The following is a 57,671-nucleotide window of genomic DNA, read 5'->3' on the forward strand; positions in this document are numbered from 1 at the left end:
ATTTTGCCCCAAATAACGCACGTAAATCATACTTTGGCCATCTTGCGGCATTCCATCAGGCAACTTCACAGCCTGATCGGGTAAATTGGCAAAGGCATTTGGATCGGCCTTTTTAATACGTTCGCTAAAATATGCATCAATCCAAGGCTGATTGGTTTCGACACTTTGAAAGTTATAGGTGGTACACCCATCTTCTAAACATAGCTTGTTTTTTGGCAATTTGACTGCGACCACTTTGGCCTTTAATGCGGGAATACTGGGCTGAGCGGCGGGAGTTGTCGTAGATTTTTGCTCGTTCTTTGCATCAGATTTGGGTTGGCAAGCACTGATCAGTAAAGTGGCACTGAATATTGAAACCAGAACAGTTGTTTTTCTTGTAGGTAATAAAGTCATATGCACTCCTCTCTATTATGATCATGTCATCTCAATGGAGTTCACTATAGCAAAGCCACTTTTAAGCTGAACATTGAAGTTATGTAGCCCGAATATAAAAAAGCCGCATATGCGGCTTTTTTATATTGACGGCTTATTGATCGATAATATCCGTGCCTTTTGGCGGTGTGAAATTAAAGGTCGATGTCGGAATTGCAGCATTTAACTTCACGTTATTAAATCGAACATATGTGGTTTGACCGAGTGAATCTTGCAAAATCATCAAACTTGGTGCTTTATTGGCGCCAAAGCTGATGGTCAGGCTTTGAAAGGCACCCTCACTGTCTTTTGGATACAGTGTGTAGTAAGTTTTACTACGATCTGGCTGAGTCACCCGATAAGACTGCATGATCTGACTGGTATTTCCAGAAAGGAGCAGCGCAGGCGTGTTGGCAACCTGTTCATCTAGACTCTGACGAATCGCTTGTTGTAGATCAGGGTCATAAATCCAGACCGTTTTACCCGTGGTCACAATGGTCTGTTTAGACGGCGTTGAGGTTTCCCAGAAAAACTTTCCTGGACGCGCAACTTTCATTACCCCTTTAAAGGTCTGGTTCATGTGCTGCGCTGTCAGCCCTTTCTTTTGTGGCGCTTTTGAGTTGGTTACTTTAGTGGTTTGCTCAAAGTTGGCACTCAAGCTTTGAATACCCGTGAGTTGCTTCACCAAGTTTGAAGTGGCTTGTTGTTCCGATGCAGGCGTCGCGGCAAACACTGTCGTGCTCATGACAGGTGCAAGCGTTGCTGCGCTTATCGTTATTGCACACATGGTTTTACGAAGCATCGTCATAATATCACCTTGTCTTTCGTTGTGTTTCAATCAATTTGATTTTTATATTACCCGACAAATTATATGCTAAGAATTGAAAAAATAAGACATTTTGTAGTTTTATACGGCTGCTTTGTGAGTTTTATTCATAATGATGGAGAGCATCTTTATCTTCAGATATAAAAAAAGCCCACATCGTGGGCTTTTTCAAACAATCTAAATCTTATACAGATTCAACTGTTACATAGCGACGGCCAAACTGACCCTTCACTTCAAACTTTACTACGCCATCAGCAGTAGCAAATAATGTATGGTCACGACCCATACCAACGTTAGCACCAGCGTGGAATTCAGTACCACGTTGACGTACGATGATGTTACCAGCAGTTACTGATTGGCCACCGTAGATTTTAACACCTAACATTTTAGGATTCGAATCACGACCGTTTTTAGTCGATCCACCAGCTTTTTTAGAAGCCATGTCTATTACTCCTCGTGATTAGCCTGAAATACCAGTAATTTTCAACTCGGTAAACCATTGACGGTGACCTTGTTGCTTACGGTAGTGTTTACGACGACGCATTTTGATGATGCGGATTTTGTCGTGACGACCATGACCAACCACTTCTGCAGTTACTGTAGCGCCAGCCACAACTGGAGCACCGATTTGAATGCTTTCGCCGTTTACAAGCATAAGTACGTCATCAAACGTAATAGTTGAACCGGTTTCAGCTTTCAATAATTCAACTTTAAGGGTTTCACCCTCAACTACACGGTGCTGTTTACCACCGCTTTGGATTACTGCGTACATAATGTACTCCAACTCAGCCCGTGTCGTCGTGTCAGTAAAGGGACATACTGAACTTAAAACGAACGCCACTGGGATATATAAGGCGACAGATTTTAAGTGAAATTTGACCAAACAACAAGTAAGCGAACAAAAAATAATATGTTAAAGCCGAAATGGATCATGCATACGCTTAAACACAAAGCAAATAAAAGCACAACCTAGCTTTTAAACGGAATATGTGTAAAATCTCAAATACAGTTTAAAAACAACTTGCTACTGTAAATTGGGCTTAATTTTCAAATCTGGCGTTTCATTTATAGGTCAATCTTTTGGTTTTTTTCTGCAAGAAAAATGCTTGTGGCGTATAAGTCTAGGCTCGCTTTTTTTGATTAAGCATCTGATTTAATTAAATCTATATCACCTTTAGTGACGTTTCCCCTAAATTGATGAGGTTCCCCTTCAATGGCCATCGACTTTAAGCAAGATATTCTCGCACCTGTTGCAACCGACTTTGCAGCGATGGATAAATTTATCAATGAAGGGATCACTTCCAAAGTCGCATTGGTGATGGCAGTCAGTAAACATGTGGTTGAGGCAGGCGGAAAACGTATGCGTCCGATCATGTGTTTATTGGCTGCAAAGGCCTGTGGTGCACAAGACTTGGCGCCACACCGTAAACTTGCCGCGATTATTGAGATGCTGCATACCGCTACGCTGGTACACGACGATGTAGTCGACGAATCAGGTTTAAGACGCGGCCGTCCAACCGCCAATGCGACCTGGAATAACCAAACCGCAGTCTTGGTGGGAGACTTTCTGATTTCGCGCGCATTTGATTTGCTGGTCGATTTAAATGATATGGTGCTTTTAAAAGATTTCTCGACAGGTACCTGTGAAATTGCCGAAGGTGAAGTATTGCAGCTCCAAGCCCAACACGACCCAGAGACCACCGAACAAACTTATTTAGATATTATTCACGGCAAAACGTCGCGTTTGTTTGAACTGGCCACCGAAGGCGCAGCGATATTATCCAATACACCGCAATACCGCGAGCCGCTACGTCTTTTTGCCGGGCACTTTGGTAATGCATTTCAAATCATTGACGATATTTTAGATTACACCTCGGATGCCGAAACATTAGGTAAAAATATTGGTGATGATTTGATGGAAGGTAAACCCACTTTGCCGTTAATTTCAGCATTACAACATACCACGGGTGAGCAGCATGCTATTGTTCGACGCAGTATTGCGACGGGCGGAGTCGAGCAACTCGATCAGGTGATTCAGATTGTACAGCAGTCGGGTGCACTTGATTATTGTCGCCAACGTGCTGAAGAAGAAACCCAAGCCGCGCTCGCAGCGTTGAGCCAGCTTCCCGAAAGTGAGGCACGTCAGGCACTGTTTAACCTGACCGAAATGGCGCTACATCGAATTCAATAAAACTAACTAAATTTACACATACGTTGCCTATGCATATTCACTTATTAGATCTTTATGCCACCATGCAGTCGCAGCTTGAACAGAGCCCGAATGCACTAGATGAATCTTTGGCAGTCGAACTCATTAATCGCTTGAGACCTGCCGACACACGCAATCTGGATGAGATCAATAAGAAATTTGATGCATTTGTACAATCCTTACTGATCACCCCCAATGCTGCCTATACCCTACAGGCGTTTATTTTGCATTTGATCCAGCAGTACAAGCAAAGTGGCTTGTACTCTGACAGCGGCATTTTGTCGCAGGATGGTTTTTGGAACCAGCTTTCTCAGCGCATGGGCGCTTATGTGTTGCCCAGCCTGATCGATCACAAAGATTTACGCACCCTGATTGGTCAAGTATTTCATCAAAAAAGTGATCGTTACTGGCTCGATGCCATTGAAGATGCACGCTGGAATAAGCTGTTTCAGGTGCTGGGGCAAAGTAACGGTAATGTCGACTGCAAACGCGTTGTACATGACGAAATGATCACTGCCATTACCGTATTGTCGTATCGAATCAGCGGCATTGGTTTATATCCTGAATTTATTAACGCTCAGCCAGAACTCTCAGAATACGAATCACCATTTCTGGTGCAAAATCGCGAAGTCATTGAGTTTATTGAGCAGTACAAACAGTTGCAATACACCGGCCATGAAGTGGCAGTACTCGAACCACCAGATGCCTCACAGGCTTTGGTGATGTTTGATCAGTGCCGCGATGTGGTACTGAAAATCCGCCGTGCCACCAAACGCATTGGGGTCAGTTTAAGCCTGACCTACCTGCTCTCGCTGCTTGAGCAGTGTTTAGACCGGATTGAGTTGTTGCTGACCATTGTTGTTGCAGATCAACAGCGCCGACACCGTGCTTTGGGTGAACTGCTCAAGGATTTAACTGCCGCGCATTATAGTGAAAAAAGTGTGCGTGCGCTGCTCAGCACCAACAGTGAACTGATTGCTCTACAAGTCACCGAAAATGCCAGTAAAACTGGCGAACACTATGTGAGTACCGACAAAAAAGGCTTTTTGGGAATGTATAAGGCCGCCGCCGGTGCCGGTGCGATTATTGCGGTCATGGCAACCCTGAAAACGCTGGCGGCGCGAGTCACATTGGCACCGCTGATGCAGGCATTTGTATACAGTATGAATTACTCACTGGGGTTTGTCCTGATTCATATCTTGCACTTTACCGTGGCAACCAAACAACCGGCCATGACCGCTGCCGCACTGGCAGCTACCGTACAACAGCGCAGAGGTTCTAAAAACGCACAACTGGCTGAACTGGCGGCCCTCATTATTAATATTATCCGCACCCAATTGATTGCAATTTTGGGCAATATCTCAATTGCAATACCAGTGGCGGCGTTGATCGCGTTTATGTGGCATTTTAATCTCGATGAGCCACTGATGACCAACGCCAAGGCCGCCAAAACCCTGCACGATTTAAATCCGTTTACCTCACTGGCAGTGCCACATGCGGCGATTGCAGGTGTGTGCTTATTTTTGTCTGGTTTGATTGCAGGTTACTTTGACAATATGGCGGTTTATCGTAAAGTCGGTCCACGCTTAAAAGCGGATATACGTTTAGTCAGACTGATGGGACAAGCTCGTTTAGACCGTTTTGCCGATTATGTCGAACGCAACTTGGGGGCATTGGCAGGTAATTTCTTATTCGGAATCATGCTTGGCAGTATGGGCACGATTGGCTTTATTTTGGGACTACCTCTCGATATTCGTCATATTGCCTTTGCATCGGCCAACTTTATTCAAGGCTTGATGAACATCAATGGCTCACCCGACATCGGTCTGATCGTGGTTTCTTTTTTGGGCGTATTGATGATTGGTTTAACCAACTTATTTGTCAGCTTTACCTTAACGGTCATCGTGGCATTGCGCGCGCGGCGCGTACGTTTTGAGCAGTGGAAACCCTTGGCAAAACTGGTGATGACCCACTTTTTGACCCGTCCAAGCGACTTTTTTTGGCCACCAAAACAACCGGTTGAAGTCGAAGACCCTTTAACTCAATCAGAAAAAACAAAACATTAACAATTTTGTTGTGTAATGTTAAAGCAACTTAAAAATTGTTCAGAATGAAATTACTATCAGGCATATTAGACTTGAAAAAAAGTGTACTCGAAAGTACACTTTAACTCCACAATCCTTGGCCAAAGGCCTCGGTAACAGTAAAGGTTGCTGTGATGCCATACCTACTGCTTTGTATTGGTTGTATTTTTTTCATTGTTGGCGTTTCTGCTTTATTTTCTCCTACCGCTCAGTTTTGGGACATTTCTGTCGTACAGTTGTTGAGTGAACATAGGAATCCAGCATTTGACCATCTTTCAACCGGACTTGCTTTCTTGGGTGGTATGCCTGCGGTGCTTCTTATTACTGTGCTGTGGTGCCTTATCCACTTCTTAAACGGTAAAAAAGCAATTGTCGTCTTTATCGTTTTAAGTGTGTTGGGCAGTATAGGATTGGGGTGGCTCTTTAAATGGTGCTTCGATAGACCACGTCCGCCAGAGATGTATCACATCGTCAACAGTTATGGTGCATCGTTTCCAAGTGCTCACAGTGTTTATGCAGCCACACTTGCAGGCCTCGCGCTGTTGATTTACCGCCACCATCCTCGGTATTTCCCAATTGCATTTGTGGCCTTGCTGTGGTTTGGCATGATGGGGGTTTCAAGAGTTTACGTCGGGGTTCACTATCCTACCGATGTATTGGCAGGCTGGGGCATTGGTTTAATTTGGACCTCGTTGCTTTGGCTGGGGCTATTAACAACCAAGTTAGACAAAAACAAATTATTTTTAGATAAGAATCTAAATGAGGTGAAAGAATGACGTCGGCTAAGCTTTGGGTTCCTGCCCTTACTGCTTGCGCATTGGCAACAAGTATTGCACTTGTTGGTTGTAGCAAAGATTCCAAGAATGCTGAGCAAGCGGCAGCTGCACAGCAGATGCCACCTCCTCAAGTAGGTGTCATTGTTGCTCAACCACAAAGCGTAGAACAATCTGTGGAATTGTCTGGACGCACATCGGCGTACCAGATTTCTGAGGTTCGTCCACAGACCAGCGGTATTATTTTAAAACGCCTGTTTGCAGAAGGCAGCTACGTACGTGAAGGTCAAGCGCTTTATGAGCTCGACTCTCGAACCAACCGTGCCACACTCGACAATGCAAAAGCTGCGCTGCTGCAACAACAGGCCAACCTCAGTTCATTAAGAACCAAACTCAACCGTTATAAGCAATTGGTTTCGAGCAATGCCGTGGCCAAACAGGATTATGACGATTTAGTGGGTCAGGTCAACGTTGCCGAAGCACAAGTTGCGGCTGCACGCGCACAAGTGAAAAATGCAGAAGTCGATCTGGGCTATTCGACCATTCGCTCACCTATTTCGGGTCAATCGGGTAAATCGTCGGTTACAGCGGGTGCTTTGGTGACTGCAAACCAGACCACAGCGTTGGTCAGCATTCAACAGCTTGACCCGATTTATGTCGATATTCAGCAGTCTAGTGCCGAATTACTTCGTTTGCGTCAGCAACTGAGCAAAGGTAGCCTAGACAACAGCAATAACACCAAAGTCAAACTTCGTCTTGAAGATGGTTCAATGTATCCAATTGAAGGGCGATTGGCGTTCTCTGATGCGTCTGTGAGCACCGAAACCGGAACCATTACGGTACGCGCGGTGTTTCCAAACCCGAATCACTTGTTGTTACCGGGCATGTACGCCACGGCGCAGATTGCACAGGCCGTTATTCCAAATGCATATTTGATTCCACAAGCTGCGGTTACCCGTACGCCAACGGGTCAAGCCACTGCAATGATTGCCAATGCCAAAGGTGTGGTTGAAACACGTCAAATCCAGACCTCTGGCGTTCAAGGTCAAAACTGGATTGTGACTGGCGGCTTGAAACAGGGCGATAAAGTCATTGTCGATGGCGTAGCCAAAGTTAAAGAAGGCCAGCAGGTGAAGGTTGAGCCATATCAGGCCAAACCTGAGCAATCAGCCGCTCCACAAGGTGCAGCTGCTCAAGGAACAACCTCAGGCAAGCCACAAATGACTGAACAGAACAAGGCGCCTTCTGATCAAAAAACTACTTCAAATACATAAGGGGTAGACAGAATGGCTAAGTTTTTTATTCATCGCCCCATTTTTGCGTGGGTGATTGCATTGGTCATTATGTTGGCGGGTATTCTTACGCTGACCAAAATGCCAATTGCACAATATCCTACGATTGCGCCGCCTACCATTACTATTGCTGCAACTTATCCAGGTGCATCTGCTCAAACTGTTGAAAACACAGTGACACAGATTATTGAGCAACAGATGAATGGTCTGGATGGCTTACGTTATATTTCATCAAACAGTGCTGGTAACGGTCAGGCCTCGATTCAATTAAACTTTGAACAAGGCATTGATCCAGATATCGCACAGGTACAGGTGCAAAACAAGTTGCAGTCTGCAACGGCACTCTTACCTGAAGATGTACAGCGCCAAGGCGTGAAAGTGACCAAATCGGGCAGCAGCTTCTTACAGGTGATTGCATTTTACTCACCTGATGGCAGCCTGTCTGATGCAGACATTAAAGATTACGTAAACTCAAATATTTCTGAACCCCTTAGCCGTGTAGAAGGCGTAGGTGAGATTCAGGTATTTGGTGGCTCTTATGCCATGCGAATCTGGCTCGATCCAGCCAAACTCACCAGCTATCAACTTACACCAAGTGACGTAGCAACTGCACTTAAAGCTCAAAATGCGCAAGTTGCAGTGGGTCAGTTAGGTGGTGCACCTGCCGTCAATGGGCAAGTTCTGAACGCAACAGTAACTGCGCAAAGTCTGCTTCAAACGCCAGAAGAATTTCGTAATATCTTCTTGAAAAATACCGCAGGTGGTGCTCAAGTTCGACTCCAAGATGTTGCACGTGTAGAACTTGGTTCAGACAATTATCAGTTTGAGTCGAAATATAACGGCAAAGCTGCGGGTGGTCTCGCTATCAAGCTTGCAACTGGTGCCAATGCGTTAGACACAGCGCAAGCTGTTGAAAACCGTTTAGAACAGTTACGTAAGAACTACCCTGCCGGTCTAAAAGATCAGCTTGCGTATGACACAACACCGTTTATCCGCCTCTCGATTGAAAGTGTTGTACATACACTGATTGAAGCTGTGGTACTGGTGTTTATCGTGATGTTCTTGTTCCTACAAAACTGGCGTGCAACGATTATTCCAACGCTTGCAGTGCCTGTAGTTGTACTCGGAACCTTCGCCGTCATCAATATTTTTGGCTTCTCCATCAACACCCTGACCATGTTTGCCATGGTACTGGCCATTGGTCTCTTGGTCGATGATGCAATTGTGGTGGTCGAAAACGTCGAACGGGTAATGGCTGAAGAACACAGTGACCCCGTCACTGCGACCGAACACTCGATGCAGCAAATTTCTGGCGCCCTGATCGGGATCACCAGTGTACTTTCTGCGGTATTCGTACCGATGGCATTTTTCTCTGGCACTACCGGGGTCATTTATCGTCAGTTTTCGATTACGCTGGTCACCGCGATGGTGCTCTCGCTAATCGTAGCTCTGACCTTCACCCCTGCCCTGTGTGCGACCTTGCTTAAACAGCATGATCCAAACAAAAAGCCAAGTAACAATGTATTTGCCCGCTTTTTCCGCTGGTTTAACCACAGTTTTGATCGTCTATCGAATGGCTATCAAAATGGTGTGGGGCGCATGTTGCATCACAAGTTATTCTCTGGACTTTTGTATGCTGCTGTGGTCGGGATTTTGGTCTTTGTTTTTGTCAAACTGCCATCATCTTTCTTACCAGAAGAAGACCAAGGTATCGTACTGACCTTAGTGCAGTTACCACCAAATGCGACCTTAGACCGAACTGGTAAAGTCATTGATACCATGACCAACTATTTCCTCGATAAGGAAAAAGATTCGGTTCAGTCGATCTTTACTGTATCGGGCTTCTCATTTACCGGTGTGGGTCAAAACGCAGGTCTTGCCTTTATCCGTCTAAAAGACTGGAGTGAGCGGACCACGCCTGAAACCCAGATTGGGAATATCATCCAGCGCGGTATGGCACTGAATATGATCGTCAAAGACGCATCGTACATCATTCCGTTGCAATTGCCGTCGATGCCTGAACTCGGTGTCACAGCAGGCTTTAACTTGCAGTTGAAAGATTCAAGCGGACAAGGCCATGACAAGCTAATTGCTGCGCGTAATGCCATTTTGGGTATGGCCGCACAAGACAAGCGCTTAACAGGTGTTCGTCCTAACGGGCAAGAAGATACACCGCAATATCAAATCAATATCGATCAGGCCAAAGCAGGTTCGATGGGTGTAAGTATCTCCGATATCAACACCACCATGAGTATTGCATGGGGCGGATCTTACATTAACGATTTCGTAGATCGTGGTCGTGTGAAAAAAGTCTACTTGCAAGGTGATGCGGCCAGCCGCATGATGCCGGGCGATTTAGACAAATGGTATGTTCGTAATAGTGCGGGCACCATGGTTCCGTTCTCTGCCTTTGCGACAGGCGAATGGACGTATGGTTCACCACGCCTTGAGCGTTATAACGGTGTGTCTTCGGTCAACCTTCAAGGTACTCCAGCAACGGGTGTCAGCTCGGGCGATGCCATGATGGCCATGGAAGAGATTGTTAACAAATTGCCATCGATGGGCTTACAAGGCTTTGACTATGAGTGGACCGGCTTATCGCTTGAAGAACGCGAATCAGGCGCTCAGGCACCATTCTTGTACGCATTGTCGTTGCTGATCGTATTCTTGTGCTTGGCTGCACTGTATGAAAGCTGGTCGATTCCGTTTTCGGTCTTACTGGTGGTGCCATTGGGTGTATTTGGTGCCGTTTTGTTAACCTTCTTTGGCTCGATGATTAAAGGCGATCCGAACTTATCCAATAACATTTACTTCCAAGTTGCCATGATTGCGGTGATTGGTTTGTCGGCAAAAAATGCGATCTTGATTGTCGAGTTTGCCAAAGAACTGCAAGAAAAAGGTGAAGACTTACTTGAAGCGACCTTACATGCCGCTAAAATGCGTCTACGCCCAATCATCATGACCACCCTCGCCTTCGGCTTTGGTGTACTTCCTCTCGCGCTTGCCTCTGGTGCAGGTGCAGGTAGTCAGCATTCAGTCGGCTATGGTGTTCTTGGCGGTGTGATCAGCTCAACACTTTTAGGTATCTTCTTTATTCCATTGTTCTTCGTGTGGATTCGAAGTGTCTTTAAGTACAAACCTAAAACCATCAACAATCAGGAGCACAGATCGTGATGCAAAAAGTATGGTCTATTTCAGGTCGTAGCATTGCGGTATCTGCACTTGCGCTTGCTTTGACCGCGTGTCAAAGCATGCGTGGCCCAGAACCAGTTGCCAAAGCCGATATCCCTGCAAGCTACAGTTCAAATGCTTCAGGACCGTCTATTGCTGAGCAAGGCTACAAAGACTTTTTCTCTGATCCTCGCTTATTGCAAGTGATTGATTTGGCGCTCAACAATAACCGTGATCTACGTACTGCTGCACTGAATATTCAGCGTGCGCAACAACAGTATCAGATTACCAAAAACGATCAGTTACCTACCATTGGTGCCAGTGGTAGTGCGATTCGTCAAGTGTCGTCTACACGTGATCCAAACAATCCTTACTCGACGTATCAGGTCGGTTTAGGCGTGACTGCCTATGAGCTGGATTTTTGGGGACGTGTTCGTAGCTTAAAAGATGCAGCACTCGACAATTACCTCTCGACACAAGCAGCACGTGACTCCACCCAGATCAGTCTGGTGAGTCAGGTGGCTCAGGCATGGTTGAGCTATTCGTTTGCAACTGCCAATTTAAAACTGGCTGATCAAACATTGAAATCACAGCTCGATGCGTACAACCTGAATAAAAAACGTTTTGATGTGGGTATTGATAGTGAAGTACCGCTGCGTCAGGCTCAAATTTCAGTTGAAACAGCGCGTGATGACGTTGCCAACTACAAGACTCAGATGGCTCAGGCCAAAAACCTGCTCGATCTATTGGTGGGTCAGCAAGTGCCACAAAACTTGCTACCGAATCAGCCGGTCAGTTCAATTACGCGTGAAAGTATTTTTGCTACGGGTTTACCAAGTGACTTACTTAATAACCGCCCAGATGTGAAATCTTCGGAATATCAACTCAGTGCAGCAGGTGCCAATATTGGTGCAGCAAAAGCCGCGTTATTTCCAACGATTACACTCACCGGATCGGCGGGTTATGCGTCAACTGAATTGAGCGATTTGTTTAAATCGGGTGCAGGTATCTGGTCGATTGGTCCAAGTCTCGACTTACCAATTTTTGACTGGGGTACGCGCCGTGCCAATGTCAACATCTCTAAAACCGACCAGCAGTTGGCTTTAGCAAGTTACGAAAAGTCGATTCAAACCGCATTTCGTGAAGTAAATGATGCTCTGGCAACGCGCAATAACATTGGCGATCGTTTACAGGCACAGCGTCGTTTGGTGGAAGCAACGAACCGTAACTATACCCTCTCTACTGCGCGTTTCCGTGCAGGTATTGACGGTTACTTGACGGTACTCGATGCACAGCGTACCTCGTATTCGGCGGAACAGGGTTTACTTTTGCTTCAACAAGCCAATTTAAACAATCAGGTCGAGCTGTATAAAACCTTGGGCGGCGGTGTAAAAGCAACCTCAACCCAGACGGTAACCTATCCGGCATCGAGTGCAGAACGCAATAAAAAATAATCAAATGCTCTAGAAAAGCTCACTTCGGTGGGCTTTTTTTTATGTGTTTTTCATTGCAACGTGGTTTCTTTTTTCTTATCTTGATATTTATTATGCCAAAAAGAAAACTGTATATTATTAAGTAATTTAGAAAATATGCCAGGCCATCACATTACGCAGCAACTCGACGTGGTGTATGGAAGTACTGTTCGAAGCAAGCATGTTGGTCGTGATTTGCTGGCAGGACTTAAAAATATTGTGGGTGGTGAGCTGACTGCCTACACCGAGCTGTTAGAAGAATCGCGTCAAGAAGCGATGCAACGTATGATTGCCAAAGCCCAACAACTCGGTGCCAATGCCATTGTAGGGATTCGCTTTTCGACCTCTAATATTACTCAAGGTGCTTCGGAGCTGTTTGTATACGGTACAGCCGTGATTGTGCAGCCCAATACGCCCAAGCTTCCCGATCCGTTTCAGTAAACAAGGACAACTGCATGGAAAATCTTATTTTTCAGCTTGGCGTTTTTGTGGTGCTCTTTGTCGTGGGCTGGGGATTTGGAAGATACTTTGAGCGTAAACACCTCAAAGAATTAGAACAAAAAGAACGACTACTGGCGCATATTCAACTCGATACCAATCGTTTTGTACAACCTGTTCAGCCGGGACAATTCGTTTCAAGTAATGTGGTAATTTCCCACGATTACTTTAAATACATCATTGCCAATATTCAAAATTTCTTTGGTGGCAGACTCAACAGCTATGAAACCGTGGTAGAGCGGGCACGGCGCGAAGCGATTGTTAGGCTTAAACTTCAGGCGCAGCAATGTGGATGCACGCATATTATGGGGCTACGTTTAAGTACCACCGAACTGGGCATGCAAGGCGGAATGGTTGAAGTCTTCGCCTATGGTACCGCGATTAACCAAACAGTCCGCTGAGTGGCTGAGTAAGTCATCGATTAAAAACTCACTCGACAAGGACGCGATATTTTGCGTCCTTGAAAGAGATTGAACTGCTTGATTATTTCACTTTGGTTTTACGGATCATTTTGTACAAGAGTGATGGCGATAAGCGAGACACCAGTACGCCTAACTTTTCTTTGGCACCACCAACTACAATGTATTCTTCATCATTGATCAGTGCTCGAACTACGGTTTGAGCAAATACATCTGGCTCCAAACCATTTTCAATGGCTTCATCTTGATGGCCTTGAGGTTTTCCCTCTCCATTGAGTGCATTGAGTGACACATTGGTTTTCACAAAACCGGGAAAGATCACCGAAACCCCAACGCCCTGATCTGCCACTTCGGCGCGCAAGCTGTTGGCCCACATATGAATAGCGGCTTTGGCTGCCGAATAACTGGCACGGTACTGTGTTCCGAGCAAACCCGCGACACTCGACACATAGGCAATGCGTCCGGATTTTTGCTGTAAAAAAGTCGGCAATACAGTTTTGGTCAGAAACACTTGCGAGAAATAATCAATTTCCATAATCGCACGTTCGGTTTGCATGGTGGTGTCTTGAATGAGTGCGCGTTGACTCAGGCCCGCATTATTGATGAGCCAATCGATACGTCCTTTTTGTGCTAACACTTCTGCATAGGCATGACGCACTTGAGATTCGTCGGTAATGTCGGCAGCCACAGACAGATGCTGTTCTGGTTTAAATAGCCCCACTCGCACCGCTTCGAGTTCATCATAACGACGTGCAGTTAAGATGACCTGTGCCCCTTGTAAGGCACACTCACGTGCCAAGGCTTTACCCAAACCTGAAGATGCCCCTGTAATCCAGACCACTTTATTTTCGAGCGAGTTGAGTTTTGACATTAGAATTTACCCTATAAATAAATGCGTTAGGCTTCTTTTTTTAAAAATGCCATAAAGTGTTCAATATAGTCATTTGCCATATCGGGGTCAATTTGCGTGCCCAGCTTTTCCAGACGCTTGTAGCCCAGATGCGTGGTCATATGAATCACGCCGTTTAAGGTTTTATCGACCACCAGATTAAACTTAAGGAGCTGCTTCGGTGTCCGAATGAGCTGTGTAACGCCCTGATCGACAATTTGTGTGAGCGCCTGAAAAGCTTTGGGTACATATACCGCTTGCCCTGCGCGGACTTTATCGACCGCAGAAAAGGTATCCTGCACCAAGACCGAATCGAGGCTGTAGCGCATATAGGTGGTCTGCGCTTCTGTTCGAAAGGTACTTGCCAGATAATTGACCAGTGGCAGCAGACGTTCATTGCTAAAAAATGAAACTGACCACGGCAAATATTTTTTCATGGTGGCCATAACCTGCTGAATGACTTTTTCAGACTCGTCGATTTGTTTGATGAAGGACTGATCGGGCTTATGCTTTTGCTGTGCCAGCATATCGCCAAAGACTTGCTGAATGATTTGACAGGAAATGTCGGAAAGTACGATTCCCAATTGCTTGGACTGCGGCTGTGTAGTGCCCTGATTGAGCTGGGCATGAATCTGATCAAAATGATGATGCGTGGCCTCATCGATTTTAAGAAATACAGCATATCCCATGAAGCATCCCTCGCATTTTATTGTCTGATATTCATGTAAAGACATGAATGTCTGCGTTTGGGTTTAATCTAGCGTGTTTTACCGAGCAGGTAAATTTTTTGTCGATGAGTTAAGCATTAATTCCGATGTATTTTTTGCTACAATAGTCGCAATTTTTTATTCATTTTTGATTTTTACTATGACTGACGCCAACGCTCAATCTGCCCAAAACATCGCAACCACCTATGATCCCACTGATATTGAAAGAAAATGGTATCAAATCTGGGAAGAGAAAGGCTACTTTAAGCCATCCGGTCAAGGTGACTCGTTTTGTATAATGATTCCGCCGCCAAACGTCACCGGTAGCTTGCACATGGGGCACGGCTTTAACAATGCCATTATGGATGCCCTCACCCGCTACAACCGCATGATGGGTAAAAATACCTTATGGCAGCCGGGAACCGACCACGCGGGTATTGCCACGCAAATGGTCGTAGAGCGTCAGTTGGCTGCACAAAATGTCAGCCGTCACGATTTGGGCCGTGAGCAATTTATTGACAAAGTCTGGGAATGGAAAGAGCAATCTGGCGGCACTATCACCAAACAAATTCGTCGTTTGGGTTCTTCGGTCGACTGGTCACGTGAACGCTTTACCATGGACGATGGTTTGTCTAATGCCGTAAAAGAAGTGTTTGTTCAACTACACGAGCAAGGCTTGATTTACCGCGGTAAACGCTTGGTAAACTGGGACCCGAAACTACAAACGGCGCTGTCTGATCTTGAAGTTGAGTCGGTTGAAGAAAAAGGCTCGTTGTGGCATTTCAAATATTTCTTTGAAGACAAGTCACTCAAAACCCAAGATGGCCATGATTTCCTTGTGGTGGCCACGACGCGTCCTGAAACGCTATTAGGCGATACTGCGGTTGCGGTACATCCGGAAGACGAACGCTATGTGCACTTAATTGGCAAAAATATTGTGTTGCCAATTACGGGCCGTTTGGTTCCAATTGTTGCCGATGAATACGTCGAAAAAGATTTCGGAACAGGCTGTGTCAAAATCACCCCTGCACACGACTTTAACGATTACGACTTGGGTAAACGCCACGATTTGCCAATTATCAATATCTTCAATAAAAATGCCGAAGTTCTGGCTGAGTTTGAATATATTGCAAAAGCTGGCGAACAAATTTCTGACGCAATTGCAGCGCCAGCAGATTATGTTGGCTTGGAGCGTTTTGCTGCACGTAAGAAACTGGTTGCACAAGCCGAAGCAGAAGGCTGGTTAGACCAGATTCAGCCGTATGACCTCAAAGCGCCACGCGGTGACCGTTCAGGCGTGATTGTGGAGCCACTTTTAACCGACCAGTGGTATGTAAAAATTGCGCCATTGGCACAGCCTGCAATTGAAGCAGTTCAAGACGGACGCATCAAGTTTGTACCAGAGCAATACACCAACATGTATATGGCATGGATGAACAACATTCAAGACTGGTGTATTTCACGTCAGTTGTGGTGGGGCCACCGTATTCCGGCATGGTACGACGCTGAAGGCAATGTATATGTTGGCCGTAACGAAGAAGAAGTTCGTGCGAAAAACAACCTTGCTGCCGACCTTGCGCTTCAACAAGACGAAGACGTGTTAGACACATGGTTCTCTTCGGGCCTCTGGACATTCTCGACCTTGGGCTGGACAGGCGATGCCAAGAAAGATGCGGAAAACTATTTCCTCAATACCTTCCACCCGACCGATGTATTGGTAACTGGTTTTGACATTATCTTCTTCTGGGTGGCGCGCATGATCATGATGACCATGCACTTCATGAAGAATGAGGATGGTACGCCACAAGTGCCGTTTAAGACCGTATATGTACATGGTTTGGTACGTGATGGCGAAGGCCAGAAGATGTCGAAATCGAAAGGTAACGTACTTGATCCGCTCGATTTGATTGACGGGATTGATCTTGAAAGCTTGGTACAAAAACGTACTTTTGGTTTGATGAACCCGAAACAAGCCGAAAAAATTGAAAAAGCCACACGTAAAGAATTCCCAGAAGGAATTAACTCGTATGGTACAGATGCCGTGCGTTTCACGTTCTGTGCCCTTGCCAACACTGGCCGTGACATTAAGTTTGATTTGAAGCGTGTAGAAGGCTACCGTAATTTCTGTAACAAAATCTGGAACGCGACCCGCTTCGTACTCATGAACGTAGAAGGTCAAACCGTTGCTCAGGAAGCTCGCCCAGAGCTATGGGAATTGCCAGAGCAATGGATCATGAGCCGCCTACAAAAAGCGGAGCAAGCGGTACATCAGGCATTTGCAACGTATCGTCTGGATCTTGCTGCGCAAACCATTTATGACTTCATTTGGAACGAATACTGCGACTGGTATGTCGAGCTGACCAAGCCAGTTTTGAACGATGCAGAAGTTTCGGAAGAACGTAAAGCAGAAGTTCGCCGCGTATTGCTTGCAGTGATGGAAGCCTCACTTCGTTTGGCGCACCCACTGATGCCGTATCTGACCGAAGAAATCTGGCAGACGCTTGCACCAATGATTGGTAAAGGTGGCGACACCATCATGACGGCGAAATACCCAGTGCCGGAAGCTGCAAAAATGAATGAACAAGCCGAAGCCGATATGCAATGGCTTCAAGGCTTGATTGGTGCTGTACGTAATATCCGTGGTGAAATGGGCTTGGGTAATGCCCGCTTGTTGCCAGTGTTGCTTCAAAACATCTCTGACAGCGAACGCACGCAGATCGAACGTATTCAGCCGCTATTTAAAGCTTTGGCCAAAGTAGAAAGCATTACGTTCTTGGCACAAGGTGAAGAGCCGCCACTGTCATCTTCTAGCGTTGTAGGCCACGCATCTGTATTTGTTCCAATGAAAGGCTTGATCGACCCAAAAGCAGAATTGGGCCGCTTACAGAAAGATTTGGATAAAGTACAAAAGCAGCATGACCAGATTGCCAACAAACTTGCCAATGAAGGCTTTGTTGCCAAAGCTCCAGCAGCAGTTGTTGAAGGTGAAAAAGTGAAATTGGCTGAATTTGCTGATCAGCTCGTGAAAATTAAGCAAAGCATGGAACAGATTGCTGCGCTTTAAGGTGTTGTTTCTTTAGTATAAAAAAGCCACCTTATGGTGGCTTTTTTATAGATTGAAAAAAAATCTTTTTATGGCTTCAAATCAGCCACAATAGCAGCTGAGACTTTTTGTAAATCTTGAATTTCATTTTCTGGTTTGCCAGAACTAGACAAATCTCGAGCTATTTTTTTGAAATTACCAATCAAACCACCTTTTCTTGCAATCTGTTTTTCGCGCTCAAAGTTTTGAACAACTTCACCGTTGTAAATTACTTTAACCTTATAAGTAAAGACGGTATCAGCATATCCTCCGACAATACGATTACCACCAATAAATTTTAGTCCTTCGCCCATGAATATTCTTTTATGAGTTAAATCTACATCAACCAAAGCAAACTTAGCTGATGGATTGGTCACATTTTTGTGCTGTAATTGTAGTTGCTTATTTAATTCATCCAAATATACCTTTTGAATAGTGTCTTTCGTAAGGAAGCCTTCTTTCTCTACAGAACTATCTAAGCGAATATTTACATTATTCAACTTATATTGTTTATGGTTTATGCTATTGAACTCAGTAACATTTTTTGATTTCGAACTCATATCTTTTGGGTTAGAAGTACAAGCAGAAACGCCTAGAGCAACTGATAATCCAACAAGTAATATTTTTTTCATAATATTTCACAAATAAATTTTAGATTAATTTTAATAAAGATTGATTCTTTAACTGAATTGATATTTTAATTCTTTTCAAATTAAAATTAAATTAATAATTAATAATTATTAATGAAAGATAAATTTAAAATTAATCGCTAACTGTACTCATTTAACATTATTTTTTATCCTTACGTTTTAATCAATGTAAATTACCATGTATCAACTTTAAGATTTTCAATTTAAGCGTTACCATAAAGCACCCAGCATGGGCTATTTTCAATACAAGAAGATCAACATGAAAAAGCAATATGGAATATTGTGGATGGTGGGTATATTCAGTGCCTGTAGCCCGCAAGCCCCTTCGACAACGCAAAATACTGCACCACAACACGCAGCAGCAGTAAAGCAAGAAACAAATACCGCTCAACCCGCCGCTCATATGAAGGCGCAAGCTGCTTCTAAACCAACGTATTTGGTAGATAACCCTACGCCTTTACCAGAAGGTTATGTGGTCGATCCCACCTATTTAAAACAACCGCTTATCATCGATGCGAATGGTGATGGCCACCCTGATGCGTTTCGGGTACTTAAAAATCCGAATGCCAAAAGCTTGCAATATTTGTTTGAGTTTCGCCTTGGCAACAGCAAGGATGTGTATTACTACCAAAATGACAGTCATGATTATGATTTAAATGTATTCACCACGTTTGAGCCAACTGAACGGGGAGAAAATTTTGTAGATATGTCGAAACTAGATGGTGCCGATATTGTACCTTTTGAAGAAGCGCCCAAAGAAGCTCGTCTGATTTTAAAAAATGAAGGTGTTGAAGCCAGTACGGCAGATGCGACCTGTGCCGCATCTCTGTTTTATTTAAAAGAGAAAACCATTCAACGGGTGTATTTATGCTAGCCAGTAAAACGTCATACAGCATTAAAAGACGCTAACTTATTGACCCACCCACCAAATCACCAGCGGTAAGGTCACGGCCGCACACAGGGTTTGTAAGCTAATCACTGCTGCCATAAGCTGACTATCACCACGCAGCACTTTGGTTAAAATGTAAGCCGCAGATGCCGTAGGCAATGCAAAAAAGACCACCATGATCTGGGTTTCAAGCGCCGATAAACCCATCCACATACACACCACATAAGCCAGCGCAGGCACGACAAGCAAACGCGCAGCGGTATCGAGTAGCAAGGTGGGCACATCTTTTTTCATTTCCATAAACTGTAACGCCGCGCCTACACAGAGTAACCCCAAAGGTAAGCTGGACGATGAAAACAGCTTGAGTAAATTTAAAATACCGTCCCACAGCGGAATCTGGAGTGCATTGAATACACCACCAAATAGACAAGAGACAATGAGCGGATTTTTCAGTAATGCCAGCAGTACGGGTCTAAGGGCCATATTTTCACTTGAGGTGAGTGAAAGCACCGAAATTACATTGACTACCGGAATACTCACCGCCAGTAAAATGGCCAAGATCGCCATGCCCTCTTTGTGATAGAGCGCTGCCACCAAAGCCAAGCCAATATAGGTATTAAAACGCACAATACTTTGTACATGCACACCAAAGCGTGCCGGTCGGATATTTTTGAAATACTTGATGCCATACAGCACAGCGGTGGCCACAGCAATAACTGCAAACATGGCGAAAATGACGTACTTAAGATTTTGAAAATCAATTTTGGCCGTAACAAGGGTATGAAACAGTAGCGCTGGAAAGAGCACGTAATAATTGAGTTTTTCTGCGCCTGCCCAAAATTCTGCACTAAAAAATTGATAGGTTTTAAACAGATACCCTGTCGCAATGAGCGCAATCAGGGGAAAAAGTGCAAGAAAGATATGAGCCATGTTCGATCAGTGTCTACTATCGTTATTTTTAAATCCTGATTCATTCTATGCGCAAAAATCGGATCAGGCTTAAAATTTGCGTTAAACTTAAGCAAATGAACAAAAATAAAGCAACTATGAATATCCGATCACTTCTCACCTGCGTCTTTACTATAAGTTGTTTGTTCTCGACTACCAGTTTTGCCAAAACAGTACGCGCCCCATTAGCAGAAAAGCGTGCAATTTTTAAAGCTGCCGGTTTTCAGTTTCATCAAAATAAGTGGCAATCCGAATGTGGTGAGCCAACGCTTGAGCTGTATCAAGACATCAACCATGACCGTTTACCCGAGGCCATTGTCAGCAGTGCAGATACTGGCTGTTATGGACTGACAGGTATGGGGTTTGTGCTATTAAGCAAAACGGCGCAAGGTGTGTGGCGCGTGCGCTATGATGGTACAGGTGTGCCCGAATTATTAAAATCGACGGGAAAAAATCGTATGCCCGACGTTTCGGTAGGTGGGCCGGGGTTCTGCTTTCCTGTTTTGCGCTGGGATGGCAGCAATTATCGTTTTCATCGTTACGAATATGAAGGGAAAGCGTGTCAGATCAGCCCACCTTAGAGCACTCTTTTTGCTCAGTCTGCACCACGCTTATCGGAAGCTTTAAATTTTAATCCAATATTGGTGCGTTTTTTGCTTTGAATAGGCAAATTAACCCAACCGTGCGTTGTGGTTAATCACCCTTTAGATTTTCTTAACCATTTTGGTGCATAAATCATTTTTTATATGCAACCAAGCTGGATTTAAGCACTTTTTTTGAGCAAATTATGCAAAATGTCGATTTATTTTTCTTATTGCTCGGCGCAGTGCTGGTTCTGGCCATGCATGCCGGGTTTGCCTTTCTAGAACTGGGCACCGTGCGGCATAAGAATCAGGTCAATGCGCTCAGTAAGATTCTGACCGATTTTTCTATTTCTGCAATTGCTTACTTTTTTGTAGGCTACTACATCTCCTATGGGCACAGCTTCTTTCAAACTGGTGCTGTGCTCGCCGCGGATCATGGTTATAACCTGATGCGCTGTTTCTTTTTACTGACCTTTGCTGCTGCCATTCCGGCCATTATTTCGGGTGGTATTGCCGAGCGTGCCAAAATGCGTCCACAAGCCATTGCCACGTTTGCACTGGTGGCGTTGGTATATCCACTTTTTGAAGGTATGGCATGGAACGGTAACTTTGGTCTGCAAAAATGGCTCGAAAGCCAATTTGGCACCAGCTTTCACGATTTTGCCGGCTCAGTGGTGGTACATGCCATGGGCGGCTGGATTGCGCTGATCGCTGTGATTTTACTGGGCGCACGAAATGGGCGTTATAAAAAAGACGGACGTGTCAGTGCTCATCCGCCCTCTTCCATTCCCTTTTTAGCGCTAGGGTCTTGGATTTTAATTGTGGGCTGGTTTGGTTTTAATGTAATGAGTGCGCAGCGTGTCGATGCGATTTCAGGCTTGGTGGCCATCAATTCACTAATGGCGATGGTAGGCGGCACCTTAAGCGCCAACTTTATGGGTAAAAATGACCCCGGCTTTTTACACAACGGCCCGCTGGCAGGCTTGGTCGCCATCTGTGCAGGGTCAGATATTGTGCATCCTGTAAGTGCATTGGTGATCGGTGTTGTGGCAGGTGTAATCTTTGTGAAGCTGTTTACCTATACACAAAACAAGCTCAAGGTTGATGATGTCCTCGGTGTGTGGCCTTTACATGGCGTCTGTGGTGCCCTTGGAGGCCTTGCAGTAGGGATATTTGGACAAAAGGCATTTGGAGGCTTGGGCGGTGCCTCGATGATGTCTCAATTGATTGGTACGGGTCTTGCAATTGTAATTGCTGTGCTGGGTGGATTTGTGGTGTATGGCCTACTCAAGGCCGTGATGGGTATTCGTTTAAGCCAAGAAGATGAATTTCGTGGTGCAGACTTGTCTATTCATAAAATCTCTGCAAATTCTGAAGATGGAATGTTTTAATCCCGCACCCGTTTGTGCTTTTGCGACTCTCTGAGTCGCTTTTTTTTAATTGCGATTTGATGTAGTCGCTTAAGTGATCGCTAAGTTTGGCACGTTTAAATCATGCCCAGAGATTTCTATATTTATTCAATTCCTTATGCAATTTTCTGTTTTTATGCGCGTACAGCTTGTACTGATCGCATGCAGTGCAGTTGTACTGATGATGCTCTTTCCGGTAGGCGGTGCGATTGATCTGCATTTGATTGCACCGTGGGTCGATGCAACAGGGCAATTTCATCATCGCGATAACTGGTATTTGGCCAAACTGAATCATGTGATTGTGAAAAACATCATCATCGGGGTTTATGCAGTATTTTTTGTGTTGTGGCTGGCATCATTTAAAATGACGCGTCTGGCCGCGCAGCGCTGGCAATATGGCTATATGTTTTGGGTGAGTATGCTGTGTACCAGTATCGTTGGCATTCTTAAGTCACAGTCGTCTCATGCTTGCCCTTGGAATATGACCCACCCAGCAGCACAGGGTTTTGTCTGGGATTTTAGCGCCACACATGGGCACTGTTTTCCGGGTGGACATGCCAGCACCGGATTCGCCTTGATGACTGGCTACTTTGTGTACCGCGCGACACATCATCGACGTGCACTGTTTTATTTGTTTGCCGGGCTCATTTTAGGCTTTGCAATGGGCTGGGCACAGATGATGCGCGGCGCACACTTTTTAAGTCATAATTTATGGACAGGATGGTGGGCGTGGTCAATTAACTGCCTAATCTACTTGTGGGCGGCACGTCATTTGGGTACTCGCCAGCAGCATTCTTAATGATGCGGCGGTTGTTTGGGAATACGCACCAGTACACTTAAGCCGCCTAACTCTTCGCTTCTGAGCAGTTGAAGTTCTCCACCTAACCGACTGGTGGCCTTATCGACAATTGACAACCCCAGCCCACTCCCCACTTCAAGGTGATGATGCACACGATAAAAGCGCTTTAGCACCTTGTCGTAATGCTCGGGGTCAATTCCGGGGCCGCTATCTTCAATCTGTGCACAGGCGTATTCGCCATCTTCATAGACAGAAATATTAATCACGCCTGCGGCTGGCGTATATTTGATGGCGTTATCAATCAGGTTGAAAACAATGGAATGCACGGTCGGTTCAACACTAACCATTTTTACCGATTCATTACGTACAAAACCTAAATCGATATCTTTTTCTACCGCCAGATTCATGAGTTGCTCGACACAGTTGAGCGTCACATCATTAAGCTCAAAGCTGCTGTGTCGTTCAATAGCACTCAAGGAAACATCTTGTTTGGCCAGCGCCAGTAACTGCGTGACCAAATGCTGGATTCGCGCCAAGCCTTTGCCGAGATTTTGCAGTGCGGCGTGGTCAGGAAACTGACTCAACAAAATTTTGGTTTGTAAATTCAGTGCCGTGATTGGCGTGCGCAGCTCGTGCGCAGCATCGGCCACGAACTGTTTTTGTTCTTGCTGAGATTCTGAAATTCGCTCAAACAGGCGGTTCATCTCTTCAATGGTCGGTAACAGTTCTTCAGGATACGTTTCATCGTGAATGGGCGACAGATCATTGGAATCGCGCTGCGTCAGCTCACGTTTAAAATCATCAAAAGGCTTGAGGTTACGCCGAATAATGCCCATCAGGCCAAGCAAGGCAAACGGTAAAATAAAGCCATAAGGTAAAAACATGCTGGCCGCAAGCTCAAGTGCCACCACTTTGCGTACTTTTTCGAGCTGACTGACCTGAATCTGGTAATTTTCTAAAGGCAAGACATAGGCGCGCAAGGTGCCCTGACGTGTCTCTTGCGAATAAAACCCGGCTTTTTTTACCGGAGGCATCAACAATTGATTTTCGTCTTGTAAATGGCGCTGATCGTCGTAGGCCCAGATATCGACCAGTAAATCTTCTTCGTGATATTCGTGATTGGCCTGAAAGTGGCTGTCGAGATTGTAGAGCGGCTGACGTGCCGTGCGATCGGCCAGATAGCGCATTTGCTCATCAAGAATCTGATTGGTTTCGTGCAAGGCAACTTTATAGGCTGTAAAAACAAGAATACAGCCCAGTAAAAGACTAAAAACAGAGGTGACCCAGATTAATCGACGTCTTAATGAATAATGCTTGGCCATCCTCAGCGTTTCCTTATGATTGTCCCATTCGATAGCCTAATCCACGGATGGTACGGATGAAGTTTTTACCCAGCTTAGAGCGTAAATGGTGAATATACACTTCAATGGTATTACTGGTGACTTCACTATCAAAGTCGTAGAGCTTATCTTCTAAATTGGCTTTGGAAAAAATCTTGTTCGGATGTGACATCAGCGGAATCAAAATCGCCCACTCACGGTTTGAGAGTTCAATTTCTTTACCCTGAAACGTGGCCACATGTTTTTCAACATTGAGCACCACATCGCCATTCACCAACACCTGATCTTGCTGCAAAGCGGCGTTGTCTTTACTGTTGGTTCTACGCAGCAATGCATTGATTCGTGCCAGCAACTCATCAAACTCGTACGGTTTGATCAGGTAGTCATCTGCCCCCTGATTCAAGCCTTCCACACGGTTTTCGAGCTGGTCACGTGCTGAAATAATCAGCACTGGCACCGCGGTTTTATGGCGGATCTGCTTGAGCACTTGCATGCCGTCCATCATGGGGAGGCCCAGATCGAGCAACACCAAATCAAACTTCTGCTTTGACAGATGCGCTAGGCCATCTAATCCATTATTCACCCACTCTACCTCGAATTGATGATATTTCAATAAGGTAATCGTGGATTCAGCGATCATGAAATCATCTTCAATAATCAAAATTTTGGTCATGGGTTAGACTCGCACAACTGTGGAATAACATGAATCTGATGCATCAGGAAAACGAGCAATAATCTGTTTTTACGCTGACTCGATGCAACAGAATAATTATCATTTTGGCTCAACATAACTGTTTTGCATATCAAATGAAATCGCGTGTTGACTATTGTTTTGGCAACACTTACTTTTCTACTGTAAAAATATAAGCTTAAAACACACTTAAATAAAAGCTTTGTCGTTTTTATACCATTTGATCAATTGCGTATTTGCTTCATTTTATCGCAACAATATCAAACCAATACAGGCATATTTATACATAATAACAATTAAAGCAATCTTTTTGAGCTTGCTCGGTATCCTCAGCAGTAGAATTTTACATACAGCACCGAAAAATGACGCAGCAGTTTAGCCCAATCATGATCTAGAGCGATGCTTAAGACTGCCCTAATGTTTTAGACCAAAAGTAAATGGGGAACACAGATAAAATAGCCATGACCACGACCAAACTCAGCATCCAAGCATAGCCAATCTGGTCGGCAATAACACCGCTGATCAGATAAAAACCACCGCTGACCGTGGCCATCAAAGCGACCTGAAAGGTAAAATCCGTGCCTGCAAGCGCACTTCGGCTATAGTGCATGACCAGTGTGAGCATTACCACCAGTAGCATCGCCGAGCATAGATCTTCAAGTGCATTGAGCGCATAAATGAGCGTAAAAGATACTGACATCCCGCTTTCGTATGCCCAGCCCAATCCTGCAAAGCCAATAAGAGTTAAAATTTTAACTATTGAAAAGAACAGCAGTACACCTGCACGGCTGAAACTTTGAAGTAGATATCCGGCAATGAATGCACCCAGTAATGCAGCCACAGCACCTAGCACGGTAATGTAAAGCCCAATTTGGGTAAAACTCAAGCCTATATCGACCATCAACGGCTTGAGTAAAGGGCCGGCCAAGCCATCTGCCACCTTAAAGCTAAGTAAAACGGTAAGCCATGCTCGTGTTGTCTTAGACTGTAAAAAGTGCTGTAAATAATGACGTATTGAAAATAATTTTGCCGCACTGCCCTGCACGCCCTGACGATCCTGTCGCGCAGATTGCAGCACAATGGGCAAGGTGTTAAGCGCCACTAAAGCCGCCAAACACAAAAAGGTATTTTGCCAGCCCAAAGCATCGACAGCCCACAGAAGTACGCCGCCACCCACAATAAATCCTAAACGTGAACCAATCACCTGAAAGGTATTGCCCCAGTGCTGTTGATCAGTTTTGAGTAAATTCACGGCCAATGCATCGGTGGCAATATCCTGAGTGGCCCCTGAAAAATTGATCCAGAGCATCAGCACAAAAAACAGCAACAAAAATTGTGGCTGGTTCAATGCCTCAATCGGAAAATACGCCAGCACAACAAGCCCGCAAATGCTGCATACCTGCATGGGAATGATCCAGCTACGATAATGCCCAATGCGTGAACTGCCCAACCGATCGACCCAAGGTGCCCATAAAATTTTGATCGACCACGGCAGCATCAGCAGGCCAAAGCCGCCAATCTGTGCCAAAGACACGCCTTGTGCCCGTAAAATGACGGGTAAGGCATGGGTCATAAAGCCAACGGGCAACCCTTGTGCCCAATACAGGCTAAATAACAACAGATAAAGACGGCTTGCATGCATAGCGTATCGGGCTCGAATCAAAAAAATTGCAAAAATCAGTCTGTTTTAAAATGCATCTAACTATTTTGCCAATGTAGCGTACCTTTCAAAGGCTTAAGATGACAATAGGATGACCAACATGACCACAGATGGATATGACCCAGTTTTTTCCTGATCTTCCCGATCGTGTGCCGCAACGTGGCACTGCCTTAAGCCGCCGCATGTGCAGGCAGTTATTTCTGGCTCAAGGCTGGCGAATTGAGGGCGAGTTTCCTAATGTTCCTAAAGCCGTCGCGATTATTGCACCGCATACATCTAACCTAGATGCATGGTACGGCTTTTTGGCCATCGGTGGTCTGGGCATTAAAATCACGGTACTCGGCAAAGATTCGCTTTTCACTCCGGTCAGTACGCCCGTACTGAACTGGTTAGGGCTTATTCCAGTACAACGCAGCAAACGCACAGGTTTAACCGAGCAGGTGGTTCAGGCCATCGAACAGCATGAACGCATCTGGATTGGCATGGCGCCCGAGGGTACGCGCAAACAGGCCAGCACCTTTAAAAGCGGGTTTTATCATATTGCGTTAAAAGCGCATATCCCTATTGTGATTTTCTCTTTCGATTTTGATCATAAAACCATTTATTGCTTAGGTGCTTTTTCCCCAACAGGTGATTATCAGCAAGACCTAACCGCCATCATGCAACGTTTTGAGGGCAAGGTATCAGCAAAGCGACCAGATCGCCTATCGCGTCCTTTACAAAATCTTGTAAAAAATGACTAGAAATAAAGCAGTGAATCTGATCTGATGTGCGCAATCTGATGGTCATCCAACACGTTTAATTGTTCATGAAAGTTGCACATTTCGCCTTGGTTACAGCACTGAGCTTTACGCTCTTTGGATGTGACAAAATTGCTAAAACACCTCCTCAAACCAGCTCGCTTCAGCCTCGTGAACCCGTCATTGCGCTTGCACTGGGCGGTGGTGGTGCCAAAGGCTTTGCCCATATTGGTGTGATCAAAGTACTCGAATCGCATGGTATCAAACCGAAAATTGTCACGGGCACCAGTGCGGGCAGTTTTGTGGGGAGTATTTATGCCAGCGGAAAAACTGGCTACCAGATGCAATCGATTGCGCTCAAGTTACAAGAATCTGATATCCGTGACTTAACCCTGAATCGTCAGGGCTTTGTGCTGGGTCAGAAACTGCAAAATTATGTCAATACTCAGGTAGGCAACAAGCCAATTGAGCAATTTCCAATTCGCTTTGCCGCAGTTGCAACACGTTTAGACAACGGCAAAAAAGCCGATTTTATTAAAGGCAATGCCGGTCAGGCGGTTCGTGCCTCATGTAGTATTCCGAATGTTTTTGTTCCAACAACCATTGGCAAGGTACAGTATGTCGACGGCGGTTTGGTAAGCCCAATTCCAGTCAAAACAGCACGTGATATGGGCGCCGATATTGTGATTGCGGTCGATATTTCTGCACGTCCGGCAGGTACTCAGGCCAGCAGCATGTTGGGGTTGCTCGATCAAACTATCAACATCATGGGTCAGCAAAGTATTAATGAAGAGTTAAAGCAGGCCACTGTGGTGATTCAGCCTAAAGTCGGTCATCTTGGCGCACTGGATTTAAAAGCCAGTAATGATGCTATTTTGGAAGGTGAAAAAGCAGCCCAACTTAAAATTCGTGCCATTCAAAGCGCGATTGATCAATTTAAAAAATCACCTGCTGCCCTTCAGCCACCACCTCGGGCCAAATTCTAAAGTCATTTTTTACTCAGCCCTGCCAAGTTCTGCTACAGTGAAGGTGCAATCGTGTATTTCGATTGCACCTTTTTTATAACAACATTTTGAGCATTGCTATGGAATTTGTATTAGAACCTTGGCACTGGTTTGTTCTGGGCATTGTGTTAATGCTTTCGGAACTCGTTTTTACCGCTTTTGCCGCTCTTTGGTTCGGCGTTGCCGCCATCATGGTGAGTGTTTTACTCTGGTTGTTTCCAATGATGGGCATTCCCACACAGCTGATCACTTGGGTAATTTTATCGATACTGTGTACCTTTTTATGGTTCAAATTTATCAAGCCATTGTCCATCGATAAAACCAAGGCAGGCTTATCCCGCGAAGCCACGATTGGTCAGGTGGGCATGGTGATTCGTGTGGGTATGTCGCATGAGCAGGTACTGGTACGTTTTTCCTTGCCTGTGATGGGAACCGATGAATGGAACTGTCGCAGTTTGGCTCCGGTGAGCGTGGGCGATCGCGTGTGCGTGGTCGACATCATGGGCAATAATCTGGTTGTTCAACCCCATAACCCCAATAAACAATAAATGAGGACACACTTATGTCAGTGGGTTTAATTATTGGCTTAGCCTTTCTTGTCTTTGTTGGCGTGACGATTTTTAAGGGTGTACGCATTGTGCCGCAAGGCTATAAATGGATTGTACAGCGCTTAGGAAAGTATCACTCCACTTTAAATCCAGGATTAAACTTCGTGATTCCGTATGTCGATGAAATCGCATACAAAGTCACGACTAAAGATATTGTGCTAGATATTCCTTCGCAAGAAGTGATTACACGTGACAATGCCGTGCTACTTATGAATGCGGTCGCGTATATCAATTTGACCACACCGGAAAAAGCGGTGTATGGAATTGAAAACTACACTTGGGCCATTCAAAATCTGGTGCAAACGTCGTTACGTTCGATCGTGGGCGAGATGGATCTGGACGATGCCCTGTCATCTCGTGATCATATCAAGGCCAAATTGAAAGCCGCCATTTCCGATGATATTTCAGACTGGGGCATTACCTTAAAAACGGTCGAGATTCAGGATATCCAGCCATCGACCACCATGCAAGCCGCGATGGAAGCGCAGGCTGCTGCCGAGCGTCAGCGCCGTGCGACCGTGACCCGTGCCGACGGCGAAAAGCAGGCAGCGATTTTAGAAGCCGATGGTCGTCTTGAAGCATCGCGTCGAGATGCCGAAGCGCAAGTGGTTTTGGCTGAGGCCTCACAAAAAGCCATTGAAATGATCACCTCTGCGGTAGGCGAACAGGAAATTCCGGTTGCGTATTTGCTTGGTGAACAGTACATCAAGTCCATGCAAGAAATGGCAAAATCCAACAATGCCAAAACCGTGGTGATTCCTGCCGATGTACTTAGTACCATCCGGGGTGTAATGGGACGTCAGCCCAACTAGATCTTTTTGAATTAACATAAAAAAAGCGATGTGCACTTTAAGCAAATCGCTTTTTTTTATTCAAGTGAGCTTAGTTTTTTCTGCGCAATAAAAACTGGGTGATTTGTTCAAGGTCTGTTGCTGCACTTGAGAAATGCGTCAGTGCAGCCAGTGCCTGATCGTGCAAGCTTTTGGCATAAGCCTGTGCCGCTTCAAGCCCCATAAGCGCAGGGTAAGTCGACTTTTGTACTTGCTGGTCTTTACCTGCGGTTTTACCTAGGGTTTCGGTACTGGAGATAATATCGAGAATATCGTCTTGTACCTGAAACGCCAGCCCTAAACTTTGACCAAACTGACGTAATTGCACCAATGCGGGATCTGTTCCTTTAAATAAGGTCACGGCGGCCATCAGAATGGCAGCTTGAATCAGTGCGCCCGTTTTATTGCGGTGAATATTTTCAAGTGCCGCCTGATCGATACTTTTGCCTTCGGCCTGTAAATCGAGCACCTGTCCACAAACCATCTTAGAGCTAGAGGTGGCCAGAATTTGCATTTGTCTGAGTACAATCGAGGCATCGACGCTATTTTGCTGATCAAACAAACGACTGCCCAACACCTCAAATGCCATTGATTGCAAGATATCACCCGCCAGCAATGCAGTATCTTCGCCAAATGCCACGTGACACGTTGGTTGTCCGCGGCGCAGCAAATCGTTGTCCATGCAAGGCAAATCATCATGTGCGAGTGAATAACAATGAATCAGTTCAACCGCCACCGCAGCGCGGCGTGCTGCCGCATAATTGGGATTCTCTGCCAATGCAGCCACGGCATAGCACAATGCTGGACGCACCCGCTTGCCACCCAGCATAACGGCATGATGCACCGCCGACTTGAGTGGCTCTGGCAGTGCAAAGGCATCGAGTGCCATCTGCAAATCTTGCTGAATTCGTTCTTGAGCTGTAGATAAGATGTTGCTATTCACAGGGGAAATCGATGTCACAATTGCCTCGAATCTTGAATGGGAGCGAAAAAAGGTCTGAACAGACCGCTCATGACATGCTGCCTAATTTACCATGATAGGACTGATTTCTCACTTATTTATTCATTTACATCACGATATTCTTATGGGATGAGAATCTTTACCAAGTTTTAATCGCCAGCAAACTGTATAAAATTTGTGAACCAAGAAGTTCAATGATTTAGCACGGCTTTGTGCTGCACTCGACTAGGCTAAATTCTATCTATCCTTTAGAATAAAACGCTTATTTCTGGTCGGGTGAAGTCCTTTGAACAACGATTCTTCAAAACTTCAGCGGGGCTTAAAAAACCGTCATATCCAATTAATTGCCATGGGCGGCGCAATTGGGACTGGTTTATTTTTAGGATCTGCACAAGTCATTCAATCCGCTGGGCCATCGATCATTCTTGGGTATGCAATCGGTGGACTCATCGCTTTTTTAATCATGCGTCAATTAGGGGAAATGATTGTCCATGAGCCTGTAGCAGGTTCGTTCAGTCACTTTGCGTACAAATATTGGGGTAAATTTCCGGGCTTTTTGGCTGGCTGGAACTACTGGGTGCTGTATATTTTAGTCGCGATGACTGAATTGACAGCGGTTGCGAAGTATATCAATTACTGGTGGCCTCATATTCCTGCATGGGTTTCGGTATTGTTTTTCTTTGTGGTCATTACACTCGTAAACCTGACCAATGTAAAATTTTACGGAGAATCCGAGTTCTGGTTGGCGATTATAAAGGTCACCGCCGTCATTTCCATGATTGTGTTTGGTCTGTATCTGCTCTTTACCGCCGATTCAAGCTCGACCGCATCGTTTAGCAACTTATGGACACATGGTGGTTTCTTTCCAAACGGTTTTGAAGGCCTGTTTTATATGCTGGCCTTTTTGATGTTTGCCTTTGGCGGTATCGAACTGATCGGGATGGCAGCAGCTGAAGCTGAAAATCCTCAAAAAACCATTCCTAAAGCGATTAATCAGGTGGTTTTTCGTATTTTAGTGTTTTATGTGGGCTCACTCACCATCTTGTTGTCTTTGGTGCCTTGGAATCAATTGGATTTGGGTGGTCTGGACAAAAGTCCATTTGTGATGATTTTTAGTCAGTTGGGTATTGGTTGGGCTGCACATCTGCTGAATTTTATTATTTTAACTGCTGCACTATCGGTTTATAACAGCGGTATGTTTGCCAACAGCCGCATGCTGTTTGGTCTGGCACAACAAGGTAATGCGCCAAAAATCTTTACTAAAGTGAATAAACAGGGTGTTCCTATTCCTGCGGTATTGTTCTCTGCATTGTTGATTTTTGGCTGCGTACTTTTAAATTACTTTGTACCAGAAGATGCACTGAGTCATTTGATGTACGTGGTGGTAGGTGCTTTGGTACTTAACTGGGCCATGATCAGCTTGACGCATTTGAAGTTTAAAGCTGCGGTGAAAAAGCTCAAACTGAATGTAACGTTCCCAGCCCTATGGGCGCCGGTGAGTAACTATTTGGTGCTGATTTTTATTGCGCTGGTGCTGTTTATCATGTGGCAACAGGGCTTTAAAGAATCGGTGATTATGATTCCGGTCTGGATTGTGTTGATGTTTGGTCTGTTTCATTTACTGACCAAAAAAGACAACACTTAAGCTGCAAAATAAATGAAATTAAAAAAGTTATTACCTCGGTAATAACTTTTTTTGTTTATACTCACATCTCGATGCGCCCTTAGCTTAACTGGATAGAGCAGTTGCCTCCTAAGCGACCGACGTGGGTTCGAGTCCCGCAGGGCGTATACACTTAAATTAAATTAGAAAAATCCTCAGCGCGAATCTCATAAAGCACATGCCGTGCAAGCAAATGCTCTGCTGCTAATTTAGGATGATCAAATGCTTTGACTTTTGTCATGTTTAACTTTTTCATTAATGCTTCTGAAGGCATATTGACAGCCGCTGTAAAGGCAACCACTCGCTCAAGCTTTAACTGCTCAAACGCATAATCTAATACGGCTTTTGCTCCTTCAAAGGCATATCCCTGTCTCCAAGCGGCTTTCGCAAGTCTCCAACTGATTTCTATACAGGGTGAAAAATCAAATTGTGAGGGCTGAGCATTTAAACCAATATATCCAATAAAAGATTGAGTCTGTTTAAGCTCCACTGCCCATAGTCCCCATGATGGATGCTCATCAAACTTCAATCTAATGCTTTTGATAAAGTCACGGCTCTGATCGGGGCTTAAGGTAGACGGAAAATAATGCATCACATCGGGATCAAGGCCCATCTGTATAAACGGCGCAATATCGGATTCTTGCCATGGTCTAAGAATCAATCGAGAAGTCTCTAACATGGTCTGGTTTATTCACTGGTGATCTTAAAATTGATCAAACTCTACTACAGGTAGTTCAGTACCTCCACAGAGATGTGTAAGCTTCATATTACAAGATCAAATGTAATCAATTGAATAGCTAAAAACTCGAGCAACACGCCTAGTTTATGGTGTGCTGCCAGAGATTTGATTTAATCTTTCAGTACTTAGTTACCACGGTACGTCGAGTAACCATACGGGCTAAGTAGTAGTGGAATATGGTAATGCTTTACCGCACCATCTACATTAAAAATGACGGGTACTTCTGGAAAGAAGCTGCTTTCGTTATGTTTTTTAAACCAATCTCCAGTTTTAAAGGTCACACGGTATACTCCCTGCTCCAGTTTTTTATTATCTGGATACAAAGCCGGAATACGTCCGTTTTCATTGGTCACTTTTTCATTGAGCTTAACCCACTGCCCTTTTTGGTTTTGCTCAAGCACCACCGCAACATCGGACGATGGCAAACCGGTTTGTAAGTTCAGTACATGCACGCTTAAAGGATTGTCTGCTGCCATTGCCCATGCACTTAAGGTCATACCGGCGGCAAATACACATTGTTTGATCATTTCAAATTACTCCTCGATTTTACTTAAAAGTCATTTTGATGGCCTGTTCGGCACACCAGTCATCATTTTTTGAACCACCAGAGCCGGCTATACCAATCGCACCGACCACTTCATTTTGATAAAGCACCGGAAAACCACCTCCAAGCAGCAATAATTCTGAAAATGACGTGAGATTTTGTGATTCAATATTTTGTCGGGCATTTTGACTAAATACTGTGGTCGGGGTTTTGGTCGAAAGTGCCGTAAAAGCTTTTTTCTGTGCAGCCAGCGCATTATGTGGCCCCACGGTTTCATGGCGTTTGATTATCAGCGGCTGCCCACCACGGTCTAGCACGACCACAGCCAGATGTTTGTTTATTTGCTGGCAGGCTTGTTCGGCATTGCTGGCCAGTTTTTCTGCGGTGTTCAAATCCAGATTATATTGTTTTGCCAGTTGCACATTCTCTGCAAAACTGTAAGAACTCATACTTAAGGCCAATGTCAGCCCTGCAATCACTTTTTTCATTGATTCGCCCTCTCTATACTGTGGTTATTCTAGAGATTCCCTTCAGCTGCAACATGACAGTTGGATTACAGTCTTGTCATTTTAGAAATGGAACGTCGCATGATGCGTATTCTTGTCGTAGAAGATGAAGTCAAAATCGCGCGCTATCTGGTTCAGGGCTTTGTCGAATCGGGATATCAGGCCGAATGTGTACATACTGGACTCGAAGCTTTGGAGCGATTGAGACAAGCGTCTTTTCATTTGGTGATTCTGGATGTGATGCTGCCCGATCTGGATGGCTGGTCGGTCTTGACAATCTTGCGTCAGTTTTCGCAAGTGCCGGTGATTTTTTTGACCGCTAAAGACCAGATTCCCGACCGCGTGAAAGGCTTAGAACTCGGTGCAGACGATTATCTGGCCAAACCTTTTTCGTATGTTGAGTTACTGGCGCGGGTTCGCAGTTTGCTGCGTCGGCAAAACATACAGCCCGAGAATGTGCTGAAATTAGCCGACCTCAGTCTGGATTTATTACAGCACAAAGCGTATCGGGCAGATCAACCGATTGATCTGAGCAAAAAAGAGTTTGAACTGCTGCGCTTTATGTTGCAGCACGCCAACCAAATCGTGTCTCGCCGGCAAATTGCCTCCGAGGTCTGGCATATCAATTTCGATACCGATACCAATTTTATTGACGTTGCCATCCGCCGCTTACGCAGTAAGGTCGACGATGCCAGCAACCTCAAACTGATTCATACCATTCGTGGTTTGGGTTATAAGCTTTCAGAAGAGACTCCTTAAAATGAACGTTCGCTCACTCGAGTTTAGGCTTACCTTACTGGTCACCACGGCATGTGCACTCATTTTGTGTCTAGTGGGCGTGCTGACCTATTTGGGTATAGACCGTATTTTGGTGCGCGAGCAAGATCAGGCTTTAGCTTCACGTATTGAACGTTTGGAGGTGTTGATTCAAGACAGCGACAACGTACAGCAAATTGTAGCCAAACCTAAAATTTATCAAAATATGCTCGGCAATCAGGACAACTTATTTATTCTGATTCAGGGCCAACAAAAACTCATCGATATCAACCCGCTGAATATCCCAATTCCAAAGTTGCAAGCGAGCCAACAGATTGCTTTTTTAAATGTTCATCAGATGGGTAATGCAACGCGTCTGGCATGGAAAAATTTTAGTCTAAATGGTGTTTCGTATCAGCTCATTGCAGGCAAGCAGTGGTCGGAACGCTTAGGCATTTTATATTCATTTCGCGATGATCTGATCAAGTACTTGCTGCTTGGCGTCGCGATGGTGAGTTTTCTATGCTGGCTGTTGTGCCGCTTTGGCTTAAGAGGGCTTCGCGAGCTGACCGAGCAAACCCGGCAAATCGATATTCAGTCATTACAACATCGGATTCAGGTGGCGCATCAAAGCAGTGAAGTACAACTTTTAACCGATGCAATTAATCATATGTTACAACGTATCGAGGCTGGGTATCAGCAGTTAAATCGATTCTCTGAAAATATTGCGCATGAGTTTCGCACACCACTGAACAATCTGGTCGGGCAAACCGAAATTTTACTCTCAGAATCTCGTACTTCACATGATTATGAAGATCTGTTGGTGTCTCATCTGGAAGAATATGCACGTTTAAAACGTATGATTGACAGCATGTTATTTCTGGCTCGGGCCGATCAACAGCAAATCCAACTGCACACAGAACTACTCAATGTACAGGATGCCTTAGAAGTCTTGCTGAGCTTTTACGATTTAATGGCCAGCGAAAAACACATCGAGATCAGGGCACAACTTGAAGCCAGCTCAGTTGTGGCAGATCATCAACTGTTTCAGCGCGCTGTCTCAAATCTGATTGAAAATGCGATTTTACATGGCGTTGAGCACGGTAAAATAGAAGTTAAAGTACAGCAGCATGTTTTAGATACGCGTACATATGTCGAGATTGCCGTATTGACGCAGGGCGTTCAGATTGAGGCACAGCATTTGCCGCATGTATTTGAACGCTTTTATCAGTGCGAATCTTCACGCCATCAACAAGGCCGTTCCGGTGGTTTGGGTCTATCCATTGTCGCGTCGATCATGCAGCTTCATAATGGACGAGCAAGCGTACATCAAAGCGAAAATGGCGTGTGTTTTACGCTGGATTTTCCGGTGAACTAAATTAAGATTGCACAAATTCACAAAAAATTGATCGCCATTCTTTTAGGCTAAAACTAACTCATTTAGTTCATGGACTGCGCATGCGACTTGGTTTGATTTTGGGAGACCAGCTCAGCCAGCAACTGGCCACCTTAAAGGCTCTGGATCGTGAGCAAGACGTGATCCTGATGGCAGAAGTGGTCGATGAAGCCACTTATGTTCAGCATCATGTACAAAAAATTGCACTGTTGTTTAGTGCCATGCGCCACTTTGCCAAGGCACTTAAGCAAGATGGCTGGAAAATCCAGTATCACGTCTACGAAGCCAAAAGCCCCATTCGATCATTACTCGATTATGTAGAGCAGCAGCAAAAGCGCTTAAACGCCGAGGCGATTGTGGTCACACACTGCGGCGAATACCGTTTACAGCAACAGATCGAGCAGGAATGGTCCAAAAAACTACAGGTGCCCGTTGAGTGCTTAGAAGATGATCGCTTTTTTTGTGGATTAAACGAGTTTCGGCACTGGGCTGCTCGCTATAAAGTCTTGCGTATGGAGTACTTTTACCGAGAGATGCGCAAAAAAACGGGTTACCTGATGCAGCACGATTCGCCCGAAGGTGGAAAATGGAACTACGATCATTCAAACCGTAAGCCATGGTCGGGTAAAACCCCACTGCCTGAACGTTTGCAGTTTAAGCGCGATGCTATCGATGACGATGTGATTGCACTGGTCAAACGTGAATTCAAAGATCATTTGGGTAGCCTAGATGACTTTCGCTGGGCCACCACCCGCAGTGATGCTCAAAAAGCGTTGACACATTTTATTGAACACATGCTCAATGATTTTGGCGATTACCAAGATGCCATGGTCTATGGAAGCGATTTTATGTTTCATAGCCTGCTATCTCCCTATCTCAATTGTGGGTTGCTTTCGCCGGAAGAAGTCTGTGAAGCGGCCGAAGCGGCTTATCATGCAGGCAAAGCCCCGCTCAATGCTGTAGAAGGTTTTATCCGGCAAATCTTGGGTTGGCGCGAATACATTCGGGGTATTTACTGGCTGAATATGCCCGATTACGCTCAGGAAAATGCGCTCAATAATACCCGTGCCTTACCCGCCTACTACTGGACTGGCAAAACCAAAATGGCTTGTATGTCCGAGTGTATCCGCAATACGCTAGAGCATGCCTATGCGCACCATATTCAACGTCTCATGGTAACAGGCAACTTTGCACTTTTAACTGGAATAAAACCTGAAGAAATTTGCGAATGGTATCTGGCAGTGTATGCCGATGCCTATGAATGGGTCGAACTGCCCAATACACTGGGAATGGTGATGCATGCAGATGGGGGCTTGATGGCCAGTAAGCCCTATGCCGCCTCGGGAAACTATATCAACAAGATGTCTGATTACTGCAAGCACTGCCACTATAACGTTAAAACCAAAACAGACCACGACAGTTGTCCGTTTAACAGCCTGTACTGGCACTTTGTAAAGCGCCATGAAACATTTTTTCGTTCTAATCCACGCATGCACATGGTCTATCGTAGTCTAGACAAAATGCAAGATCAGGACAAAGTACTGGCGCATGCAGAACACTTACTTACACATCTGGATCAGTTATAAGCCATGAAAAAACAGCATCTTCCTGAAAAAGTTTGTGAATATTGTCAGCGCAGTTACACGTGGCGTAAAAAATGGGAGCGCTGCTGGGACGAAGTGCGCTATTGCTCAGAGCGCTGCAAACGTGAAGCCAAGCGTGAGCGCGCCAAGACATCGACAGCGCACTAAACTCAAGGCTTAATGATGTTTATACTGGCGCGTGCAGTAACCACGAATTACATCGGGTGAACGCAGTTGCAAATGTTTGGTTTTACGCCCAGTGACTCGCTCACGCCATAACTTGAAGCTGCTCGATTTCATATGCTGGCGCATCAGACGAATCACAGCCGACTCATTTAAGCCAAACTCTCGCTCAATCGCTTCAAACGGCGTGCGGTCTTCCCACGCCATTTCAATAATACGGGAAATCTCATCATCTTGATATTCACGGGTCTGGGTCACACGTTCACCATTGATATTGACTAGGGGTTGCTAAGACAACACAGCGATTTTAGTGCATCACTTTAGCGAAATGAAGGTGAAGAATTTGTGATGTCAGACGCCTTGGTCTCATCTCGTTAAGCGCTACCAACATCACTTTGAAAGCGCAAACCGATGCCCGCAACAGTAAAAATATAATGCGGTTGTAGCGCTGAGTCGCCCAGCTTAGTTCTAAGTTTTTTGACCAAAATACGCAAATAATGCGTGTCCTCTTCATGCGTAATGCCCCAAAGCTCCGACAAAATCTGCTTTTGGGTCACAATTTTACCCTGATGCCGAATGAGTAAGGCCAGTAGCTGAAACTCTTTTTTGGTGAGTACCACCTCGTCTCCAGCCAGTTTCACGCTATGCTCCGCGACATCGACAAAAAGCTGTCCATCATTAAAAACCAGATTATGCTCACTTTGACTCGGTTGCTGACGAAACATCACCCGAATCCGGGCACATAACTCCTGAATACTAAATGGTTTGGTCACGTAATCATTGGCACCCGCATCGAGCAACTTAATTTTTTGCTGCTCGTCTGGACGTGCAGAGAGTACGATGACCGGAATTTGCGACCATTGCCGCATCTCTTTTAATACCTCTGCACCATCCATGTCGGATAGGCCCAAATCTAAAATCAGCAGATCTGCCCCTTGAGAGGCCAAAATTTCCAGCCCTTTCATACCGGTTTCAGCCACATGCACCGCATAACCCTGCGCGCGTAAGGCAATATCGAGAAATTTACGAATCTGTGGCTCATCGTCGATAATCAAAATCGAGGCCTGTGTATTAAAGCTATGCGGCATAAATCATCGTTATTCTTGGTGTTGAGGTAATCGTATTCGAATTTGGGTGCCTTGACCATACGGCCCAGCCATTGCTTCAATGCTCCCCATATGTGCCCCGATAATGGCTTTTACGATGGCAAGCCCAAGCCCAGTACCAGTTTTACCCCGATCACCACGCTGCATGGTATAAAACATATCAAAAATTTGCTCACGCTCCTGCTCGGGAATCCCGATGCCCAGATCGATGATATCAATCTGAAACTGCTCATCGACTGCACTGATCTGCACCTGAATGGGAACAGCATCAGGTGAAAACTTGGCTGCATTTTCAAGCACATTAAATAATGCCTGTTCGATTAATGCCGGATGTACATACAAAGCGGGTAAATTCGGCGCAATGTGTGTGTCTATCTGAATATTGGGTTGATAGCGTTTTAAACGCTGGGTCGCCGATCCTATCAACTCATCGATACTGATCCATGCACGGCTTAACGTCAGCCCCTGATGGCCCAAACGCGTCATATCGAGTAGATTTTGGATATAACGATCAAGCCGTTCGCCCTCGATGTGAATGGTGTCGAGCAGGCTGTCCCGATCTGTATCTGACAATTGCGCACTGTAATATTTTAGCGTATCTGCCGAGCCAATCATGGCGGCCAAAGGTGAACGTAAGTCATGCGATACCGATGACAAGAGCGCTGATCGCAGTTTCTCGGTTTCGGCTACCACTCGTGAGTTTTCGAGCTGAAATGACAGTAAAACCCGCGCCAGTGTTTGTGCAATATCTTCAATCATCAGCTCGGCCAAACGCTGCTGCTCAAAACTGATCACGTCTAAATCGGGATGAAAGCGCAGTGCAATCACACCATGCTCCCCCGCCAGATTGAGCGGATTAAACCACCACTCAGATTGGGTCAGGGTATTGGTAAAACGCCCACAGGGCTGACCATTTTTTTGTGTCCAGTCGGCTGCAATGTGGTCTTTGTGATTTAACTGACTCCGATCACCCGCCTCAAGTTCCCCCACTCTTAACCATGCCGTGGCTTTCAGTGCACTCTCCAGATGCTGTTTAGATACACCAAGCACCTGTGCAATATCTACGCACGTCGAGAGTTTACGCTCAAGCTCTTGCAGTTGCAGCGATACACTATTGGCCACCCTTAAACTCAGTACCTGTGCGCGTAACTGATTGGCCAGACGCCCAACCAGTAAAGCCGATAAAATAAAAATCACGATGGTAATCACACCACGCTCTGCGCTAATCCTAAAGGTAAAGCGGGGCTCGATAAAAAAGTAGTTGTACAGTAAAAAACAAACGAAAACACTCAGCAAGGTCATGAGCATTCGGGCGCGCATGGCCACCACCAGCACCGTCACCACAAAAATCAGCGCCAGCTCGGTATAGCCAATAAAATGATCACTGATGGCCGCGATAATAAATCCTGCCAGTACAATCAAAATGCTTTCGATCAGTTCTCGCGCCTGAAAATGGGTGTACTGTTGCAGCCATGTTTGATCGGGCACAGCAGGCTGTGCCGAATACGATGTTGCTTTGAGTGGTTGTACAAAGGTAATTTCAAAGGGATGCTGCTTGTCGAGGAGCTGATCGGCAATATGCTCGGAGCGAATACGCTCAAGAAGTGTTTTTTTGGGACTTTTCCCCAGCAAAATATTTGAGGCACCATAATCATAGGCCGCCTGCAAAATGGTTGGCGCAATCTGATGACTGTAAAGCAAATAGGTGTCGGCACCCAGTTTACGTGCCAGATTAAATGCTTTGCTCACAGCCAGACTTTGCGCCGAGGAGGTTTTGCTTTTTTGAATTGAAATTACACTCCACGTTGCATTGCGTCGCTCGGCAATGCGGTGGGCACGGCGCACCAGATCCTCAGCAAAGACAGAACCATCGATGGCCAGCATCACATGATTCTGAATCGGGACGATGCGCCCCTGCGCCACAGATTTTTCCCGATAATCAATTTCGACCTGCCCCGCCACAGTCTGAATCGCCAGATCACGCAGTGCAGTTAAATGTGCAGGTTTAAAAAAGCCCTGCAAGGCATGCGGTGCCATATCGTCTAGATAGATTTTGCCATGTTTCATGCGCTCAAGCAGTTCAGGCACAGGCAAATCGACCAGACGAATATCTTTCAATCGCTTGAGTAACGCATCGGGCACAGTTTCGGTCACGCGAATGCCGGTAATCTGATACACCACATCGTTTAGGCTTTCTAGGTGCTGAATATTGAGGGTGCTATAAACATTGATTCCGGCATCCAGAATTTCATTGACATCTTGCCAGCGATATTCATGCCGACTACCCGGCACATTACGATGGGCCAGTTCATCGACCAGCACAATTTCAGGCTTAATGTGAAGAATCTGGTCTAAATCCATTTCCTCAAGTTTACGGTCTTGATACTCGACCACTCGACGTGGAATCACGTTTAAACCCGCAATCAACCGCGCTGTATCGGCACGACCGTGAGTTTCTACTACCCCCACAACGACCTGTTTGCCCTGCTGCATCAGCTCATGCGCCCGCGTGAGCATGGCATAGGTTTTACCCACGCCGGGTGCAGCACCTAAAAAAATGGTAAGACGCCCAGATTGCTCACGTTGCGTATGCGCCAACCAAGCATCGGCTTTTTCATTGCGGTCAATCTGCATCAGTTCTGTCCTATCGAGCGGGTTGGGTCGAGCCTTGATCCAGTGCCAGATTCAGCTTGAGTACATTCACACGCGGCTCTCCATATAGTCCAAATTGCGGCGTTTGGGTATATTGCATCACCAGTTGACGAACCTCCTGCTCACTCAAACGACGTTGCTGTGCAACGCGTTTAATCTGTAGCTGGGCAGCTTCTGGAGAAATATCCGGATCTATTCCACTGCCCGATGCGGTGATCATATCATCTGGCACCTGAGCACCACCAATCTGATTGCTTTGAGCAAAAGCAATGCTACGCTCACGAATCTGCTTTTGCAGTTGCGGATTAGATACTGCCAGATTACTTCCCGACATCCCATCGACACTGTAATTACTGGCACTCGGGCGTGGCTGAAAATAGGCTGCACTTTTAACCTGCTGCCCCACCAAGCTCGATCCTATAATTTTACCGTCACGTTCAATCAGACTACCGTTGGCCTGTTCAGGAAAAATAAGCTGTGCAACCGACACACTGGCTGTCGAATAGAGAGCACCCGAGAGCACAAAACCCACCACGACCAGCCCGATACTGGCTCGCCATAACGAAGTCGATGACTCCACAGCAGTTGCATGTAAATCTGAATGATTCAATAAAGTATTCATCGTTGGCTCCTAAATCCACACCGCGACCACAAGATCAATCAGTTTGATGGCAATAAACGGGAACACGACACCCCCCACGCCGTAGATCAGCATATTACGGCGTAGCAGTTGTAGCGCACTGGCAGGTTTAAACTTGACGCCACGGAGTGCCAGTGGAATCAACATTGGAATAATCAAGGCGTTAAAAATCAATGCCGAAATCACGGCACTTTTTGGGCTACCCAAGTGCAAAATGTTTAAAACCTCAAGCTGCGGTACCGCAACAGCAAACAAGGCCGGTAAAATCACGAAGTATTTAGAAACATCGTTGGCCAATGAAAAGGTGGTTAATGCGCCACGGGTAATCAGTTGCTGTTTACCAATTTCAACCACATCCAACAGTTTGGTTGGGTCTGAATCCAGATCGACCATATTACCGGCTTCTTTGGCCGCCTGAGTCCCCGAGTTCATGGCCAGCCCAATATCGGCCTGTGCCAGTGCAGGTGCATCGTTGGTACCATCGCCAACCATGGCCACCAGTTTTCCTTCAGCTTGTTCATTTCGGATACAGGCCAGCTTGTCTTCTGGTCTAGCTTCGGCAATGTAGTCGTCGACTCCAGCTTCTGCGGCAATCGCGGCTGCGGTCAGTGGGTTATCACCTGTCACCATAATGGTTTTGATGCCCATTTCGCGCAGTAAAGCAAAACGCTCTTTAATACCTTGCTTGATCACATCCGATAATTCAATCACGCCTAAAATCGTATGATTAGCGGCAACCACCAGCGGCGTAGCACCCTTAGATGCCACTTGCTCTACGCGGGTTTTTAGCTCGATATTATTGCGGATATCTTGCCCAGTGAATCCCAAAATTGCATCAAGCGCGCCCTTACGAATTTGATGACCATCGGCTAGATCGACACCGGATAAACGAGTCGCTGCACTAAACTGAATAAACGCTGCCTGTTCGGGTTCTTGTACAGTTTCGCCCATTTCTCTGGCTAAACTCACCACCGACTTCCCTTCTGGTGTCGGGTCGGCAAAAGAGGTCATCATAGCCGCCTGACGCAGCTCACTCATCCCGATACCAGTGAGTGGATAAAACGCCGTGGCTTGCCGATCGCCATAGGTAATCGTGCCTGTTTTATCTAGCAGTAACACATCAATATCACCAGCGACTTCAACCGCTTTACCCGATTTAGCCAATACATTGGCTTTTAGGGCACGGTTCATGCCAGCAATCCCGATTGCAGGTAACAAACCGCCAATGGTGGTCGGAATAAGGCAGACCAATAAAGCCACCAGTAAAACTACACTGATCTTGATGCCTACCATTGAGCCAATAAAAGGCAAGGTCACCACCACCACAATAAAGGTGATGGTCATGATATTTAATAAGATTCCCAATGCAATTTCGTTCGGCGTTTTCTGACGGTTTGCTCCTTCGACCAGTGCAATCATTTTATCGAGAAAGCTATGGCCCGCTTCATTGCTCACACGCACAACAATCTGATCGGTCAGCACTTTCGTGCCCGCAATCACACCAGAGCGGTCGGTATTGGCTTCACGCAGTACAGGCGCAGATTCACCCGTCACCGCCGACTCATTAATAGTGGCAAAGCCGCGCACAATCTCACCATCGGCGGGTATAATCTCGCCCGCTTTGATCAGTACCAAATCCTCTTTTTTAAGTAGATTGGCCGATATCAGCTCAGGTGTCTGAGGTGAATCAAGATCGGTGAGTTTATTCGCCATCAGATTTTCACGTGCTTGACGCAATGATGCAGCCTGCCCGCGCCCTTTGGCTTCTGCAACTGCTTCGGCGTAGTTGGCAAATAGGACCGTGACCAGCAAGATCAGTGTCAAAAGCAAACCAAAGCCCAGACTGGTACTGCCCATAAGTGTCGCCACGACGGTAAGTACCGTACCGACCCACACACACGCCATGACCGGATTTCGAAATGCATGCTGCGGGAGCAGTTTATAAAAAGTTTGTTGAATAATTTCTTTATTCAAGATCGTGATTTTGTTCGCATGAGACGAGTTCATAATGCGTGCTCCAGCGTTAAATATGGACCGACAGATAGTCTGCGATTGGGCCTAAAACCAGTACTGGCATAAACTGCAATACCGTTAAGATCAGTACAATGCCAATCAGTGTGAGGGCAAAGGTGGGTGACTCGATATGCAATGAGCCTTTACCTTCTGTGGCTTTAGGCTTGGTGGTTAAGCTGACTGCGATTAATACAGGCACAATGAGCACGCTATAGCGGCCCGCCAATAGCGCGACACTTGCACTTAAATTCCACCACACCGTGTTGTCGCCCAGACCTTCAAAACCAGAACCGTTATTGGCAAAGGCAGAAACATATTCATAAAACACTTGGCTGATGCCATGAAAGGCCGGATTGGAGTTGGCCGTCAATGACGGAAAAGCAATCGCGAGTGCGGTAAGCCCTAAAATGACGACGGGTTGCAGCAAGATCACAAAAGCCAGTAATTTAATTTCGGTGACTTCAATTTTTCTGCCGAAAATCTCGGGGGTGCGTCCCGTCATTAAGCCTGCAATGAACACTGCAAGAAGCAGGTAAATAAAGAACTGCAACACGCCACAGCCAATACCGCCCCAAATGGCATTGATTAACATGTTACAGAGCTGCACCAAACCGTTTAGGGGTGAAGACGAGTCGTGCATCATGTTGACCGAGCCATTATTCACTTGCGTGGTCAAACTACTCCACAGCGCAGAAGCTTCCACCCCAAAGCGGACTTCTTTACCTTCCATTTGTGCCAGATTGGGTAAGAGTGAAAATTTTTCGGTCCACATCGACAACATGGTAGATGCCAACGACATCAGCAGCATGGTGCCAAAAATCATCCACATCAGTTTACGGCGCTGTACAAAGCGTCCGATCATAAACACCACAGACAATGGAATCAGTAAGATCGCCAGCATTTCAATCACGTTGGAGAACGGCGTTGGATTTTCAAGTGGCACACTACTGTTTGGGCCATACCAGCCTCCGCCATTACTGCCCAACTGTTTGATCGCGACCATCGGCGCGACTGGCCCTAATGGAATATGCTGTGTTTTGACTTCGACACTTTGATCCAGATTTTGCGCAACCGGCCCGCCAGATAATGTCGCAGGCACACCTTGCCATGTCAGCAGCAATGAAAAAACAAAAGCTAAAGGCAAAAAGAAGCGCAGTAATGGACGTATCAAATCCAGCCAGTAATTGCCAAGATTAATCTCTTGCCAATGTTGTTTGTCTTTGCTTTGGGTTTTACCCGATTGTAAGAAAAGTGCACGCAGCATAGCCGTCAGCAAGGCCAAACCAATGATCGGTGATAAAAACTGCATGCCCACAATTACGGTCATTTGTGACAAATAAGAGAGCTGTGCCTGACCCGAATAATGCTGCTGGTTGGTATTGGTTAAAAAAGAAATGGTGGTATGTAAGGCCAAATCCCATTTCATATTGGGAACATGGTCTGGATTGAGTGGAAGCCATGCCTGCGTCATGAGGATCACTACACTCACTACAAGTAACACCACGTTACTTATTACGAACGCGCCCAGATATTGCCGCCAGTTCATTCCAGTTTGCCGAACGCCGAGTGTTCGATAGAGAGGCTGTTCGATCCAACGAAACAGACGATCGCTTTTCATCGGTTTGGCTTGCATCACATCGGCAAGATAATGACCGAGCGGATAGGCCAAAATCAGCGCAAGCACAAACACGGTTATAAATTCCCACATTGCAAATGCCATCGTTTAAATACGTTGACATTAGTATGGAAATTTAATGCGTAAATTCTCTATATATCAAAAAACACAGGGCGTAAATTTTGTGTAAATTTTTTAATAACCGCTTTGATATTCCTCTTTTTAAGACAGATTACACATCGATTTCTGGTAGCTATCAATGCGAATTCATCGATTAGCTCAAATGAAAACTATATTACCTGACTAAATAGGATACAAACGATCAGTAACCACATTTTTCATGACCATGGTCGAAATTAAACGCTGTACATTCGGCATAGCCGAAAGGCGCTCATCGTAGAGTTTTTGAAAACTCAGCAAATCCTTAGTCACCACATGCAGCATATAATCAGGATCTCCAAAGAGGCGCTGCGCCTGCACAATTTGTGGAATCTCGATCACCGCTTCTTCAAATGCGCTCACCGAGGCTTTGTCACCATCGCGTAGCGTGACAAACACAATGGTCGCAAATTGTAGTCCAATCAGTGCAGGTTCAAGCTGGGCACGATACCCCCGAATCACACCTGATTCTTCGAGTGCACGTACACGACGATGGCACGGCGACAGGCTCAAACCAATTTTTTCAGCCAGCTCAGTCAAGGATAATCGTCCATTTTGCTGAAGTTCCGCAAGAATCTTCTTATCTATCTTATCCATTTAGAAGAAACTCTCCTTTTTATCATTTTTTGAGCAAGTCATTAACAACACATTCTAATCTGTTCTGGCTATGCTTTTCTACATACCATTACGCTCTTATACGCCCGCTTGTACTTATTCAATTTAGGAAGATGACAATGAATATGAATACCTTGCTGACATTTTGGGGTGTTTCCGCGTTGTTTATTTTAACTCCCGGCGCCGATTGGGCTTATGCCATCACAGCGGGGATCCGTGGACGAGTGGTGATTCCTGCTGTGTTTGGACTGCTGCTCGGGCATGCGTTGAGTACACTCCTTGTCGCCACAGGCATTGGTGCGATTGTAAATGGTTCACCTCTATTGCTTCAGGTATTAACAGCAGCAGGTGCACTGTATTTACTCTGGCTCGGAATCGGCTTACTCAAAAATCCCGCTGAGCTTCGTCATTCTTCCGCGTTACTCACTACCACGAGTCAGACACGGCACTGGTTGGTTAAAGGTCTGTGCATTAGCGGGTTAAATCCGAAAGTATTTTTATTGTTTTTTGCTTTGCTGCCACAATTTATCGATTTATCTTCTGGTTTTACTGTTTCAACCCAAATTTTAGTGCTGGGGATGATTCATCTGGCAACATGTAGCGTGATTTATTATGCGGTAGGTTTTGGTTCTCATGCACTGCTCAAAACCCGGCCACATGCGGCACAGCGTATCAGCCAAGTTTCGGGTGCATTGATGATCATCATTGCGAGCTTACTTTTAATCGATCAATCTCATCATTTGGTTTAAATTGCCTGATATAGAACGTGATACTCACATACACCATGATCTGATTTAAATGGCCCGAACACATTTGTCAGCAATTAAAAAAGCGGGCTTAAGCCCGCTTTTTTAATGTCAACTGGTTTAAGCCCCAGTTTGATAGTCGGCCTGAGGAACGGCTGTAGAAGCCTGATACGGTTGACGGAAGTCATTTAAGCCCGCAGCAGCTTCCTGAATGTCTTTGCCTTCTTTAATGACAAACGTATCAAAGCCAGAACGTTTTAAGTAGTTCAGTACATCTTTGAAAATATCACCGACTGCACGTAGTTCACCTTGATACCCCTGACGGCGCAACAATGCAGCAAAGGAATAACCACGGCCATCATTGAAACCTGCAAACTCAATAAAAATCGCATCGAGCTGATCCAGCGGAAATTGATGCGTTTCTGGTGAGTCATTCACCGTGATGTATAGCGCTTTTTTGCCTTGGATCGCGGTAAGTTGATCCAGTTGTGCAGTGGTCACCACCACATCCCCTGCCGGAATCACACCGTCTTCGGCAATCGGTTGATAGGTGTTATCTGCAATGCTGCCGTCTTTAGCAAGCACCTGTAATGCTGGATTAAGCATATGCGCGCTCCTTAAAAGGTTGAATGCCAACACGGCGATAGGTATCGATAAAACGTTCTTGATCCTGACGCAAATCCAGATAGGTATTTAAAATTTCTTCTACCACATCAGGCACGGCATCGGCTGCAAACGATGGTCCCAAGATGTCGCCAATCGAAGCATCGTGATCTGCGTTACCGCCGAGCGTAATCTGGTAAAATTCTGCGCCTTTTTTATCCACGCCTAAAATACCAATATTACCGACATGGTGATGACCGCAGGCATTCATACAGCCTGAAATATTCAGATCAAGTTCACCCAAGTTATAGATGGTATCGAGATCTTCAAAACGACGCGTAATGGCTTCTGAAATTGGAATCGATTTCGCATTTGCCAATGAACAGAAATCCCCTCCCGGACAGCAAATAATGTCGGTCAGGAAGCCAATATGCGCACGGGCCATATTGTGCTGCTCAAGCGTTTGCCACAAGGCAAATAAATCTTTTTGAGGCACATCGACCAGTGAAATATTTTGTTCGTGTGTGGTACGTAGCTCACCAAAGGTATATTGGTCTGCCAGATCCGCAATCAAATTCATTTCTTCTGTGGTCATATCGCCTGGCGCAACCCCTGCACGCTTCAAGCTAATGTTTACAATACGATAGCCTTTGACTTTATGGGCATTGGTATTGATGTTGTACCACTGCTTGAATTTTGGATGCTCGGCAAACACTGTACTAAAATCTTCGTCGTTCAACGCTTGATAAGTAAATGGTGTGAACACCTGATCCAGTTTATTTAACACTTCAGGCTGAATTTTTAAAGATTCGCGGATTTGTGCAAACTCGGCTTCTACTTTCTCAGCAAATACCGCAGGTGTTAAAGCTTTGACCAAAATTTTGATACGTGCTTTATATTTGTTATCACGACGGCCGTGTAAGTTGTATACGCGAAGGACGGCATCTAAATAGGCAATGAGGTCTTCACGTGGCAAAAACTCACGAATGACACTTCCAATAATTGGGGTACGGCCTAAACCACCACCCACTTTAATCTTGTAGCCCATCTCACCGGCATCGTTTTTGACAATGTAGACACCAATGTCATGAAACGACGTTGCAGCACGATCTTTCTCTTCAAGTGCAGACACCGCAATTTTGAATTTACGTGGTAAAAACGCAAATTCTGGATGGAAAGTACTCCACTGACGAATCAATTCACAGGTCGGGCGCGGATCGGCAATTTCACCTGCAACAACACCCGCATACTGATCTGTAGTGGTATTACGAATACAGTTACCACTGGTTTGAATGGCATGCATTTGTACTGTAGCAAGCTCTGCCAGTATATCGGGTACATTTTCAAGTGCTGGCCAGTTCAACTGAATATTTTGACGCGTAGAAACGTGTGCATATCCACGGTCATATTCTTTTGAAATTTCTGCAATTTTGCGTAATTGTTTTGAATTCATCAAGCCATACGGCACCGCGATACGCAGCATCGGTGCATAACGCTGTACGTAAAGACCATTTTGCAAACGCAATGGACGGTATTCATCTTCGGTGAGCTTTCCAGCTAAGTAGCGTTCGGTTTGATCACGGAACTGAGCAACGCGTTCATTAATCAACTGTTGATCGAAATCAGTATATAAATACATGGCGTATGGCTAGTAGATTCATTATAAAGGCGTCTAGCATAACGAGCTTTGATTCATCAACAAAATGCTTTTTTTGGATATTTAATAACGATTTTATTGATAAGAGTGCTGTGCGGTTTTACATCTCATCTAAAATACATACTCTTGCGATGAATCTTTTTATTGTAAATCTTTTTGTTCGGACTGTAAGCTAAATGACCTGTCTTATATCGATACGCTAGCTCGTATAATTTCTTTGAATTCAATATCTAAATCTGAAATTTGAGTATTGGGAATATGACCTATTAAATAATCCTCTTTTGTTTGAAAAAAGAAATCAAAACTTTGACTCATCCATGAATCTTGTTGACTTTGTTTTTTAAAAATTGGACATAAATAGCGAAGATAATAATGCACCCACTCTATTTGCGTGGAAAATGTAGTGAAGTCTCTTAAATTTTGTTGTAGTTGTTGTAAATCGTAACGAATTTTCTCAATATTGGGGTCAAATAGCCAAACAATAATCTCCATCGATTCTACAGTGCTCATTATATAGGGTTGACTGGATTCAAATCTTTGAGTGATATAAAGCTGAGCGCCTTTTTCTGAATAACTTGATGGATTGAAAAAGCAGCCGAAAAATATCACGATTTAATGTTGGACGATAAGGGCCGTTCTTTTTTAGAAAAGGAATTGGGAATTATTGCAGGCTGGGGCAACAGTCAAGCAGATTTTAAAGTGGGCAAGGACAGTAATGATGGAAAAATCTAATCTAATTACTTATTTCATCATAAGTTTACTCATCAGTTTACTTGTCACTGCTTGTCAACCAGCCCCAAAAAAACTAGAGAAAAATTCCATGAATCAACCGCCTTATTCTTTACATTTCGGCCAACATGGATTTGAAGATTTTGCTCAGCATCAGCTTAACCGTTCCGAAAGCCACCCTTCTGGTGCTGGATTTAAAGAATTAGATTTTTCTCCCCCGAATTTAGGAAAGATCAAGATTGAAAATGGTGAAAATAGCTTGGTGATTGATCATGTCTTTTCCGTTTTAGGCACTTCATTTAATTCAGAGGATGGGATTCAAAAACTTCGCATTAACTCAGGTTTAAATAAAGAAGAGTTTGTAACGCCCGAACATGCTTACCAAGGTTATGTCGAGTTAATGAAACGAATCAATCAGGCAGGATGGAAAAATTATTTTATAAGAAGTATGCCGCGCATCGCAAAAGAAGATAATCTTCGATATTTAATGGAATCTGGTTATGTTATCGACCCTAGTTATATCTTCAGTTACGAAGAGTGGCAAAAAATTATAAGTGAAAGCGTTGGAAACTCGATTGGATATCGTCTATATGCCAATGGTATTTTTGTCAGCATTAGATTAAAACAAACTAAAAAAACAGAAGACGGTAAAGAACAATATATCGTTCGCTATGCATTGGAAACCATTCGGTATGATGAAAGAAACTCTATTCCTAATGGTTACGAAATCACCTCAAAAGAGCTAGAGCAAGCATTTAAACAACAGCTTTTACAAAACCAGAATGCTAGAGAAATGGCTGAAAAAGAGGCCATTGAAAATGGTTATCGAATCGATCAGGATTATGTTGATCCAGATGTCTGGCCTTTTGTGAAATAATCGTAATACTAAGCTTATTGCCTTTTTTTAGTTTAATGAACTCTTATCATTATTTTACTCTAATGAGCTTTAACCCATAATCAGTTAGTTTATTCACCCAACATTGAAAATAAAAAAGGTGTACTCGCCGAAGCAAATACACCTTTCTTTTCAAATCAGATTGAAATCTTAGCTTTTAGTTAGGCAATGCATAGGCCACAAGATAGTCACCCATCTTGGTTCCGAATGAACCATGACCACCAGCCATGATCACGATATATTGCTTACCGTTGATTTCATAGGTCATTGGCGTTGCTTGTCCACCGGCTGGTAAACGCGCTTCCCATAATTTTTCACCATTGCTAACATTAAATGCACGGATGTAGTTGTCTTGTGTTGCGGCAACAAACATCACGTTTCCAGCAGTTGAAATCGTTCCACCCAAACCAGGTACACCAATTTTCAAAGGTGGTAACTGGAATAGATTTGGTAAGCTGTCACGGATGGTTCCGATACGCTTTTTCCAAACCACTTCATGGGTATTCAAATCGACACCTGCCACATAACCCCAGCCTGGCTGCTTACACGGCAAACCAAATGGAGAAAGGAAAGCACTGATTTCAACACCATACGGCGTACCGTACATTGGCTGAATACCTTGCTCCGTGCCGGCACCTTTGGCTTTTTGCGGACGGTTTGGATCCATCGGGATCAAACGGCTCACAAATGGAAGTGCCAATGGATTCATGACTGCAACCTGACGATCTTGGTTGACCGACATACCGCCCCATTCAAATACACCAAGGTTACCCGGGAATACCAAAGTACCGTTTTCAGATGGTGGCGTATAAATGCCATCATAATTCAAGCGTTTAAATGATACACGACACATTAACTGGTCAAACATCGTGGCACCCCACATTTGTTTGTCGGTCAATTTGTCTTTTGGCGCAAGGTTCAACTCAGAGAAAGGTTGAGTTGCAGAATAACGTTCACCTTTAGTTTGTGGACCACGCTGAACCGTTTGTGGTACAGGTTTTTCAGTCACGGGTACAATCGGCTTACCATTACGACGGTCAAGTACAAACACGTTACCAGTTTTGGTCAACACATAAATCGCAGGAATCGTTTCGCCCGATTTTACTTTAACATCCATCAATGATGGCTGTGACGGTACGTCCATATCCCACAAATCGTGATGTGTGGTCTGGAAATTCCAGACAATTTGACCTGTTGTTGCATTAATGGCCAACATCGAGTTTGCATAACGCTCTTTTAACTCAGAACGGTCGCCACCCCAGATATCTGGTGTGCCGACACCTGTTGGTACATAAACGATATCGAGTTTTGGATCGTATGCCAACGGTGCCCATGCATTCGGTGAGTTATTGACAAACTCTTCAGGATGCTCAGGAATCGCGTTCGGATTTTTTGAACCTGTGTCAAACGCCCAAACCAACTTACCTGTATTTACGTCATAACCACGTAATACACCTGATGGTTCTTTGGTCGAGAAGTTGTCAGTCACAGAACCGGCCATCACAATGGTGGTACCCGATACAATGCCTGGTGAAGTTGGGTTATAACCACCCGGATAGGCATATGGCATTGATTTTTGTAAATCAATTTCACCATTTACACCAAAGTCTGTACATTTTTTACCGGTGTCTGCATTTACTGCAACCAAACGGCCGTCATTTACAGGCAAAATCACTTTACGTGGACACTCAGCCGATACGGTCGGTTGCTTCGCCTTTAAGCTGGTTGCAAACTCGGTGGTATTGTTGGCATCGTAGTACATCACGCCACGGCAGGTTAAGTGCTGGTAGGTTTTGTCCGCTTTAAGTTTCGGATCAAAACGCCATTTTTCTTTACCTGTCGCAGGATCAAGTGCAATCAACCACTGGTGTGTGGTACACATATACATGTTATTGCCAATTTTGATTGGTGTGACTTGGTTGGTGGTTTCGCCAGAATCGCCCTCTTTTTTGAGATCGCCTGTACGGAAAGTCCATGCCACTTTCAAGTCTTTCACGTTTTGATCATTGATCTGAGTCAAAGGTGAATAACGCACACCGCCTTGGGTACGACCATACGCAGGCCAATCGGCAGGATCAACACCTTCAACTGCTTGTGCAGTTTTAGGTTGTTCACTCTTGATCACACCATTGATTTCTTGCGGATCGTTAAAAATGGCATAAACCATCACGACGATTGCAATTGCAAGCGTCGACGATAGCGCAATTTTGCCCGATTTGGCATTGTCCATGCCACGGCTGATCGCTGGAATTAAAATCCATAGACCCAATACACCCAGAATGTCTAAACGTGGTGCCAAAGCCCAGAAATCTGTTCCAGCTTCCCACACACCCCATATAGTTGTGCCGAGCATTAATACGGCATACAACCAATATGAAGCTGTCGAACGCTTGCGTAATAGCCATGCAAAAACCAGTAATGCAAGGCCCGCGATCACGTAATAAATTGACCCACCGAGTACAGTGAGCCAGATACCTCCAACGAGCAGGAATAGGCCAATCGCCGCAGCTATCACTACGGTCAAGGTTCGTAATCCTGAATTTGAAGATGGTTGAGACATAATACCACCTCGAATAAATTGTTTTTTTAATCTGTTATAGGAAGTATATGAGGGGCATATACTTCGTATAACGACTGAATTTCTGCTGAGTCACAACGATCGTGTGTCTCAACAGAAATTTGGTTAATACAATTTCAAATTAAAATACTGTCTGGAATTTGATGCCGCCAACCCAGGCATTATTTCCATCTTTGATTGCACCGACATTGCGTACATATTGTACGTTTGGTCGAATCGTTAACCAGTTTGCAGCATGAATACCGTAGTAAAGCTCTGCATTATATTCATTCTCGAAACCGTCGATTTCTTTATGAATACGGGCAAAACCAAGTGCAATTTCATCTTTTGGACGCGAATCGAAGGCGCCAATGTAGCTGAGCGCGATGTTTTGCACATCACTGATTGCATTCGTTTTGTCATCAAAGAATGCGGCATTTGCCCAAATCGACAAGCCGCGTTCTATATTGCCCTGATGAGCAGTCACTTGTTGTCTTGCCGTGATCCAGCCACCTTGTTTGTGACCGGTTTCAGCAAGTGCATTACCTTGATCGTCCAGTTTATTGGCATCGGCAGTACTATAATAATAGCCCGCGCGATACTCACCTTTCAATTGGTTTGCACCGAGTTTTGGTGTCCAGACAAGCTCTGCCGGAATTAAGGCGCCGTGTGAGCCATCTGTACTTAAGTTAAAGCCTTTACTGCGCTTTAAGTTTTCAGGATTATATTCGAATACGCCCACTTGTGCATAGACTTCAGGGGTCACTTGGTATTTTACACGTGCCGCCCATTGGCTAACAGGCCAATTGTACCACTGATCGCCGGCCCAGTTGCCCATTTGTGAACCACACAGTGCAAGGTTTTGAAAATCACAGGCAAAGCTGTTGAAATCTTCAGCTTCACCAAAACGACCGACCTTCACATCCAATGCTTGATCAAAAAATTTCTTTTTGATCCACAAATCTGTCAAACGCCAAGTTTGACCGCGTCCCCAAACTTCCTGAACCGAACTCACCTGTCCTGCTAGCGCAGGCGCTGTATTGGTCAGGTTTCGACCATCACGATAGGTCAGGGTAATTTGTGCTTCGGTATCTTGCCAACCCAAAAGCTTTTGTAAATCAAAGTGGGTGCCGAGTGCCAGTTGGCCTGAATATTCTGTACCGTGGCTTGAAGTATCTTTAGAATCCAGTACGGTCGCCACTTCCCCAGTGTACCCCATGCTGAAGTCATAGCCTTTTTGTTGTAATTCGGTACGTTTGCCGTTCCAGTCCCCTAGCATCCATGGGCTTGATGGATCAAACGCAGAAGCGGCTACAGCTTGTTGCGTCCAGATACTCAGTGATAACACTGAGAGACAAGAAACAGCGAATGTTGTCCCTAATTTCATTGTTACGTAACCTTTTATGTGGTTGTGTGAGATTGTGTTACGAATTATTTTAATCAATCGCCCATCAAAAAAGTAACTTTTGCTTCATTTTTTACAACTTTTATGAAAAAAAACTAACAAGTGGTCATTTTTGGTGCTTCAATCCCAGCGACCAGCCCCCAAAGTCTGCCCGGTAAACCGATACTGAGCCTCAGAACGTGAAAATTTAATTGGGCAGGCCAGTTGTCGTTCGACCTTTTCTGAATCCGATGCCAAAGGCACCTCAACTGACCAATTTCGCTCAACGGCCAATTCTGAATTTAAGGCTTCTTCTAAATATAAAACGGGCTCGGCACAAACATCCAGCGAAGCAAAAATCTCTCGCCATTGCTCCCAAGTTTTACTTTTTATTTTATCTTTTAATGCCGCTTTAACCGCGAGACGATCGTCATCGAGAAACGATGCAGCTTTTTGCGCCAGAATCGGTAAGTCCAAAGCCACCGCCAGCGCCTGTATAAATTGCGGCTCTAGCCCGCCAATCGAGAAGTATCGTCCATCAGCGGTTTCATAATAGTCATAAAAGCTGCCTCCATTGAGGACCTCACTTTCTGCACGCGGTGGCTCCTCTGCTGCCAATGTCGCTGCGGCACTCATGGCATTTAGCCCAGCAGCACAGTCGGTCATTGAAATATCGACATGCTGACCTAGCCCACTTTTTGACCGTTCAATCACGGCAGTTAAAATGCCAATCACGGCGTGCAATGAGCCGCCGGCCACATCGGCAATTTGTATGCCCATTGGGGGTGGTCCCGATGCCTTACGTCCCCCATATCCAGCAATACCAGATAACGCCACATAGTTAATGTCATGTCCGGCACGATCCCGATATGTTCCAGTTTGCCCATAGCCGGTAATTGAGCAGTAAATTAAAGCCGGATTGAGCGCACTTAAGGTTGCATAATCTAACCCCAAACGCGTCATGACGCCGGGCCGAAATTGTTCAACGACAATATCAACCTCCTGAATTTTGGCGTAAATTTTCTCGATACTTGCACGGTCTTTTAAATCTAACGTAATCGATTGTTTATTTCGATTTAGGTAACTGTGTGCTGTGGCCTGCCCATTGGCATACGGTGGCATAATTCGGACCAAATCTGGACGTGTCGGTGACTCAATATGTATGACATCTGCACCTAAATCTGCTAAATATAAGGTGGCAAATGGTCCGGGCAATAACGTTGAAAAATCCAGAACGCGCAGTCCAGCTAATGGGGTATTCATGATCTTGTTATCACTCTTTTTGACTATTTTACTTCATCATAAAAATGTAAAACAAAGGACACAATGTCATGTTCAGCCATTTACCTTGATCATTTCGGCAATTTAACATAAAGAAAATGATTTACCCGTGTTGTAAATCGCCAATCCAATATTTTTTAAAGTCATTTAGGCCAACTGCAAGTGAACATCAAAGAGACCGAAGGATTAAACGTAAACCGCGATACCATTAGTATCCACTTTGTGAATGCGGCGTTAACAGGCGTAAAACGCCTAGGCATGGATGTCGAAACCTTACTGTCCCACGTTGGAATCGAGGCAGAATTATTACGCCAGCCTAAAGCCCGTATTTCCCCAGAACAATACACACGCTTTATCAAAATGCTGTGGATGGTCACTCAAGATGAGCATGTCGGTTTTGATGTGCAGCCGCGTCGTCTGGGTACCTTTGCCATTATGTGCCAACTGATTATTCATGCCAAAACTCTCGGCCAAGCGCTTGAGCTATCGTCTCAGTTTTATAAACTTTTTGGCGATGAATGGTCGGTGACGCTTGAACGCGACAAACACGAAGCACGTCTAGTGCCTCTTATTCCCAAAACACTCGATCCCGATCATTTTATTACCGAGAGTATGCTGATGATCTGGCACGGTCTGGCATCATGGCTGATCGAACGTCGCCTGCCGTTAGAACGCGTCCACTTTAGCTATCCGCGTCCGGCAC

The 57,671-nt window shown here is 45.1% G+C and carries 52 protein-coding genes, 1 tRNA gene and 3 pseudogenes (2 of these 56 only partly in view); 27 read left to right on the forward strand and 29 right to left on the reverse strand.

Annotated elements, in window-relative coordinates:
• From KCV09_RS08490 to rplU, 4 genes are all read right to left on the reverse strand, one after another.
• Positions 1-393: the start of an RsiV family protein gene (locus tag KCV09_RS08490; protein WP_212515028.1), read on the reverse strand. 393 nt of this gene lie to the left of the window's left edge; only the first 393 of its 786 coding nucleotides appear in the window; the start codon lies at positions 391-393; its stop codon lies beyond the left edge, outside the window.
• A 133-nt stretch (positions 394-526) separates the two neighbouring features.
• Positions 527-1,219 (reverse strand): outer membrane lipoprotein chaperone LolA, encoded by a 693-nt coding sequence (gene lolA / locus KCV09_RS08495; RefSeq protein ID WP_151753143.1) that lies wholly within the window; start codon positions 1,217-1,219, stop codon positions 527-529.
• Positions 1,220-1,421: 202 nt separating this feature from the next.
• Positions 1,422-1,679, reverse strand: coding sequence for a 50S ribosomal protein L27 (rpmA, locus tag KCV09_RS08500; protein WP_004929519.1), 258 nt, complete (start codon positions 1,677-1,679; stop codon positions 1,422-1,424).
• A gap of 18 nt (positions 1,680-1,697) precedes the next feature.
• The gene (gene rplU, locus KCV09_RS08505; protein ID WP_004941071.1) at positions 1,698-2,009 is read right to left on the reverse strand and encodes a 50S ribosomal protein L21; all 312 of its coding nucleotides are present in this window, start codon (positions 2,007-2,009) and stop codon (positions 1,698-1,700) included.
• 441 nt (positions 2,010-2,450) lie between these two features.
• On the opposite strand from rplU, the gene sdsA reads away from it, so the two are divergent.
• The 8 genes from sdsA (at position 2,451) to KCV09_RS08545 (ending at position 13,137) form a co-directional block, all read left to right on the forward strand.
• Positions 2,451-3,428, forward strand: coding sequence for an All-trans-nonaprenyl-diphosphate synthase (gene sdsA / locus KCV09_RS08510; protein WP_004941075.1), 978 nt, complete (start codon positions 2,451-2,453; stop codon positions 3,426-3,428).
• A gap of 29 nt (positions 3,429-3,457) precedes the next feature.
• Complete coding sequence (locus tag KCV09_RS08515; RefSeq protein WP_212515029.1) at positions 3,458-5,512, forward strand: site-specific recombinase; 2,055 nt, start codon at positions 3,458-3,460, stop codon at positions 5,510-5,512.
• 152 nt (positions 5,513-5,664) lie between these two features.
• Complete coding sequence (locus KCV09_RS08520) at positions 5,665-6,306, forward strand: phosphatase PAP2 family protein (RefSeq protein WP_004941081.1); 642 nt, start codon at positions 5,665-5,667, stop codon at positions 6,304-6,306.
• Complete coding sequence (locus KCV09_RS08525; protein ID WP_104124871.1) at positions 6,303-7,577, forward strand: AdeA/AdeI family multidrug efflux RND transporter periplasmic adaptor subunit; 1,275 nt, start codon at positions 6,303-6,305, stop codon at positions 7,575-7,577. Before KCV09_RS08520 ends, KCV09_RS08525 begins: the two co-directional genes overlap by 4 nt.
• 12 nt (positions 7,578-7,589) lie before the next feature.
• Complete coding sequence (gene adeJ / locus KCV09_RS08530; protein WP_004941086.1) at positions 7,590-10,769, forward strand: multidrug efflux RND transporter permease subunit AdeJ; 3,180 nt, start codon at positions 7,590-7,592, stop codon at positions 10,767-10,769.
• On the forward strand, positions 10,769-12,220 hold the full coding sequence (gene adeK / locus KCV09_RS08535; protein WP_212515763.1) for a multidrug efflux RND transporter AdeIJK outer membrane channel subunit AdeK: 1,452 nt from the start codon (positions 10,769-10,771) through the stop codon (positions 12,218-12,220). Before adeJ ends, adeK begins: the two co-directional genes overlap by 1 nt.
• A 111-nt stretch (positions 12,221-12,331) precedes the next feature.
• Positions 12,332-12,679, forward strand: a complete 348-nt coding sequence (locus tag KCV09_RS08540) for a YbjQ family protein (RefSeq protein ID WP_004941091.1) — start codon at positions 12,332-12,334, stop codon at positions 12,677-12,679.
• A 14-nt stretch (positions 12,680-12,693) separates the two neighbouring features.
• Positions 12,694-13,137: a YbjQ family protein gene (locus tag KCV09_RS08545; protein ID WP_212515030.1), complete on the forward strand. Its 444-nt coding sequence runs from the start codon at positions 12,694-12,696 to the stop codon at positions 13,135-13,137.
• A gap of 82 nt (positions 13,138-13,219) precedes the next feature.
• Here the strand turns inward: KCV09_RS08545 and KCV09_RS08550 are convergent, their stop codons facing one another.
• Together KCV09_RS08550 and KCV09_RS08555 are read right to left on the reverse strand one after the other, a co-directional pair.
• Positions 13,220-14,026 (reverse strand): SDR family NAD(P)-dependent oxidoreductase, encoded by an 807-nt coding sequence (locus KCV09_RS08550; protein ID WP_004941097.1) that lies wholly within the window; start codon positions 14,024-14,026, stop codon positions 13,220-13,222.
• A 26-nt stretch (positions 14,027-14,052) separates the two neighbouring features.
• Entirely contained in the window at positions 14,053-14,733 is a 681-nt protein-coding gene (locus KCV09_RS08555; protein ID WP_048765904.1) for a hypothetical protein, read from the reverse strand.
• 178 nt (positions 14,734-14,911) lie between these two features.
• Here KCV09_RS08555 and KCV09_RS08560 point away from each other — a divergent pair, with 178 nt between their 5' ends.
• Positions 14,912-17,815: a valine--tRNA ligase gene (locus tag KCV09_RS08560; protein WP_212515031.1), complete on the forward strand. Its 2,904-nt coding sequence runs from the start codon at positions 14,912-14,914 to the stop codon at positions 17,813-17,815.
• Between the two features lie 68 nt (positions 17,816-17,883).
• Here the strand turns inward: KCV09_RS08560 and KCV09_RS08565 are convergent, their stop codons facing one another.
• A complete protein-coding gene (locus KCV09_RS08565; RefSeq protein ID WP_104124868.1) occupies positions 17,884-18,465 on the reverse strand; it encodes a hypothetical protein in 582 nt (193 codons plus the stop codon).
• A gap of 277 nt (positions 18,466-18,742) precedes the next feature.
• Here KCV09_RS08565 and KCV09_RS08570 point away from each other — a divergent pair, with 277 nt between their 5' ends.
• Positions 18,743-19,357: a hypothetical protein gene (locus tag KCV09_RS08570; protein ID WP_151815850.1), complete on the forward strand. Its 615-nt coding sequence runs from the start codon at positions 18,743-18,745 to the stop codon at positions 19,355-19,357.
• 36 nt (positions 19,358-19,393) lie between these two features.
• Here the strand turns inward: KCV09_RS08570 and KCV09_RS08575 are convergent, their stop codons facing one another.
• Positions 19,394-20,302 (reverse strand): AEC family transporter, encoded by a 909-nt coding sequence (locus KCV09_RS08575; RefSeq protein ID WP_151815851.1) that lies wholly within the window; start codon positions 20,300-20,302, stop codon positions 19,394-19,396.
• Positions 20,303-20,418: 116 nt separating this feature from the next.
• Between KCV09_RS08575 and KCV09_RS08580 the strand changes: the two genes are divergently transcribed.
• The 3 genes from KCV09_RS08580 (at position 20,419) to KCV09_RS08590 (ending at position 23,112) form a co-directional block, all read left to right on the forward strand.
• Complete coding sequence (locus KCV09_RS08580; protein WP_228154091.1) at positions 20,419-20,901, forward strand: hypothetical protein; 483 nt, start codon at positions 20,419-20,421, stop codon at positions 20,899-20,901.
• A 206-nt stretch (positions 20,902-21,107) separates the two neighbouring features.
• Positions 21,108-22,295: an ammonium transporter gene (locus KCV09_RS08585; protein ID WP_212515032.1), complete on the forward strand. Its 1,188-nt coding sequence runs from the start codon at positions 21,108-21,110 to the stop codon at positions 22,293-22,295.
• A 154-nt stretch (positions 22,296-22,449) separates the two neighbouring features.
• Complete coding sequence (locus KCV09_RS08590; protein ID WP_373869106.1) at positions 22,450-23,112, forward strand: phosphatase PAP2 family protein; 663 nt, start codon at positions 22,450-22,452, stop codon at positions 23,110-23,112.
• Here KCV09_RS08590 and KCV09_RS08595 read toward each other — a convergent pair.
• The 3 genes from KCV09_RS08595 to KCV09_RS08605 form a co-directional block, all read right to left on the reverse strand.
• Entirely contained in the window at positions 23,109-24,434 is a 1,326-nt protein-coding gene (locus KCV09_RS08595) for a sensor histidine kinase (RefSeq protein WP_004941123.1), read from the reverse strand. The two genes, KCV09_RS08590 and KCV09_RS08595, sit on opposite strands and share 4 nt — an antisense overlap.
• A gap of 13 nt (positions 24,435-24,447) precedes the next feature.
• Positions 24,448-25,125 (reverse strand): DNA-binding response regulator PmrA, encoded by a 678-nt coding sequence (locus KCV09_RS08600; protein WP_004941126.1) that lies wholly within the window; start codon positions 25,123-25,125, stop codon positions 24,448-24,450.
• A 421-nt stretch (positions 25,126-25,546) separates the two neighbouring features.
• Positions 25,547-26,785 (reverse strand): MFS transporter, encoded by a 1,239-nt coding sequence (locus KCV09_RS08605; RefSeq protein WP_212515033.1) that lies wholly within the window; start codon positions 26,783-26,785, stop codon positions 25,547-25,549.
• A 134-nt stretch (positions 26,786-26,919) separates the two neighbouring features.
• On the opposite strand from KCV09_RS08605, the gene KCV09_RS08610 reads away from it, so the two are divergent.
• From KCV09_RS08610 to KCV09_RS08625, 4 genes are all read left to right on the forward strand, one after another.
• Positions 26,920-27,546 (forward strand): 1-acyl-sn-glycerol-3-phosphate acyltransferase, encoded by a 627-nt coding sequence (locus KCV09_RS08610; protein WP_025094387.1) that lies wholly within the window; start codon positions 26,920-26,922, stop codon positions 27,544-27,546.
• 65 nt (positions 27,547-27,611) lie between these two features.
• On the forward strand, positions 27,612-28,529 hold the full coding sequence (locus KCV09_RS08615) for a patatin-like phospholipase family protein (protein ID WP_119026081.1): 918 nt from the start codon (positions 27,612-27,614) through the stop codon (positions 28,527-28,529).
• A gap of 98 nt (positions 28,530-28,627) precedes the next feature.
• Entirely contained in the window at positions 28,628-29,095 is a 468-nt protein-coding gene (locus tag KCV09_RS08620) for an NfeD family protein (protein WP_004941138.1), read from the forward strand.
• 14 nt (positions 29,096-29,109) lie between these two features.
• Entirely contained in the window at positions 29,110-29,967 is an 858-nt protein-coding gene (locus KCV09_RS08625; protein WP_004941142.1) for an SPFH domain-containing protein, read from the forward strand.
• A 70-nt stretch (positions 29,968-30,037) separates the two neighbouring features.
• On the opposite strand, the gene KCV09_RS08630 is transcribed toward KCV09_RS08625, so the two are convergent.
• Positions 30,038-30,946: a polyprenyl synthetase family protein gene (locus KCV09_RS08630; RefSeq protein WP_119026082.1), complete on the reverse strand. Its 909-nt coding sequence runs from the start codon at positions 30,944-30,946 to the stop codon at positions 30,038-30,040.
• Between the two features lie 286 nt (positions 30,947-31,232).
• Between KCV09_RS08630 and KCV09_RS08635 the strand changes: the two genes are divergently transcribed.
• Together KCV09_RS08635 and KCV09_RS08640 are read left to right on the forward strand one after the other, a co-directional pair.
• Entirely contained in the window at positions 31,233-32,591 is a 1,359-nt protein-coding gene (locus KCV09_RS08635; RefSeq protein ID WP_212515034.1) for an amino acid permease, read from the forward strand.
• A 73-nt stretch (positions 32,592-32,664) separates the two neighbouring features.
• A tRNA-Arg gene (locus KCV09_RS08640) sits at positions 32,665-32,737 on the forward strand.
• A gap of 5 nt (positions 32,738-32,742) precedes the next feature.
• On the opposite strand, the gene KCV09_RS08645 is transcribed toward KCV09_RS08640, so the two are convergent.
• The 3 genes from KCV09_RS08645 to KCV09_RS08655 form a co-directional block, all read right to left on the reverse strand.
• Positions 32,743-33,288, reverse strand: coding sequence for a GNAT family N-acetyltransferase (locus tag KCV09_RS08645; protein ID WP_055414766.1), 546 nt, complete (start codon positions 33,286-33,288; stop codon positions 32,743-32,745).
• Positions 33,289-33,473: 185 nt separating this feature from the next.
• Positions 33,474-33,875 carry a hydroxyisourate hydrolase gene (gene uraH, locus KCV09_RS08650; RefSeq protein WP_004941162.1) on the reverse strand — a complete coding sequence of 134 codons (402 nt, stop codon included), beginning with the start codon at positions 33,873-33,875 and terminating at the stop codon, positions 33,474-33,476.
• A 19-nt stretch (positions 33,876-33,894) separates the two neighbouring features.
• The gene (locus KCV09_RS08655) at positions 33,895-34,380 is read right to left on the reverse strand and encodes a GlcG/HbpS family heme-binding protein (RefSeq protein ID WP_004943392.1); all 486 of its coding nucleotides are present in this window, start codon (positions 34,378-34,380) and stop codon (positions 33,895-33,897) included.
• A gap of 102 nt (positions 34,381-34,482) precedes the next feature.
• Between KCV09_RS08655 and KCV09_RS08660 the strand changes: the two genes are divergently transcribed.
• From KCV09_RS08660 to KCV09_RS08675, 4 genes are all read left to right on the forward strand, one after another.
• Entirely contained in the window at positions 34,483-35,157 is a 675-nt protein-coding gene (locus KCV09_RS08660; RefSeq protein WP_039910149.1) for a heavy metal response regulator transcription factor, read from the forward strand.
• Between the two features lies 1 nt (position 35,158).
• Positions 35,159-36,532, forward strand: coding sequence for a heavy metal sensor histidine kinase (locus tag KCV09_RS08665; RefSeq protein ID WP_212515035.1), 1,374 nt, complete (start codon positions 35,159-35,161; stop codon positions 36,530-36,532).
• 80 nt (positions 36,533-36,612) lie between these two features.
• Positions 36,613-38,136, forward strand: a complete 1,524-nt coding sequence (locus KCV09_RS08670; protein ID WP_212515036.1) for a cryptochrome/photolyase family protein — start codon at positions 36,613-36,615, stop codon at positions 38,134-38,136.
• 3 nt (positions 38,137-38,139) lie between these two features.
• Positions 38,140-38,301 carry a DUF2256 domain-containing protein gene (locus KCV09_RS08675; protein ID WP_011182656.1) on the forward strand — a complete coding sequence of 54 codons (162 nt, stop codon included), beginning with the start codon at positions 38,140-38,142 and terminating at the stop codon, positions 38,299-38,301.
• Between the two features lie 9 nt (positions 38,302-38,310).
• Here the strand turns inward: KCV09_RS08675 and KCV09_RS08680 are convergent, their stop codons facing one another.
• The 8 genes and pseudogenes from KCV09_RS08680 to KCV09_RS08710 form a co-directional block, all read right to left on the reverse strand.
• Positions 38,311-38,523, reverse strand: a complete 213-nt coding sequence (locus tag KCV09_RS08680) for a TIGR03643 family protein (RefSeq protein WP_233746984.1) — start codon at positions 38,521-38,523, stop codon at positions 38,311-38,313.
• A 167-nt stretch (positions 38,524-38,690) separates the two neighbouring features.
• Positions 38,691-39,404, reverse strand: coding sequence for a response regulator (locus KCV09_RS08685; RefSeq protein ID WP_212515037.1), 714 nt, complete (start codon positions 39,402-39,404; stop codon positions 38,691-38,693).
• 9 nt (positions 39,405-39,413) lie between these two features.
• Positions 39,414-40,874, reverse strand: a pseudogene (locus KCV09_RS16480) (sensor histidine kinase); the annotation flags it as partial.
• Between the two features lie 56 nt (positions 40,875-40,930).
• Positions 40,931-42,056 (reverse strand): annotated as a pseudogene (locus KCV09_RS16485) (histidine kinase); the annotation flags it as partial.
• Between the two features lie 10 nt (positions 42,057-42,066).
• On the reverse strand, positions 42,067-42,696 hold the full coding sequence (gene kdpC, locus KCV09_RS08695; protein WP_151815726.1) for a potassium-transporting ATPase subunit KdpC: 630 nt from the start codon (positions 42,694-42,696) through the stop codon (positions 42,067-42,069).
• Positions 42,697-42,705: 9 nt separating this feature from the next.
• Positions 42,706-44,721, reverse strand: coding sequence for a potassium-transporting ATPase subunit KdpB (kdpB, locus tag KCV09_RS08700; protein WP_212515039.1), 2,016 nt, complete (start codon positions 44,719-44,721; stop codon positions 42,706-42,708).
• Between the two features lie 16 nt (positions 44,722-44,737).
• Complete coding sequence (kdpA, locus tag KCV09_RS08705) at positions 44,738-46,435, reverse strand: potassium-transporting ATPase subunit KdpA (RefSeq protein ID WP_212515040.1); 1,698 nt, start codon at positions 46,433-46,435, stop codon at positions 44,738-44,740.
• A gap of 210 nt (positions 46,436-46,645) precedes the next feature.
• On the reverse strand, positions 46,646-47,098 hold the full coding sequence (locus KCV09_RS08710; RefSeq protein ID WP_004929605.1) for an Lrp/AsnC family transcriptional regulator: 453 nt from the start codon (positions 47,096-47,098) through the stop codon (positions 46,646-46,648).
• A 137-nt stretch (positions 47,099-47,235) separates the two neighbouring features.
• Here KCV09_RS08710 and KCV09_RS08715 point away from each other — a divergent pair, with 137 nt between their 5' ends.
• The gene (locus KCV09_RS08715) at positions 47,236-47,865 is read left to right on the forward strand and encodes a LysE family translocator (RefSeq protein WP_104124829.1); all 630 of its coding nucleotides are present in this window, start codon (positions 47,236-47,238) and stop codon (positions 47,863-47,865) included.
• A gap of 117 nt (positions 47,866-47,982) precedes the next feature.
• On the opposite strand, the gene KCV09_RS08720 is transcribed toward KCV09_RS08715, so the two are convergent.
• From KCV09_RS08720 to KCV09_RS08730, 3 genes are all read right to left on the reverse strand, one after another.
• Positions 47,983-48,468, reverse strand: coding sequence for a DUF934 domain-containing protein (locus KCV09_RS08720; protein WP_004941198.1), 486 nt, complete (start codon positions 48,466-48,468; stop codon positions 47,983-47,985).
• Complete coding sequence (locus KCV09_RS08725; RefSeq protein WP_004943422.1) at positions 48,461-50,104, reverse strand: nitrite/sulfite reductase; 1,644 nt, start codon at positions 50,102-50,104, stop codon at positions 48,461-48,463. The genes KCV09_RS08720 and KCV09_RS08725 overlap by 8 nt, the downstream gene beginning before the upstream one ends.
• 204 nt (positions 50,105-50,308) lie before the next feature.
• Positions 50,309-50,614, reverse strand: coding sequence for a hypothetical protein (locus tag KCV09_RS08730; RefSeq protein ID WP_228301553.1), 306 nt, complete (start codon positions 50,612-50,614; stop codon positions 50,309-50,311).
• 87 nt (positions 50,615-50,701) lie between these two features.
• On the opposite strand from KCV09_RS08730, the pseudogene KCV09_RS16495 reads away from it, so the two are divergent.
• Positions 50,702-50,854: pseudogene (locus KCV09_RS16495) on the forward strand (DUF2515 family protein); the annotation flags it as partial.
• On the forward strand, positions 50,838-51,728 hold the full coding sequence (locus KCV09_RS08735) for a hypothetical protein (RefSeq protein ID WP_212515041.1): 891 nt from the start codon (positions 50,838-50,840) through the stop codon (positions 51,726-51,728). The pseudogene KCV09_RS16495 and the gene KCV09_RS08735, both read left to right, overlap by 17 nt.
• 175 nt (positions 51,729-51,903) lie before the next feature.
• Here KCV09_RS08735 and KCV09_RS08740 read toward each other — a convergent pair whose 3' ends face one another.
• From KCV09_RS08740 to KCV09_RS08750, 3 genes are all read right to left on the reverse strand, one after another.
• The gene (locus KCV09_RS08740; RefSeq protein WP_212515042.1) at positions 51,904-54,306 is read right to left on the reverse strand and encodes a glucose/quinate/shikimate family membrane-bound PQQ-dependent dehydrogenase; all 2,403 of its coding nucleotides are present in this window, start codon (positions 54,304-54,306) and stop codon (positions 51,904-51,906) included.
• 139 nt (positions 54,307-54,445) lie between these two features.
• Positions 54,446-55,690 (reverse strand): carbohydrate porin, encoded by a 1,245-nt coding sequence (locus tag KCV09_RS08745; RefSeq protein ID WP_212515043.1) that lies wholly within the window; start codon positions 55,688-55,690, stop codon positions 54,446-54,448.
• Between the two features lie 138 nt (positions 55,691-55,828).
• The gene (locus tag KCV09_RS08750; protein WP_048765846.1) at positions 55,829-56,950 is read right to left on the reverse strand and encodes a CaiB/BaiF CoA transferase family protein; all 1,122 of its coding nucleotides are present in this window, start codon (positions 56,948-56,950) and stop codon (positions 55,829-55,831) included.
• A gap of 180 nt (positions 56,951-57,130) precedes the next feature.
• Between KCV09_RS08750 and KCV09_RS08755 the strand changes: the two genes are divergently transcribed.
• Positions 57,131-57,671, forward strand: partial view of an AraC family transcriptional regulator gene (locus tag KCV09_RS08755; RefSeq protein ID WP_004941225.1) — the 5' portion only. 500 nt of this gene lie beyond the right edge of the window; 541 of the gene's 1,041 nt are visible here — the first part of the coding sequence; the start codon lies at positions 57,131-57,133; its stop codon lies off the right edge, out of view.

Source organism: Acinetobacter soli (assembly GCF_018139125.1).
Classification (GTDB): Bacteria; Pseudomonadota; Gammaproteobacteria; order Pseudomonadales; family Moraxellaceae; genus Acinetobacter; species Acinetobacter soli.

What these genes read in the sequence shown, in the direction of transcription:
- lolA (WP_151753143.1), bottom strand. Translation starts at nt 1,219, where the DNA reads ATGACGATGCTTCGTAAAACCATGTGTGCAATAACGATAAGCGCAGCA.
- rpmA (WP_004929519.1), bottom strand. Translation starts at nt 1,679, where the DNA reads ATGGCTTCTAAAAAAGCTGGTGGATCGACTAAAAACGGTCGTGATTCG.
- rplU (WP_004941071.1), bottom strand. Translation starts at nt 2,009, where the DNA reads ATGTACGCAGTAATCCAAAGCGGTGGTAAACAGCACCGTGTAGTTGAG.
- sdsA (WP_004941075.1), top strand. Translation starts at nt 2,451, where the DNA reads ATGGCCATCGACTTTAAGCAAGATATTCTCGCACCTGTTGCAACCGAC.
- KCV09_RS08515 (WP_212515029.1), top strand. Translation starts at nt 3,458, where the DNA reads ATGCATATTCACTTATTAGATCTTTATGCCACCATGCAGTCGCAGCTT.
- KCV09_RS08520 (WP_004941081.1), top strand. Translation starts at nt 5,665, where the DNA reads ATGCCATACCTACTGCTTTGTATTGGTTGTATTTTTTTCATTGTTGGC.
- KCV09_RS08525 (WP_104124871.1), top strand. Translation starts at nt 6,303, where the DNA reads ATGACGTCGGCTAAGCTTTGGGTTCCTGCCCTTACTGCTTGCGCATTG.
- adeJ (WP_004941086.1), top strand. Translation starts at nt 7,590, where the DNA reads ATGGCTAAGTTTTTTATTCATCGCCCCATTTTTGCGTGGGTGATTGCA.
- adeK (WP_212515763.1), top strand. Translation starts at nt 10,769, where the DNA reads ATGCAAAAAGTATGGTCTATTTCAGGTCGTAGCATTGCGGTATCTGCA.
- KCV09_RS08545 (WP_212515030.1), top strand. Translation starts at nt 12,694, where the DNA reads ATGGAAAATCTTATTTTTCAGCTTGGCGTTTTTGTGGTGCTCTTTGTC.
- KCV09_RS08550 (WP_004941097.1), bottom strand. Translation starts at nt 14,026, where the DNA reads ATGTCAAAACTCAACTCGCTCGAAAATAAAGTGGTCTGGATTACAGGG.
- KCV09_RS08555 (WP_048765904.1), bottom strand. Translation starts at nt 14,733, where the DNA reads ATGGGATATGCTGTATTTCTTAAAATCGATGAGGCCACGCATCATCAT.
- KCV09_RS08560 (WP_212515031.1), top strand. Translation starts at nt 14,912, where the DNA reads ATGACTGACGCCAACGCTCAATCTGCCCAAAACATCGCAACCACCTAT.
- KCV09_RS08565 (WP_104124868.1), bottom strand. Translation starts at nt 18,465, where the DNA reads ATGAAAAAAATATTACTTGTTGGATTATCAGTTGCTCTAGGCGTTTCT.
- KCV09_RS08570 (WP_151815850.1), top strand. Translation starts at nt 18,743, where the DNA reads ATGAAAAAGCAATATGGAATATTGTGGATGGTGGGTATATTCAGTGCC.
- KCV09_RS08575 (WP_151815851.1), bottom strand. Translation starts at nt 20,302, where the DNA reads ATGGCTCATATCTTTCTTGCACTTTTTCCCCTGATTGCGCTCATTGCG.
- KCV09_RS08580 (WP_228154091.1), top strand. Translation starts at nt 20,419, where the DNA reads ATGAATATCCGATCACTTCTCACCTGCGTCTTTACTATAAGTTGTTTG.
- KCV09_RS08585 (WP_212515032.1), top strand. Translation starts at nt 21,108, where the DNA reads ATGCAAAATGTCGATTTATTTTTCTTATTGCTCGGCGCAGTGCTGGTT.
- KCV09_RS08590 (WP_373869106.1), top strand. Translation starts at nt 22,450, where the DNA reads ATGCGCGTACAGCTTGTACTGATCGCATGCAGTGCAGTTGTACTGATG.
- KCV09_RS08595 (WP_004941123.1), bottom strand. Translation starts at nt 24,434, where the DNA reads ATGGCCAAGCATTATTCATTAAGACGTCGATTAATCTGGGTCACCTCT.
- KCV09_RS08600 (WP_004941126.1), bottom strand. Translation starts at nt 25,125, where the DNA reads ATGACCAAAATTTTGATTATTGAAGATGATTTCATGATCGCTGAATCC.
- KCV09_RS08605 (WP_212515033.1), bottom strand. Translation starts at nt 26,785, where the DNA reads ATGCATGCAAGCCGTCTTTATCTGTTGTTATTTAGCCTGTATTGGGCA.
- KCV09_RS08610 (WP_025094387.1), top strand. Translation starts at nt 26,920, where the DNA reads ATGACCCAGTTTTTTCCTGATCTTCCCGATCGTGTGCCGCAACGTGGC.
- KCV09_RS08615 (WP_119026081.1), top strand. Translation starts at nt 27,612, where the DNA reads ATGAAAGTTGCACATTTCGCCTTGGTTACAGCACTGAGCTTTACGCTC.
- KCV09_RS08620 (WP_004941138.1), top strand. Translation starts at nt 28,628, where the DNA reads ATGGAATTTGTATTAGAACCTTGGCACTGGTTTGTTCTGGGCATTGTG.
- KCV09_RS08625 (WP_004941142.1), top strand. Translation starts at nt 29,110, where the DNA reads ATGTCAGTGGGTTTAATTATTGGCTTAGCCTTTCTTGTCTTTGTTGGC.
- KCV09_RS08645 (WP_055414766.1), bottom strand. Translation starts at nt 33,288, where the DNA reads ATGTTAGAGACTTCTCGATTGATTCTTAGACCATGGCAAGAATCCGAT.
- uraH (WP_004941162.1), bottom strand. Translation starts at nt 33,875, where the DNA reads ATGATCAAACAATGTGTATTTGCCGCCGGTATGACCTTAAGTGCATGG.
- KCV09_RS08655 (WP_004943392.1), bottom strand. Translation starts at nt 34,380, where the DNA reads ATGAAAAAAGTGATTGCAGGGCTGACATTGGCCTTAAGTATGAGTTCT.
- KCV09_RS08660 (WP_039910149.1), top strand. Translation starts at nt 34,483, where the DNA reads ATGCGTATTCTTGTCGTAGAAGATGAAGTCAAAATCGCGCGCTATCTG.
- KCV09_RS08665 (WP_212515035.1), top strand. Translation starts at nt 35,159, where the DNA reads ATGAACGTTCGCTCACTCGAGTTTAGGCTTACCTTACTGGTCACCACG.
- KCV09_RS08670 (WP_212515036.1), top strand. Translation starts at nt 36,613, where the DNA reads ATGCGACTTGGTTTGATTTTGGGAGACCAGCTCAGCCAGCAACTGGCC.
- KCV09_RS08675 (WP_011182656.1), top strand. Translation starts at nt 38,140, where the DNA reads ATGAAAAAACAGCATCTTCCTGAAAAAGTTTGTGAATATTGTCAGCGC.
- KCV09_RS08680 (WP_233746984.1), bottom strand. Translation starts at nt 38,523, where the DNA reads ATGGCGTGGGAAGACCGCACGCCGTTTGAAGCGATTGAGCGAGAGTTT.
- KCV09_RS08685 (WP_212515037.1), bottom strand. Translation starts at nt 39,404, where the DNA reads ATGCCGCATAGCTTTAATACACAGGCCTCGATTTTGATTATCGACGAT.
- kdpC (WP_151815726.1), bottom strand. Translation starts at nt 42,696, where the DNA reads ATGAATACTTTATTGAATCATTCAGATTTACATGCAACTGCTGTGGAG.
- kdpB (WP_212515039.1), bottom strand. Translation starts at nt 44,721, where the DNA reads ATGAACTCGTCTCATGCGAACAAAATCACGATCTTGAATAAAGAAATT.
- kdpA (WP_212515040.1), bottom strand. Translation starts at nt 46,435, where the DNA reads ATGTGGGAATTTATAACCGTGTTTGTGCTTGCGCTGATTTTGGCCTAT.
- KCV09_RS08710 (WP_004929605.1), bottom strand. Translation starts at nt 47,098, where the DNA reads ATGGATAAGATAGATAAGAAGATTCTTGCGGAACTTCAGCAAAATGGA.
- KCV09_RS08715 (WP_104124829.1), top strand. Translation starts at nt 47,236, where the DNA reads ATGAATATGAATACCTTGCTGACATTTTGGGGTGTTTCCGCGTTGTTT.
- KCV09_RS08720 (WP_004941198.1), bottom strand. Translation starts at nt 48,468, where the DNA reads ATGCTTAATCCAGCATTACAGGTGCTTGCTAAAGACGGCAGCATTGCA.
- KCV09_RS08725 (WP_004943422.1), bottom strand. Translation starts at nt 50,104, where the DNA reads ATGTATTTATATACTGATTTCGATCAACAGTTGATTAATGAACGCGTT.
- KCV09_RS08730 (WP_228301553.1), bottom strand. Translation starts at nt 50,614, where the DNA reads ATGGAGATTATTGTTTGGCTATTTGACCCCAATATTGAGAAAATTCGT.
- KCV09_RS08735 (WP_212515041.1), top strand. Translation starts at nt 50,838, where the DNA reads ATGATGGAAAAATCTAATCTAATTACTTATTTCATCATAAGTTTACTC.
- KCV09_RS08740 (WP_212515042.1), bottom strand. Translation starts at nt 54,306, where the DNA reads ATGTCTCAACCATCTTCAAATTCAGGATTACGAACCTTGACCGTAGTG.
- KCV09_RS08745 (WP_212515043.1), bottom strand. Translation starts at nt 55,690, where the DNA reads ATGAAATTAGGGACAACATTCGCTGTTTCTTGTCTCTCAGTGTTATCA.
- KCV09_RS08750 (WP_048765846.1), bottom strand. Translation starts at nt 56,950, where the DNA reads ATGAATACCCCATTAGCTGGACTGCGCGTTCTGGATTTTTCAACGTTA.